Source organism: Microbacterium oxydans (assembly GCF_000956525.1).
GTDB lineage: Bacteria > Actinomycetota > Actinomycetes > Actinomycetales > Microbacteriaceae > Microbacterium > Microbacterium oxydans_A.
In genome coordinates this window covers 1-57671 of record NZ_JYIW01000025.1, presented here as the reverse complement: position 1 = coordinate 57671, position 57671 = coordinate 1, and the positions used below count along the sequence as shown (strand labels likewise).

Below are 57671 nucleotides of genomic sequence, written 5' to 3'. Positions count from 1 at the left end.
GGCGCCCGCCTCGACGACGATGGCGACCTCTGGCTGCTCGGCCGGGTGGACGACGTCATGAACGTCTCGGGCCATCGCCTCTCCACCGCTGAGATCGAGTCGTCGCTCGTCGCACACGAGGCGACGGCCGAAGCCGCGGTCGTCGGAGCCTCGGATGAGACGACCGGACAGGCGGTCGTCGCCTTCGTCATCATCAAGGAGAGCTATCTCGCAGCGCACGACCCTGCCGGACTCGCACAGCAGCTTCGCCTGTGGGTCGGGGAGCAGATCGGGGCGATCGCGCGTCCGCGCGACGTCTACATCGTCGGCGAACTGCCCAAGACACGCTCCGGGAAGATCATGCGACGGCTGCTGCGCGATGTCGCCGAGGGCCGAGAGGTCGGCGACACCACGACCCTCGCCGACACGGCGGTCATGAGCATCATTTCGGCGCAGGTCAAGTAGCCCTTCGACAGGCTGAGGGACCCACAGGGGCGCGACAGGCTCGGAGACCCAAGGGCGACAGGCTCGGATATCCAAGGGGCGACAGGCTCAGCCGCCCGTGGGTCGCTGAGCCTGTCGAAGCGTCAGGCGAGGATGAAGGTGACTTCGACCTCGACCGGGCTGTCCAGCGGCAGCACGGGAACACCGACCGCAGCACGAGCGTGGCGTCCGGCATCGCCGAAGATCTCGCCGAGCACCTCGCTCGCGCCGTTGATCACCCCGGGCTGGCCGGAGAACTCTGGGACGGATGCCACGAATCCGCCGACCCGCAGGACACCGCCGATGCGGTCGACGCCGCCTGCGGCATCCGCGGCTGCGGCGAGCGCGTTCAGCGCGCAGGTGCGGGCGTAGGCCTTGGCGTCGTCTGCTGCGACCTCGGCACCGACCTTGCCGGTCGCCGGGAGGGAGCCGGCCGCGAACGGCAGCTGTCCGGACGTGTACACGAGTCCACCGTGCACGACCGCGGGGACGTATGCGGCGACGGGGGCGGCGACCGCCGGCAGCTCGATGCCCAGTTCGGCGAGACGGGCGCTGACGCTCATGCCTGGCCCCCATCGAACTGGCGGGCGGCCTCTGCGGCGGCCTTGAGCCCAGAGGTGTTGGATCCGTCCTGCGTGACCGGACGCTTGAAGTAGGCGACGAGGCCGCCTTCCGGCCCCTGCACGACCTGCACGAGCTCCCAGCCCTGCTTGCCCCAGTTGTTGAGGATGGCTGCCGTGTTGTGGATCAGCAGCGGGGTGGTGACGTACTCCCACGTGGTCATGGCACTCCTGTCTATTCCGGCGTCGCGCCGTGAAAGCGGGCCGACGCTCGTCAAAGGCGGTATTCAGGGAACTCCCCTACGATCAGCGTATGCCTCAAAAGAATCGCACGGTGAACGGCGTGCTCGGCGGCCTCCTCGGGGTCGTCGGCCTGAGCGCCGTCGCCGGTCTCCTGGTCACCGCCAGCGTCACGCCCGTCCTCGCGATGACGGGCCTTGCGGGTACCCAGGCGCTCACGCTGTTCGACGACCTCCCCGAGGTCCTCAAGGTCGACACCCCCATGGAGCAGTCGACCATCTACGCGAACGACCCGGACGGCAACCCCGTCGCTCTCGCATCGTTCTACGAGCAGAACCGTGTCCCGGTGACGTACGACCAGATCGCCCCGGTGCTCTACGACGCGATCCTCTCGAGCGAGGACAAGAACTTCTACAGCCACGGCGGCGTGAACCTCGGCGCCACCGTCAGCGCTGTGATCGACAACATCAAGGGCACCTCTTCGCGCGGCGCCTCGACCATCAGCCAGCAGTTCGTGAAGAACGTGCTGATCCAGCAGTGCGAGCAGGAGGTCGACACGGCCTCCGAGACGTACTCGGAAGAGCTGCAGGCGTGCTGGCAGAAGGCCACGGAGGCGACCGGCTCCGAGGGCATCCAGCGCAAGCTGCAGGAGATGCGCTACGCCATCCAGATCGAGAAGGATTACTCGAAGAACGACATCCTGCTCGGGTACCTGAACATCGCGAACTTCGGCGGCACGGTGTACGGCATCGAAGCCGCGTCGCGGTACTACTTCTCGACCTCGGCAGCGAACCTCACCGTCGCGCAGGCGGCGACGCTCGCCGGCATCGTGCAGAACCCGAACATCTATCGCATCGACCGCGGCGAGACCGGCACCTACACGGCCGACGGAGTCGCGCAGAACACAGCGACCGACGGCTATAAGGACACGCTCGACCGGCGTCACTATGTGCTCGGACGCATGCTCGCGAACGGCAAGATCACGCAGGCCCAGTACGACGAAGCGGATGCGTCGCCGATCGCTCCGGCGATCACGGTGCCGCAGCAGGGCTGTCAGGCCGCCGGCCGCAACGCCTACTTCTGCCAGTACGTGAAATCGATCGTCGAGAACGACGCCGCCTTCGGCGAGACCCCGCAGGACCGCCGCGACCTGCTGCGCCGCGGTGGACTGAAGATCTACACGACGATGGACTTCCGCATCCAGGACCCGGCAGCCCAGGCCATGGCGGACATCGTTCCGGCGAACTTCGACAACCAGTACTTCGGTGCGGCCGGCATCTCGATCGAGGTCGGCACCGGTCGCGTGCTGTCGATCACGCAGAACACGCAGTTCCAGGAGACCCCCACAGATGACCAGGCCTTCTCCTCGCTGGTCTTCGCCGGCGATCGGACGAACGGCAACTCCGACGGATTCCCGGTGGGTTCGGCCTACAAGCTGTTCACGCTGATCGACTGGCTCGAGAAGGGGCACTCGGTCAACGAAGTCCTCAACGGCCGCGTGCAGACCAGCATGAAGTTCAAGGACTCCTGCGGAGCGTCTCCGGTGACGCACACCGCCAACACCAAGGAGATCGGCAACTTCGGCGGCAACCAGGGCTCCACCGACTCCGTCATGCGGTTCACGGCGCAGTCGTTGAACAGTGGTTTCTTCGCGATGGCCTCGAAGCTCGATCTCTGCGACATCAACAAGGTCGCCGACCGCATGGGTGTCAAGCTCGCCGACGGCGGCAAGACGACCGACAAGGTCGCACCGTTCGACATCCTCGGTTCGAAGAACATCTCGCCGCTCGCGATGGCGAACGCGTACGCCACGGTCGCCAGCGGTGGCACGTACTGCACCCCGCGCGCGATCGACCGGGTCGTCGGCCCTGACGGTGCGGATCGTGAGCTTCCGAAGTCGTCGTGCACGCCGGGCGTGATCAGCCCTGAGGTGGCCGCGACGGCCGCGTACGCGCTCCAGGGCGTGATGACGGGAACCGGGACCGGTGCGGTGGCGAACCCGAGGGACGGCACTCCGCTGATCGGCAAGACGGGAACGCACAACCAGTCCCAGACCATGATGGTCGAGTCGAGCACGAAGGTCGCCAGCGTCGCGTGGGTCGGACGATTCAACGGTGAGGCGAACATCTACCGTGTGCGGCAGAACGGCTACAGCGTGAACGAGATGCGTTACCCGCTGGCGCGGACCGCCCAGGCGGCTGCCGATGACGTGTACGGCGGCGATCGTTTCCCGAACCCCGACAACAACCTCACGCGTCGTGTGCTCACGAACGTGCCGGCCGTCGTCGGCATGACGATCGAAGAAGCCACCGCGGCGCTCGAGACCGCCGGCTTCACGGTCTCGGTCGGCGCCCCGGTCGACAGCAACCTCGCGACCAACATCGTCGCCGCACAGGACCCGTCCGGCCAGACGGCCGGTGGCGGCACCGTGACCATCTCCCCCAGCAACGGGGAGGGAGCCACCGTGCCGGATGTCACAGGGCAGGCGCCGACGGCTGCCGGCGCGGCCCTCGTCGGGGCAGGCTTCTCCTCGGTCGACTTCGCCGGTTCGTGCAATGCCCCGAACGCCAAGGTCACCTCGACCGACCCGGCCGCGAACTCCGCAGCCAAGAAGTCGACGAAGATCTCGGTGGCGTGTTGACGACGGGTCGTTCCTCGGCTCACCCGGCCCTCATCGCGCTCGGCGCGGTGGGGGCCGCGGGCGTCGCCGCAGCGGTCTGGGGTATCGGCATCGAACGCTATCTCTTCACGGTGCGGGAGGTCTCGGCATCCGCGCTCGCCCCTGGTTCCGCACCCATCCGTATCCTGCACCTCTCGGATGCGCACATGGCGCCGTGGCAGCACCGCAAGCAGGACTGGCTCGCCTCGCTCGCCCAGCTGCAGCCCGACCTGATCGTGAACACCGGCGACAACCTCGGCCATGAGGACGGACTCCAGGGCATCCGGCGCGCGTTCGAACCGTTCGCGGGCGTCCCCGGCGTCTTCGTGCACGGGTCGAACGATGTCACCGCGCCTTCTCCGCGCAACCCGCTGCGGTATTTCTCCGGCCCTTCGAAGAAGCACCGCACGCCCGCACTGCTCGACACCGCCGCGATGGACCACTACTTCACCGACGAGCTCGGCTGGACCGATCTGAACAACACTGCGGCCCGCATGAACATCGCGGGCAACACGGTCGACCTCTTCGGTGTGAACGATGCGCACCGCGATTGGGACCGGCTCGACCTCCTCCCCGATGCGATCGCCGGCCTCGGGAAGCGGAAGAAGGACACCTCGGTGCTCGGCGTCACGCACGCGCCGTACCAGCGGGTGCTGAACGGCTTCATCGATCTCGGCGCTGATGCCATCCTCGGCGGCCACACGCATGGTGGCCAGGTCTGCATCCCCGGCTACGGCGCGCTCGTCGCGAACTGCGACATTCCGCTCAAGCAGGCCAAGGGGCTGAGCACCTGGTCGCACGGCGCGCACAGCGTGCCGCTGAACGTCAGCGCAGGCTGCGGACACTCGATCTACGCGCCCGTCCGCTTCGCCTGCCGCCCCGAGGCGACGCTGCTCACGCTGACCGCGCGCGACTGATCCGCGTCTCGATTGGGCGCGCGAGCGTTTTCCTTGTAGACTCGGAGGGTTGCAAACGGGGTGTGGCGCAGCTTGGTAGCGCGCTTCGTTCGGGACGAAGAGGTCGCAGGTTCAAATCCTGTCACCCCGACCAGTAACACTCAGAAGGCCGCCCCGAGGGGCGGCCTTCTCTGTACCGGTACAGCCCAGGAAGGAGACGGCATGAGCCCTCTGCTCCCTCCTCCGCGACGATTCACCCGCGGCTGGGCGCTCGTCCTCGGCATCCCCTTCCTCGCCGGTCTCGCGCTGCTCACGCTCACGCCCGAACGCATCGAGCAGACGATGCCCAACCTCCTCGATCTGGTACTCGGCGCCGCGCATCGCATCGGGTGGGAGTCGCTCGACTTCACTCGCCTCGAGATCCTCGCCAACATCCTCGTGTTCGTGCCGGTGGGCGTGCTCGCCTTCGTCCTCCTCCCCCGGCGTGTGTGGCCGCTCGCCCTGCTGATCGGTCCTGCACTGTCCGCCGCGATCGAGATCTCGCAGCGCGTCGCCCTGCCGCACCGGGCGGCGACCGTCACCGACGTCGTCGCGAACTCCGCCGGCGCGACCGCCGGCGTGATCCTCGCCGTTCTCCTCACCCTGCTGTTCGCGCCGCGCCGCACGCGGCATCCGTCTCCTACGCTGGAAGCATCATGACCACACCTGCACTCGTCGCCTTCGACCTCGATGACACCCTCGCCCCGTCGAAGGGTCCGATCGACCCGCGCATCGCGGATCTGCTGCGCGCACTGTTGCGCACCGTCGACGTCGCCATCATCTCCGGTGGCAACGAGGCGCAGTTCCGCGCCCAGGTGATCGCCCAGCTCGGCGACACGGATGCCGCTGCCCTCGCGCGCCTGCACCTGCTGCCCACCTGCGGCACCCGGTACCTGCGCCACGACGGCACGGAGTTCGCGCCGATCTACGCCCACGAGCTCTCGGATGCCCAGAAGCACGACGCCCTCACCGCCCTGCGCGAAGAGGCCGAGCGACTCGGCTTCTGGGAGGCGGAGCCCTGGGGCGACATCCTCGAGGACCGCGGCTCGCAGATCACGTTCTCCGCGCTCGGGCAGCGCGCACCTCGCGAGGCGAAGCACGACTGGGACCCGAACGGCGCCAAGCGAGCCGCGCTCCGCGACGCGGTCGCGGTGCGACTGCCCGGCCTCGAGGTGCGCTCGGGTGGGTCGACATCGATCGACATCACGCAGGAGGGCATCGACAAGGCCTTCGGCATGCGCGAGCTCGCCGAGCGCACCGGTATCCCGCTCACCGCGATGCTGTTCTACGGCGACCGGCTCGATGAAGGCGGCAACGACTACCCGGTGCTCGCACTCGGTGTGCCGTCCGTGCCCGTCGAGGGCTGGGAAGACACCGCAGACAAGCTCGACGCGCTGCTGAAGACGCTCTGATCCGCTCCGCCGCGCATCGCGCGCTCTAGCATGGCGTCATGGATGCCCTGCAGACCGTCATCGTCGTCGCGGCACTCGCCAGTTTCGCGTGCTGGGTGCTCTCGCTGATCACGCGCGACACATCGTGGGTCGATCGCGCCTGGTCGATCGTCCCTGTCGCGTACGTGTGGATCTTCGTCGGTGTGGCCTTCGCGCAGGGCGACGGGTCCGCTCGCCTCGTGATCATGGGGGTCCTCGCCACCGCCTGGGGTGCGCGGCTGACCTTCAACTTCGCCCGCAAGGGCGGGTACAGCGGCATGGAGGACTATCGCTGGGCGATCCTGCGGAAGCGGATGCGGCCGTGGCAGTTCCAGATCTTCAACCTGCTCTTCATCATCTGCTACCAGATGACGCTGCTCGTGCTCATCACCCTCCCCGCCGGCGTCGCCGCGGAGCATCCGTCCGCCCTCACCGGCTGGGACGCACTGTTCATCGCGGCCTTCGTGGCGTTCCTCGTCGGCGAGACGATCGCGGACCAGCAGCAGTGGCGCTTCCACGAGCGCAAGAAGGCGGCCGGTGGGACTCTCGCCCCTGGTTTCGCGACGGGCGGGTTGTTCCGCTACAGCCGGCACCCGAACTTCTTCTTCGAGCAGGCCCAATGGTGGGCGTTCTACGCGATCGGCGCCGCTGCGGCCGTGACGTCAGGGACAGGGGTCATCGGCGGTGCGATCAACTCCACGATCGTCGGCCCTGCGCTGCTCACAGTGCTCTTCATCGGTTCGACGATCTTCACCGAGTCGATCACCGCCTCGAAGTACCCGGCCTACGCCGCCTATCGACGGACCACGTCGATGCTGGTGCCGTGGCCCCCGAGCACGCGCGCGGTGGCCCCGCAGTCCTGAGACCACGAGCCCACCGCGCGGTGGACGTCGGTCAGTGCGCGCGAGCCTCGGCAGCGGCTCGCGACACCGGCACCAGCCGGGTGAGCTGCGTGACGTGCGAGGGCTCGAGCTCAGCGAGCGACGAGACACCGAGCAGGCGCATGGTGCGCTCGATCTCGGTGCGCAGGATCGCGATGGTCCGGTCGACACCCTGCCGCCCGCCGGCCATCAGGCCGTAGAGGTAGGCGCGGCCGATCAGCGTGAAGTCGGCACCGAGCGCGACGGCCGCGACGATGTCGGCACCGTTCATGATGCCGGTGTCGATCATGACCGTGAAGTCGTCGCCGACGGCCCGACGAACCTCCGGCAGCAGGTGGAACGGGATGGGTGCACGGTCGAGCTGGCGGCCGCCGTGGTTCGACAGCACGATGCCGTCGACCCCCGCGTCGCGCAGGCGCACCGAGTCCTCGATGTTCTGCACGCCCTTGATCACGATCCTGCCCGGCCAGATGTCGCGGATGACGGCAAGGTCGTCGTAGCTGATCGTGGGGTCCATGGCGGCATCCAGCAGCTCGCCGACGGTGCCGCCGGTGGTGCTGAGCGACGCGAACTCGAGCTTCGGCGTGGTGAGGAAGTCGACCCACCACCACGGTCGCGGGATCGCGTTGATGATCGTGCCGAGAGTGAGCTGCGGCGGGATGCTGAACCCGTTGCGCTTGTCGCGCAGGCGCGCGCCAGCGACCGGGGTGTCGACCGTGAACTGCAGCGTGTCGAAGCCCGCGGCAGCGGCTCGGCGGGTGAGCTCGTACGAGATCTCGCGATCGCGCATGACGTACAGCTGGAACCAGTCGCGACCCGGAGTCTTCGCCTCGGGCTCGCGGAGCGTCGCCTCGCGGACACCCTCGATCGAGGTCGTACCCAGGGTCGACAGCGTGAACGGGATGCCGGCGGCGGCAGCGGCTCCGGCGCCCGCGATCTCGCCTTCCGTCTGCATGAGCCGCGTGAAACCGGTCGGCGCGATGCCGAAGGGCAGTGCAGAGGGACCGCCGAGGATGTCGACCGTGGTGTCGACATCGGGGGCGGGGCGCAGGATGCCGGGGTGGAACTCGACGTCCTGGAAGGCCTGCCGGGCGCGCGTCAGCGACAGCTCGCCCTCTGCGGCCCCATCGGTGTAGTCGAAGGCCGCCTTGGGCGTGCGGCGCTTCGCGATCAGACGCAGATCGTCGATCGTGAGGGCGGCGTCGAGTCGGCGCTTGCGGCCGTTCAGCTCGGGCTTCTTGAACTTCATCAGCTCGAGGAGCTCCGCGGGGTTGGGAACCTGGCGCTGGACCATGGTGTTCCTCTCAGTTCTCGGTGGTCGTGTCGGACGGGGTTGTGCGGGTGAGTCCCGCGGCGGCGTAGTAGCCGGTGATGTGCGCATGCACGAGGGAGCGAGCCGTGTCGGCGTCGCCCGCATCGATCGCGGCGATCAGCGCACGGTGCTCGCCGCGGAGCCTGGACGCCATGGCATCCCAGTCGGCGATCGACGAGACGCCCGCTTGCACGTACGACTCGATCGAGGAGCGGAGACCTGCCATCATCGCCGCGATCACGACGTTGCCGCTCGCCTCGGCGAGCGAGAGGTGCAGCTGCGCGTCGAGCGCGAGGAACTCCGCAGGGGTGAGGTCGACGGCATCCATCGCCTCGAGCATCCGGTGCGCGCCTGCGGTGTCGCGATCGGATGCTGCCGCCATGTCGCCGACGACCGCGTCCTCGAGAACGAGACGGGTCTGCAGCACGTCATGGAGCGGGAAGCCCTGCGCTGCGACCTGCAGCCGCAGCAACGCGGACATCCCGCCCGTGGGGGTCGCGATGACGATCGCTCCCGACTGCGGGCCTGACCCGGTCGCGGTACGGATCAGACCGAGGACCTCGAGCACGCGGAACGCCTCGCGCACGCTCGAGCGCCCGACCCCGAGCTCGGTCGCGAGCTCGCGCTCGGATGGCAGCCGGTCACCGGGGCCGAGGCGCCCGTCGAGCAGGTGGCGCTCGATGTGCTCGAGGACGACGCGCCACGCACGTGCAGGCTGCTCCGCCATCTTGTTCTCCCCGATCGCGACCCTCTGTGGTCTGACCACAGGTTAGCGCGTGTGGTCGGACCACGCAAACGCGGCGCTCCCCCGTCGCCGAGCGGCCCCTTTGTGCGCGAGCGACCCCCTTGAAGGCAGCACACAACGGGGTGGCTCGCGCAGAAGGGGGCCGCTCGGCGATCGGAGACAGGGCGAGTGAGGAGCGGGAGCGAAGGAAAAGCGGCGGGGACGGGGCGGTCAGCCCAGGCGTCCGGCGGACTCCTCGAGATAGCACGCACCGCACAGCGACTCATATGTCGTGATCTCGGGTGCGGCAGCGCCGCCGGCGCCCTCATCGATCGCGACCTGGTCGCCGTCGAACACGAAGCGTCCGCCGATCACCCTGCCGTTGAAGACGGCCTTCCGCCCGCAGCGGCAGATCGTCTTGAGCTCCTCCAGCGAATGCGCGATCGCGAGGAGACGTGCGGAGCCGGGGAAGGCATGCGTGCGGAAGTCGTTGCGGATGCCGTACGCGATCACCGGGATGCCGTCCTCGATCGCGATGCGGAACAGATCATCGACCTGCTCGGGCGTGAGGAACTGCGCCTCGTCGATCAACAGGCAGGCGATGTCGACCGGCCCGCTCGGGAGCAGTTCCTCAGCCACCGACTCCCTGGCGCGCTCACGATGCTCGGCGAACAGGTCGCGTGCATCGTCGTCGGGGGCGATCAGGAAATCGACCTCGCGAGTCACGCCGAGACGGCTCGCGATCTCGGATGCGCCCTTGGTGTCGATCGCGGGCTTGGCGAGCAGCACATGCTGACCGCGTTCCTCATAGTTGTAGGCGGCCTGCAGGAGAGCCGTGGACTTGCCCGAGTTCATCGCTCCGTAGCGGAAGTAGAGCTTGCCCACAGTCGCCTCAGCGGTTGATGCCGAGGGTCGCCGCGGTCGCCGCGGTCGACTCCTCCGCGAGCGCGGCATCCGTGTTCAGCTGCATGCCGAACGTCGGGATGAGGTCGCGCAGTTCGGGCTCCCAGCTCGGGAACTCGTTCGGGAAGCACTTCTTCAGCAGGCCGAGCATGATCGGCACTGCGGTGGACGCGCCGGGAGAAGCGCCGAGCAGACCGGCGATCGAACCGTCGGATGCCGAGACGACCTCGGTGCCGAACTGCAGCACGCCGCCCTTCTTCGGGTCCTTCTTCATGACCTGGGCGCGCTGGCCGGCGTCGATGAGGGTCCAGTCCTCGTCCTTCGCCGTTGGCATGAACGTGCGGAGGCTGTCGACCTTCTTCGCGTGGTTCTTCATGAGCTCACCCACGAGGTACGTGATGAGGTCGGGATTCTTGACCGCCACCTGCAGCATCGGCACCAGGTTGTGCGGGCGCACCTGCGACACGATGTCGAGCATCGATCCCTGCTTGAGGAACTTGGGGCTGAACGTCGCGAACGGGCCGAACATCAACGACGCCTCGCCGCCGACCACGCGCGTATCGAGGTGCGGGACCGACATCGGCGGAGCACCGACGGACGCCTGCGAGTACACCTTCGCCTGGTGCTGGGCGACGATCTTCGGGTCGGAGGTCTTGAGGAACTGTCCGCCGATCGGGAAGACGCCGTACCCCTTGATCTCGGGGATGCCGGAGCGCTGCAGCAGCTTGAGCGCCCAGCCACCGGCACCGACGAAGACGAAGCGCGCCTTGACGTCGCCCGGCGTGCGGCCGAGGCTGTGGCGGTACTTGACCAGCCAGGTTCCGTCCTTCTGCTTCTTCAGCGAGCGGACCTCGTGGTTCGTGCGAAGGCTGACACCCGACGACGTCAGATGATCGAAGAGCTGGTGGGTGAGCGCACCGAAGTCGACGTCGGTGCCCGCGGGCACCCTGGTCGCGGCGAAGGGCTCGCCCTTGCGGCGCTGCTGCATGAGCAGGGGCGCCCACGTGTTGATCACGCGGGAGTCCTCGCTGTACTCGATGCCGGCGAACAGCGGCTGCTTCTTGAGCACCTCGTACCGGTCCTTGAGGTACGCGACATCCTTCTCACCGCGCACGAACGTCATGTGCGGCGTCGCGTTGATGAACGTCGAGGGCGCGTCGAGCACACCCTTGTCGACGAGCGAGGACCAGAACTGACGACTCTGCTGGAACTGCTCGTTGATGGACACCGCCTTGGCGGGGTCGAGCGGTCCGTCACCCTGCGGCATGTAGTTCAGCTCGCAGAGCGCGGCATGCCCGGTGCCGGCGTTGTTCCAGGGGTTCGAACTCTCCTGGGCCACATCGGAGAGTCGCTCGAAGGCGACGATCTTCCACTCCGGCTGCAGCTGGTGCAGCAGAGTACCCAGGGTGGCGCTCATGATGCCACCACCGATCAGGACGACATCGACGGTTTCGGTCACCAGAACAGTCTAGTTCGCAGGCAGGCCGCGACCGACCATGCGGACTCGTCCGACCAGACGGGTTCCGTATCGCGGGGATGCGGTCAGGCTATGACCGCAAGGCGCTCCGCGAGGATCTCGGCGATCTGCACGGCGTTCAGCGCCGCGCCCTTGCGCAGGTTGTCGTTGCTGATGAACAGCACGAGACCCTTGCCATCAGGGGCGGACTGGTCGGCACGGATGCGCCCGACGAAACTCGCGTCCTTGCCTGCCGCGTACAGCGGGGTCGGCACCTCTTCGACGACCACGCCGGGGGCGGCCGACAGGACCTCGCGTGCGCGATCAGGCGTGATGTCACGCGCGAACTCGACGTTGATCGACAGCGAGTGACCGGTGAAGACGGGAACGCGGACGCAGGTGCCGGCGACACGGAGACCGGGCAGTTCGAGGATCTTGCGGCTCTCGTTGCGGAGCTTCTTCTCCTCGTCGGTCTCGTTGTCGCCGTCGTCGACGAGGTTGCCAGCGAACGGGATCACGTCGAAGGCGATGGGTGCGATGTACTTCTCCGGCTGCGGGAAGTCGACTGCGGAGCCGTCGCGAACGAGACGAAGGGTGTCACCCTGGGCGAGCACGCCCTCGACCTGGCCGAGCAGCTCCTGCGCACCGGCGAGACCGGAACCGGAGACCGCCTGGTAGGTCGAGACGATCAAGCGCTCGAGGCCGGCTTCGGCGTCCAGCACCTTGAGCACCGGCATCGCGGCCATGGTCGTGCAGTTCGGGTTCGCGATGATGCCCTTGGGGCGCTCGTCGATCGCGTGCGGGTTGACCTCGCTGACCACGAGGGGCACGTCGGGGTCGTTTCGCCATGCGCTGGAGTTGTCGACGACGACGGCACCGGCCTCGGCGAAGCGAGGCGCATACGCACGGCTGGCCGTTGCACCGGCGGAGAACAGCGCCACGTCGATGCCCGAGGCATCCGCGGTCTCGACGTCCTCGACGATGACGTCCACTCCCCCGTACGCGATCGCCGTGCCTGCGGAGCGCGACGAGGAGAACAGTCGCAGCTCGCGGATCGGGAACGCCCGCTCGGCGAGAATCTCGAGCATCACGGTGCCAACCTGGCCGGTGGCGCCGACGATGGCGACGGAGAGTCCTGAATCGGAGATGCGGGTCATGATGTTCCTTGGCGTCGTGCAGTACTGCGTACGAGGCGGGAGGCGCGGCGTCGGGGTGCTGATGCTGCGCCTGGCGCCGATGTCAGGGTTCCGGCGAGTCTACCGCGCCGCGAGACGGTCGCGATCAGCGACCGGTGCCGGCGTGGATCGTGGCTTCGACGTCGCCGTCGAGTCCGTACGCCGTGTGCACGGTTCGCGCGGCCTCGGCGAGGTCATCGCCACGGAGCACCACCGAGATGCGGATCTCGGACGTCGAGATCATCTCGATGTTGATCCCGCCGGCGGACAGCGCCTCGAACAGCACGGCCGAGACCCCGGAGTGCGTGCGCATGCCGGCGCCGACCACGGAGAGCTTGCCGATCTGGTCGTCGTGGATCAGATTCTGGAAGCCGACCTCGCCCTGCTCGCCCGCGAGCGCCTTGAGCGCAGCAGCGGCATCCGCCTTCGGGACCGTGAACGAGATGTCCGTGCGTCCGGTGGCCGACACGTTCTGCACGATCATGTCGACGTTCGCACCCGACTTCGCGACGATCTTGAAGATCTCCGCCGCCTTGCCGGGCACATCGGGCACACCCGAGACGGTGATCTTCGCCTGGCTGAAATCGGTGGCGACCCCTGCGACGATCGGTTCTTCCATGACTGCTCCCTCTGTCTCGCGGGGGTTCTTCATGCCCTCGCCCAGAACGTACGTACCCTCGGACGACGAGAACGTCGACCGGGCGTGGATCAGGACGCCGTGACGGCGTGCGTACTCGACCGCGCGGATGTACAGCACCTTCGCACCGTTCGCGGCGAGCTCGAGCATCTCCTCGCTGGAGATGTGGTCGAGCTTCTGCGCACGCGGGATGATGCGGGGGTCGGCGGTGAAGATGCCGTCGACGTCGCTGTAGATCTCGCAGACGTCGGCATCCAGTGCCGCCGCGAGCGCGACGGCCGTCGTGTCGGAGCCGCCGCGGCCGAGCGTCGTGATGTCGCGGGTGTCGCGGTTGAAGCCCTGGAACCCGGCGACGATCACGATCGCGCCCTCGTCGAGTGCTTCGCGCAGGCGCACCGGGGTCACATCGACGATGCGCGCCGCTCCGTGCTGGGAGTCGGTGATCATGCCGGCCTGGCTGCCGGTGAACGAGCGCGCCTCGAAGCCCATCGAGTGGATGGCCATCGCCAGCAGCGCCATCGAGATGCGCTCTCCGCTGGAGAGCAGCATGTCGAGCTCGCGCGGTGCCGGGATGGGGGCGACCTCGTTCGCGAGGTCGAGCAGCTCGTCGGTCGTGTCGCCCATGGCGCTCACGGCGACGACGACGTCGTGCCCGGCACGCCGCGTGTCGACGACGCGTTTGGCGACGCGCTTGATGCTCTCTGCGTTGGCGACGGACGAGCCGCCGTACTTCTGCACGATGAGGGCCACGATCACTCCCTGGGATGTCGGGCGGATCCGCCCACCGCTCATTCTACGATCGCGGCATATGCCCCGGTGCGCATGTGTCAGGGGGTCGGTGGGAGCGGGAGGGATGCCGAAGGTCGGAACCGGCCGCCGGTGGCGGCGAACCAGCACCCGACGATGATGAGCGGGAACCCGAGAAGCAGGCCCGGCGTGAGGGGCTCGGCGAGCACGATCGCGCCGAGCACGATCGCGACGACCGGGTTGACGTAGGTGAACAGCGGGGCGCGGACCGGTCCGACCTCGCGGATCAACGCGAAGAATGCCAGGAACGCGACCGCCGTGCAGATCACCGCGAGGGCGAGCAGTGCGAAGAGCGACGGGACCGACGGCATCCGGTGCTGGGTCAGCAGCCCGATCGGCAGGTAGAGGATGCCGATCATGAGCAACGACAGCGTGATGGTGCCGAGCGAGGGGACGTCGGCGAGCTTACGGGCCACGATGAAGGGGGCGATCGCATAGAGGATCGCGACCAGGAGTACCTCGCCTGCCGCGAGCAGGCTGACCTCGCCGCCGAAGAGACCGGGGCCGGCGACGACGATGGCCACGCCGACGAACCCGACGAGCAGGCCGATGCCGCGCGCCGGTCGCAGCACGCCGCGATCGCCGCCGCCGAGCGCGATCACGGCTGCGAACAGCGGGACGGTCGCGACGAGGAGTCCGGTCATGCCGGACGGCAGCGTCATCTCGGCATGACCGAGCAGCACGAAGGGGCCGGCCATCTCGACCAGTCCGAACGCCAGGACCCACGGCCAGTGCTGCAGGGCGGCGCGCAGGGCACCGCTCCGCAGCGCGAACGGCAGCAGCAGGAGTGCGGCGATCAATGTTCGGCCGGCGACGATCGCCGGCGGGGAGATCGTCTCGACCGCGATGCTGATGAACAGGTAGGGCACGCCCCACAGCAACGCCATCGCTCCGAAGAGCAGCCACCCGCGGCGGGTGAACCCGGTCTGCTGCGCGGTCACCGCCGTGCGGCGTTCATCGGTGCACGCGCGGTCGCGCTGCGGCGGCGGCTCACAGGATGCGCCGTCCCTCGAATGCGCGGCCGAGCGTGACCTCGTCGGCGTACTCGAGGTCCCCGCCGACGGGGAGGCCGGACGCGAGCCTCGACACCGTGATCTGCATGGTCGTGAGCAGTCGGCTGAGGTAGCTCGCGGTGGCTTCGCCCTCGAGGTTCGGGTTGGTCGCCAGAATGACCTCCTGCACCGTGCCGTCTGCGAGCCGCGACATCAGCTGGGTGATGCGCAGGTCGTCAGGGCCGATGCCCGCGATCGGGCTGATCGCGCCGCCGAGCACGTGGTACAGCCCGCGGAACTCACGGGTGCGCTCGATCGCAGCGACATCCTTCGCGTCTTCCACGACGCAGATCAGTGTCTGGTTGCGGCGAGGGTCGCGGCAGATCACGCAGCGCTCCTGCTCGGCGACGTTGCCGCACACCTCGCAGAACCGCACCCGCAACCGGATCTCCGACAGCAGCTCGGCGAGCCGCGCGACGTCGAACGTCGGCGTCTGGAGGATGTGGAAGGTGATCCGCTGCGCGGACTTCGGGCCGATGCCGGGGAGCCGACCGAACTCGTCGATCAGTTCCTGAACGATGCCGTCATACATCAGGCGAACCTCGTCGGGGGCTCATAGGGCTCTTCGCGAACGAACGTCGCGCCGAGCACCTGGCGGATCACGGCCTCTCCATAGCGCTGCACGCCGCCGGCCGATGGCGAACGCTCCGTCACGACCGGGGCAGCGGCGCGCGGGGCGGGTGCCGCCGCAGCTCGCGGTGCCGCCTGCGGTGCGGATGGGCTCTGGCTGCGCGGCGGGGGGCCGCCGGAGGGGGCCGGCTCATACGACGGGTCGTACGGCGGCTCGTCGTCGAAGTCGGGGGCGTCGTCGTCGCCAGGCAGCGGCGGCTCAGAGCGGTCGACGGAACCATCACGTGGAGGAGTCGGCGCCGACGCCGCGGCTTCGACCTCTTCCGGCTCGTCATCGACCGGGAGCGGCGCTGCAGGCGCGTCGCGTGGTGCCTCGCCTGCGGGGATCGGCGCGACAGCCCATTCGGTCACGGCAGGTGCCGACGAGGAACGCGACTGCGGCCGAGCGCCGGCGGCAGGGGTGGCGTCGCGCTGGGACGATGTCTTCGGCGCAGCGTCGTTCGGGGATGAGTCCTTCGGAGCTGCTAAGTCCTTCGCGGGAGCCGCCGGGGCTGAGCCGTTCGACGGCGCCTGCGGCGCTCGGGCAGCGCCGCCGGCGGGCAACGGTGCCGGAAGGTACTTCACGCGCACGCCGAGCTCCTGCTCGATCGCGGTGCGGAGGTGATCCGACGTGCCGGAGCCGGGCGTCGTTCCCTTGAACCTGCCGACATCGTGCTGGCTGGCGAACCCGAGGGTCAGCACCTCGGAGTCAGTGTCGTAGGCGAGCGGCTGCACGGCCGTGACGACGAGCCACGACGTACGGCTGATGCCCTCGAGGCGCGTCAGCACCGCGGGCCATGCCGCCGTCAGGTGCGAGAACGTGACCGGTCCGGTGGGGGCGGATGACGGCGCACCGGGCTCGGGGGCTGCCGAAGGAGCCGGTGCCGCTGCAGGAGCTGCGTCTGCTGCAGGTGCGTCTGCAGCAGGTGCGTGGGCAGCAGGCGCCTCGACGACCGATGCGGGCAGCGGCGCCACGGGAGTCGCACTCGCGACCTCCGGAGCCGGCGGAACTGCGGCCTGCACAGAGGGCGCAACCCCGGCGGGCGCGGGCGAAGCCGTGCGAACCGGCGCAGCCGCAGCCGGGGCGGCCGCAGCCACGGCCGGGCCACCGCGCGCCTCGGCATCCGCCTTGGCCGAGGCGAGCACGCGCGCGACCATGAGTTCGAGGTGCAGTCGCGGCGACGTCGCCCCGGACATGTCGTCGAGCGCAGCGCTGACGACATCGGCCGTACGCGAGAGGCGGGCAGCGCCGAAGACATCGGCCTGACCGCGCATGCGCTCCAGGTCGTCTTCTGCGATGCCGCGCAGCACGGCTGAGGCGCCGTTGCCGACCGCTGCGATCACGATGAGGTCGCGCAATCGCTCGAGCAGGTCGTCGACGAATCGCCGGGGGTCCTGGCCGGTCTGCACCACGCGGTCGATCGCGGGGAAGGCCGCCGCCGCGTCTCCTGCGGCGAGCGCGTCGACGATCTCGTCGAGCAGCGCTCCGTGCGTGTAGCCGAGCAGGGCGACGGCGCGGGCGTAGCCGACCGTGACGGTGGCGGAGCCGGCGGGCGCGTCGGAACCGGCGATCAGCTGGTCGAGCAGCGACAGGGTGTCACGCGGCGAGCCACCACCGGCTCGGACGACGAGCGGGAGCACACCCTGCTCGACCACGACGCCCTCTTCGGTGCACAGTTTCTCGACGTACTCGAGCATCGCCGCCGGAGGCACCAGACGGAACGGGTAATGGTGCGTGCGCGAGCGGATGGTGCCGAGCACCTTCTCCGGCTCGGTTGTCGCGAAGATGAACTTCACGTGCTCCGGTGGCTCCTCGACGAGCTTGAGCAGCGCGTTGAACCCCTGCGGGGTCACCATGTGCGCCTCGTCGAGGATGAAGATCTTGTACCGGTCGCGGCTCGGGGCGAACGTCGCGCGCTCACGCAGGTCGCGCGCGTCGTCGACGCCGTTGTGGCTCGCAGCATCGATCTCGACCACGTCGAGGGATCCGCCGCCGGCGCGCGAGAGCTCGACGCAGCTCGGGCACGTGCCGCATGGCACATCGGTCGGGCCCTCAGCGCAGTTCAGGCAGCGGGCGAGGATGCGTGCGGACGTCGTCTTGCCGCACCCGCGAGGGCCGGAGAACAGGTAGGCGTGACCGACACGGTCGCCGCGCAGCGCCGTCATCAGTGGGTCGGTCACCTGCGACTGCCCGATCATCTCGCCGAACGTCTCGGGGCGGTAGCGGCGGTACAGGGCTGTGGTCACCTCAACAGCCTACGGCGTGCCACGGACACCCGCATCGACGCGCGTGATGGTGCCAGGAGCCGCTCGTCGAAGGGGTCCGGTCGCCGTCGCCGCATAGGAGATCTTCACAAACGCGGCGTCAGCCCGTAACATCTTCGAAACCATCCGAAGATTCACTATCTTCTGAAAGTTATCTTTATCACGCATGCCGTCATCCGCCGATCTGCGTGCCGAACGCAGACACCTCACAACGGTGTCGCAATCGGGATCTCCTTCACTACCCGGCACCTGCGACACACGTCGCACCTCCGAAGGAACGTCATGAAGCACTCACATCTCGCCGTACCCGCCCTGCTCGCGGCGGCCGCCCTCGTCCTGTCCGGCTGTAGCGGCTCCACAGGAACTCCCTCCGACGGCGGCGACGGCTCGTCCGCCATCACGGTGGCGGTGACCGACCCGGCGCTCATCATCCCCGGACGTCAGACCGTCGCCTACGACATCAACATGGCCGTCTGGGCTCCGCTCACCTTCGTCGGCTCCGACGGCGACATCGAATACATCGCCGCGGAGTCGATCGACACCGAGGACTCGCAGACCTACACGATCACGCTCCGCGACGGCTGGACCTTCCAGGACGGCACCCCGGTGACGGCCCAGGACTACGTCGATTCCTGGAATGCCGTGGCATACGGCCCGAACGCCTTCGAGAACTCCGGGCAGCTGGCGAAGATCACCGGCTATGCCGACGTCACCAGCGAGACCCCTGCCACCGCGATGTCCGGGCTCGCCGTCGTCGATGACCTGACGTTCACCGTCACGCTCATCGGCCCGGACAGCCAGTTCCCGATGCAGGTCTCACAGGCGCAGACGGCGATGTACCCGATGCCGGCCTCCGCGCTGGAGGACTTCGACGCCTACAACACGCACCCGATCGGGAACGGCGCCTTCGAGTTCACCGAGGACTACCAGGAGGGCGAGCCCATCACGCTCACCGCCTACGCCGACTACAAGGGCGAGAAGCCCACGGTCGACGAGATCACCTTCGTGCCCTACACCGACACCTCGACGGCGTACAACGACGTCCTCGCCGGCAACCTCGACGTCGCCAGCCTTCCGGCATCCAAGATGACCCAGGCCGACTCCGACTTCGGCGCCGACAACGTGTACTCCTTCGAGGCCCCGGGCATCTCGTTCCTGGGCATCCCGCTGAGCGACCCGCGATATCAGGACATCCGCGTGCGCCAGGCGATCTCGATGGCCATCGACCGCGCGACGATCAACGACGTCATCTACGGCGGGCTCTACGCACCCGCGACGGCGTTCACCCCCGACATCGAGCCGGGCACTCCCGTCGGCATCTGCGGCGAGTACTGCGAGTACGACCCCGACGCCGCCAAGGCGCTGCTCACCGAAGCCGGCGGCTTCGACGGCACGATCGAGATCTACTACCCCGGCGGCGTCGGACTCGACGACTTCTACGCGGCGATCGCCAACTCGATCCGCCAGGCGCTCGGCGTCGAATCCATCGCCACTCCGAGCGCCGACTGGGCCGAGTTCTACGAGAACCGTCTGAAGGGCGCCACCCCCGGACCGTACTTCTCCCGCTGGGGCGCGCTGTACCCGAGCCAGCAGGCCACGCTGCGCGCGATGTTCATCGAGAACGGCGGCTGCGCCGGCTGCGTCGGCGAGTACGACGCGCAGGTCGCGACGCTGATGGATGCCGCGGACGCCGCCCTGAGCGACGACGAGGTGGCTGCGACGTACACCGCGGTCCAGGAGCGTCTGATGGAGACGTTCCCCGTCCCGCCGCTGTTCAACGAGTCGTACGCCTACGTCACGTCGAAGCGTGTCGCGACGCTGAACACCTCGGCAGCCGGCAACCCGAACTACTCGATGACGGTTCTGGCCGGCAACGAGTGATGACGCACTCCCCCACCCCCGGATCGCTCGAGGACATCCTCGAGCGATCCGGGGCGATCCCCGCCATCGTCGACTTCCCCGGGGTCGACGAGCTCCTCGCGTCGTTCGAGCAGCTGAGCTCGCTGCACCCCGGACTCATGAGGTCGCGGCGCATCGGCACCTCCCGGCTCGGCGAACCCATCCCCATGTTCTCGATCGGCGACGGGAGCCGCTCGCACCTGCTCTTCGCCGGCGTGCATCCGAATGAGCCGATCGGGTTCAGGATGCTGCAGCACCTGGCCGCCGCCCTCACCGACGACGACACGCTTCGCGACGCCTTCGACGCGACGTGGCACATCATCCCCTGCATCGATCCGGACGGCACGAGGCTCAACGAGGGCTGGTACCCCGCCCCCTCGGACCGCAGCTTCTACGCGAGGCATTTCTACCGGCCGGCGCCGGACGAGCAGGTCGAATGGACCTTCCCGTTCGCATACAAGCAGGCGTGGTTCGACCGGGTGCTGCCCGAGACGCAGGCGCTGATGCGCGTGATCGACGAGGTGCAGCCGGACTTCATGGTCTCGCTGCACAACGCCGAGCTCGGCGGCGTCTACTTCTACCTGAGCGGCGAGGTCGGCGGGGCGGTCGACGCGCTGCAGGCGGTTCCCCGCTCCCTCGGGCTGCCGCTCGACACCGGAGAGCCGGAGACGCCCACCGTCCGTCCTCTCGGCACAGCCGTCTACAGCATGATCTCGATGAGCGAGGAGTACGACTTCCTCGAGGGGCTGGGCGTGGATGCGGCCACGATGATCTCCAACGGGGAATCGTCGTCGTCGTATGCCGCGAAGTACGGCACCGTGTCGCTGGTCGCAGAGCTGCCGTACTGGTCGCACCCCGACGCGGACGACGAGACGCCGACCGCGCAGTCGTATGCGGCGGTGCTGCGCCGCAAAGCCGATGCCCTGATCGAGACAGGCACAGCCTTGCAGCGGATCGTCGACGCGGCAGACCTGACGCTCGACACTCCGTTCCGGCGCGCCACCGGGGCGTTCGTGCCCTACCTCATCGTGAACGGCGAGACCGAGCACCGCCGGGCAGAGGGCGAAGACACCGCGCGCCGAGCGACCGGAGCCGAGGTGTTCAGCAACGAGGACATCGTGCGCTGCTTCCGCCTCCGGTATGGCGGCATGACGCTGCGGATGCTCGATGCCGAGGTCGCTGCCGGACACGCCACTGCACGCACCCGCCGCGCTCACGCTGAGATGGAGGCGCTGTTCGGACGGTGGTGCGAGGAGTCCGACTCGCACGCCGATCTCACCGCGCTGCCGATCGAATCCCTCGTCGGCGTGCAGTTCGGGGCGACTTTGGCCGTGGCGCGATGCCTGATCGATGCGGAGACGGACCGGTGAAGACGACGTGGTACATCGCCCGACGCTTCGGTGAACTCGCCATCGTCTTCTTCGGCGTGACGTTCATCATCTACGCCATGGTGTTCGGTCTGCCGGGCGACCCGATCGCGAGCCTCGGCGGTGACCGCCCGCTCCCCGAGGCGGTGGTCGCACAGCTCCGGTCCGAGTATCACCTCGACCAACCGCTGTGGCAGCAGTACCTCAACTACCTCGCCAACCTGTTCCAGGGCGATCTCGGCAGGAACTTCTCCGGCCAGGCCGTCGCCGACAAGCTCGCCGACCGCTGGCCGGTGACCATCACGCTCGCGCTGACGGCATGGGGCATCGAAGTCCTCGTCGGTGTCGCCCTCGGGCTCTGGGCCGGCGTGCGCAACGGGCGCTGGGACGACAAGCTCGTGCTCACCGGCACGATTCTCGCCAGCTCGATCCCGGTGTTCGTGCTCGCGGTCTCCGCGCAGCTGATCTTCGGTGTGCACCTTGGTTGGTTCCCCGTCGCCGGTGCATCCGCCGGATGGCCGGTGTCGTACCTGCTTCCGGCGCTCTGCGTCGCGGTGTTCGGACTCGCCGCGGTCGCCAGGCTCATGCGAGGCTCGGTGATCGACGCCCTGAACGCCGACTACGTCCGCACGCTCTGGGCGAAGGGGATGCGCCCGCGGGACGTGATCGGCGTGCACGTGATGCGCAACTCCGCGCTGCCGGTGCTCACCTTCCTCGCGATCGACCTGGGCTATCTGCTCGGCGGAACGGTCGTGATCGAGGGCGTGTTCAATCTGCCCGGCGTCGGGCAGCTGTTGTTCCAGTCGATCAGAGCACACGAGGGACCCACCATCATCGGCATCTCCGTCGCACTCATCATCATCTTCCTGATCGCCAATCTGATCGTCGATCTGCTGCACACCGTTCTCGACCCGAGGATCCGCCATGAGTGAGGTCGCCGCGACCATGGAGTCGCATTTCAGTCGGATGCCCCGTCGCGGCGTCTGGCGGTCCCTGCGGCGCCGCGCGCTGTTCTGGGTGTGCTGCGCGGTGCTCGCGATCCTGGCCCTGGTGGCGCTCTTCCCTGCGTGGTTCGCGCAGCTCGGCCCGACCCCGGATCCCAGGGCCTGCGTGCTCGCCGAGTCGGCAAGGCCGCCGAGCGCGGCGCATCCGTTCGGCACCGACCTGCAGGGCTGCGACGTGCTCTCGAACGTGATCTACGGGGCTCGGGCTTCGCTCAGCGTCGGGCTGCTGTGCACCGCACTCGCCCTGATCGTCGCACTGGTGCTCGGGGTGATCGCGGGCTACTGGGGCGGATGGGCCGACCGACTGATCTCCCGATTGACCGACGTGTTCCTCGGCTTCCCGTTCCTGCTCGGCGCCGTCGTGGTGCTGACGACCCTGAACGAGCGCACGGTGCTCAACGTCGCCATCGTGCTCGCGCTGTTCTCCTGGCCGACCATGGCGCGGCTGGTCCGCGGATCCGTGCGCACGATCCGCGGTGCCGACTACGTCGATGCGGCCAGGGCGATGGGCTTGTCGACCGCGCGCATCCTCCGTCGGTACGTCCTGCCGAACTCGATCGGCCCCGTGCTGGCCATCGCGACGATCATGGTCGGCTCGGTCATCGTGGCAGAGGCGACCCTGACGTTCCTCGGTCTCGGGCTGCGCGCCCCGTCGATCTCCTGGGGACTGCAGCTGGCGAGCGCGCAGGAGCGGTTCCAGACCGCGCCCCACATGCTGCTGTTCCCCTCGCTCGTCCTCACCGCCACAGTGCTCGCCGTCATCACGCTCGGCGACATCCTGCGCGACACCCTCGACCCCAAGAGCCGCTGACGGCTCAGCACGAAGGAGCATCATGTCCGACCTCGCATCCGCCGTCGCCTACCTGCCTGAGCTCGTTGAGGCACAGGTGCGGCAGTATCGCGCCACCGGGGCGCAGGTCGCCGTCCGCACGGAGGACGCACTGATCGCGTCGTTCGCGGTCGGCACCGCCGATGTGTCGACGGGCGAGCCGCTGCGCACCGACCACCTGTTCCGCATCGCGTCGCATTCGAAGACCTTCACCGGAACCGCGATCATGCAACTGGTCGAAGCGGGGTCGATCCGGCTCGATGATCCGATCGGCGTGCACGTCGAGGAGCTGGCGGGGGCGGCGATCGGCGCTGCGACCGTCCGCGAGCTGCTCGAGCACCAGTCCGGCATCCAGCGCGACGGCACCGAGGCAGATTTCTGGCAGCTGGAGCGACCCTTCCCCGACCGCGACGGTCTGATCGCCGAGATCCTCGCGCACGGCACCATCGCCGCCCGCAACGAGTACTTCCGGTACTCGAACGTCGGCTACTCGCTGCTCGGGCTCGCGATCGAATCCGCGAGCGGCATGCGCTACGCGGACTACTGCCGGATGCACATCGTCGAGCCGCTGGGGCTGACCAGGACCGGCGCGGAATACGACGCTGAACGGGCCGACGAGTACGCGGCCGGCCACACCGGCCTGCTGCTCGGCGAGAACGAGCGCCTCACGATCGAGCACGTCGACACCCGGGCCATGGCGTCCGCGACCGGCTTCTATTCGACCGCGGAGGACCTCACCGTGTACGGCGCCGCGCACTGGCTCGGCTCTGACGCGCTGCTCTCCGACGACTCCAAGCGCATCATGCAGCGCACCGCATCCGTCGTGCGTCGCTACGGCACGGAGATCGGCCGCTACGGCGTCGGAATCGAGGTGGCGAAGATCCGCGACCGCGCGCTGGTCGGGCACTCGGGCGGATATCCGGGGCACATCACCCGCACCTACATCGATCCGGTCGGCAAGCTCGTCGTGAGCGTGCTCACGAATGCCGTCGACGGACCAGCCGAGCAGATCGCGCAGGCGGTGTTCGCAGTGATCGATGCCGCGCAGCGCCCGCTGCCAGGGGCCGAGAAACGTCCTGCGACCGACGGTCATGCGCCAGCATCCTTCACCGGACGATATGCATCCCTGTGGGGCCTCGTCGACGTGGTCGAGCTCGGCGGTCGGCTCGTCCTCGCCTATCCGGGAGCGCGCGACGTGTACGAGAGCATGGAAGAGCTCGAGATCGTCGACGCCGACACCCTCCGCACATTCCTCCAGCCGAGCTTCGGTGCTTCCGGCGAGCCGGTATCGTTCACACGAAACGGTGATGGCACAGTCGCGTCCATCCGCGTCAACGGCATGACCCAGTGGCCTCTCGACGACTTCCTGGCGCGTCGAGAGTCGATGACCCGCATTCTCAAGGAGCCCGCAACGTGACGGAACCAACGCTGACCAGCGGCCAACGAACATTCGTCGAACAGTTCGCGCTGGCCTGGCAGACGACCACGAGCAACCGGATGGAGGCGCGGATCATCGCGCTCCTGATGATCGTCGACCGCCCGTATCTCTCGAGCGGCGAGATCGCGACGCTGCTCACCGCGAGCGCCGGATCGGTGTCGACCGCGACGCGGCATCTCAGCGAGATCGGCTTCATCCACCGGGTCGCGATCGCCGGAGACCGCAGCTACTACTTCGCGGTCGAGGACGACGTCTGGGGCGGGTTCCTCGCCTCCGAACGCAACTACCTGAGGATGCTCTCGGCGGCGATCTCGGTCGGCATGGATGAGATCGACGCAGGCGGCCTCCCGGAGCGACGCCTGCGCAACGCCCACAACTACATGACGTGGCTGCGGGGATATCACACCAAGATGCTGGCCGACTGGCAGGCATACCGCGACGCCAGCGCCCTCGACGGCCAGGCTCTGCCGCAAGAGGAGCACGATGCGCCCTGATGCCCCCGTTCTGAGCGTCCGCGACCTGAGCGTGCGGTTCGAGGTCGACGGCGGTCGCCAGCCCGACGTCGCAGCCGTGACGCGGCTGAGCTATGAGGTCGCCGCCGGCGAGATCCTCGCGATCGTCGGCGAGTCCGGGTCGGGCAAGTCCGTGAGTTCGATGGCGGTCATGGGGCTGCTGCCGGACACCGCGACGGTCACCGGCAGCGCCAGGCTCGGCGACGTCGAGATGCTCGGGCTCAGCCGAACCGCGCTGTCCGACATCCGCGGCAAGCGGATCTCGATGGTGTTCCAGGATGCGATCGGCGCACTGGATCCGGTGTTCACCATCGGCGCGCAGCTGCGCGAAGTGCTGGCGCGCCACCGTCCGGATCTCGATCGCGCCCAGCGCCAGGAACGCGCGATCGAACTGCTGCGGATGGTCGATCTGCCTGACCCGGAGGCTCGCATGCGGTTCTATCCGCACCAGTTCTCCGGCGGGCAGTGCCAGCGCGTCATGATCGCGATGTCGCTCGCGTGCGATCCCGAACTGCTCATCGCGGACGAGCCCACCACCGCCCTCGACGTCACGGTGCAGGCTGAGGTGCTCGACGTGCTCCGGCGTCTGCGCGACCGCACCTCAGCTGCGATCATCCTGATCACCCACGACATGGGGGTCGTCGCCGATCTCGCCGATCGCGTCGTCGTGATGCGCCATGGCGAGGCCGTGGAGAGCGCCGAGGTGCACCGGCTGTTCGCCGCCCCCGAGGCCGCCTACACGCAGCAGCTGTTGTCAGCCGTACCGCGCATCGGTGCCGCAGCGCGACCGTCGTCGTCGCAGCCGGGCACCGTGCTCGAGGTCGACGACCTGGTGGTCGAGTACTCATCGCGCCGCCGCCGCGTCCGGGCTGTCGACGGCGTGAGCCTGCAGATCGCCCCTGGCGAGATGCTCGCCCTCGTCGGCGAGTCCGGATCGGGCAAGTCGACGCTCGGGCGCGCTGCCCTCGGCCTCGCGCCGATCACGTCGGGTGCGATCCGCATCAACGGGGTCGACGTCGCCTCAGGTTCCAGGGCGGCGCAGCGCGAGGTCAGGCGTCGGGTCGGCGTCGTGTTCCAGAACCCGCTCGGTTCGATGAACCCGCGGTACACGGTCGCGCAGTCCGTCGGCGAACCGCTCGCCGTGCACGCCGGCCTCCGCGGCGCTGCGCTGCAGGCCCGCGTGACCGAGTTGCTCGAGTCCGTCGAGCTGCCAGGGGCGTGGTCGGAGCGCTACCCGCATGAGCTGTCGGGCGGGCAGCGTCAGCGCGTCGCGATCGCGAGGGCGATCTCGCTGGGCCCCGACCTGCTGATCGCTGACGAGCCGACGTCGGCGCTCGACGTCTCGGTACAGGCGACCGTGCTCGAACTGTTCCGGCGGTTGCAGCAGGAGTTCCGCTTCGCGTGCCTGTTCGTGAGTCATGACCTCGCGGTGGTCGACGAGCTCGCTGACCGCGTGGCGGTGATGCACCACGGCCGTCTCGCCGAGATCGGCGACCGCCTGCAGGTGCTCCAGGCGCCGAAGGATGCGTACACCCGCACGCTGCTCGACGCGGCGCCCATCCCTGACCCGGAGGTGCAACGGGCCCGACGCGCGTCCTGACGCGGCATCCGCTTCCGGATCGCGCCCGCCGACCCACCCCCTTCGCTGCGAACCGCCCCCTTGTACGCGTACACAAAGGGGGTGGTTCGCGCGCAGAGGGGTGGGTCGGCGGGCGGGGACCGAGATCAGTCGATCGGCTCGATCACCGGGATCGTGGTCGTGATCACCGGGACGGATGCCGACAGCAGTGTGCCGTCCGACCGGCGGGCCTCGGCGAACTGCCGCAGCGACGGGCGACCGGCGATGATCGGCCCCTGGTCCGCGAGCGGCACGACGACGACCTCATCGACCGTGGCGATGTAGGCGACGTCGCGCACCGTGAACGGCACCGGTGCCCCTTCGCTCACGCGCACCCGCAGCTCATCAGCCGTGATCGTGACCTGCACCGCAGACCCCTGCCACTGCAGCGGGAACGACAGCGACGGCCAGTCGGCGGGCAGACGCGGGTCGAAGCTGAGCTCGCCAGCGTAGTCGCGCATGCCGCCGAAGCCGCACACGAGCGCCGTCCAGACGCCGCCGGCGGAGGCGACATGCACACCGTCGGCCGCATTGTGGTGCAGGTCGTGCAGGTCGACGAACAGCGACTGCTCGAAGTACTCCTGCGCGAGTTCCTGGTAGCCGACCTCGGCCGCGAGGATCGACTGCACCACTGCCGACAGGGTCGAATCGCCGGTCGTCAGCGGGTCGTAGTAGTCGAAGTCGGCGCGCTTCTCCTCTGGCGTGAAGTGGTTGCCCTGCAGGAACAGCGCCAGCACGACATCCGCCTGCTTCAGCACCTGGAAGCGGTAGATCACGAGCGGGTGGAAGTGCAGCAGCAGCGGGCGCTGCGAGTCCGGCGTGTTCGCCAGGTCCCACACCTCGCGCTCGAGGAACAGGGAGTCCTGCGGGTGGATGCCGAGGGCATCGCTGTACGGGATGAACATGGCCTCGGCCGCGCGTTCCCAGGACTCGGCCTCATCGAAGCCGAGATCGGTGCGCTCGACGAGTTGCGCGTAGTCCTCCGGGAAGTCGGCGGCGATCTCGCGCACGATCCTGGCGGCGTAGCGCAGGTTGTAGCGCGCCATCACGTTCGTGTAGAGGTTGTCGTTCACCACGGTCGTGTACTCGTCAGGACCTGTCACACCGTGGATGTGGAAGGTCTGGATGCCGTCACCGGCACCGCTCTCCTCGACGACGGTCGAGCCGCGCCAGAAGCCGAGCGTCGCCCAGAGCCGGGCCGTCTCGACCGCGACATCAGCACCCTCGCGGCGGAGGAACTCCTCGTCGCCGGTCGCCCGCACGTACTTGCCCAGCGCGAAGCTGACGTCGGCGTTGATGTGGTACTGCGCCGTGCCGGCGGCGTAGTAGGCCGAGGCCTCCTCGCCGTTGATCGTGCGCCAGGGGAACAGTGCACCAGCCTCGTTCAGCTGCGCCGCACGACGGCGGGCAGCCGGCAGCATGTGCACGCGGGCGCGCAGCGCGTTGCGAGCCCACTGCGGCGAGGTGTACGTGAGGAACGGGAGCACGTAGATCTCGGTGTCCCAGAAGTAGTGGCCGCTGTACCCGGAGCCGGACACACCCTTCGCCGGCACGCCGGTGCCGTCGGCCCTGGCCGATGCCTGGGCGAGCTGGAACAGGCACCAGCGGGTGGCCTGCTGCAGGTCGTCGCGTCCGCCGATCTGCACGTCGCTGCGCGCCCAGAACGCGGTGAGCCATTCCTCCTGGCGCTGGAACTGCGTCTGCACTCCTTCGACCGCGACCCGGTCGAGCGAGCGGCGGCAGCGGTCGACGAGCTCGCGCGGCGGCACGCCGCGGGAGGTGTGGTAGCTGACGAGCTTCGTGATGCGGATCGGCACCCCGGCCTTCGCCTGCACGCGGAACACGTTCTTGGCGATGTCGGCCTCGATCAGCGTGCGGGCGTTGTAGTCGTTCTCGGTGTCGATGATGTGGTCGGCGACCACGGCGACCGTCATCCCCGAGTCGGCGACCTGGTACGACAGCGCAGAGCGCATGCCGTCCTGCCAGTGCTCGGCCGGCTCCAGCACGCGGTCGGCGATCTTCTCAGCCTTCCGAGGATCGAACCCGTCGGCCTTCTTCTTCTTGGCGGCATCCGGCGTTCCCGCGTAGACGCCGGCACCGTCCTGACGGTTGAGCAGCTGACAGCTGATCGTGACCGGCGCGTCGGAGTTCTCGACGGTCACCTCGAGACGGAGGATCGCGAGGTGACGCTCCTGGAAGCTCACGATGCGCTCATCGCGGATGCGTACGCGCTTGCCGGACGGCGTCTCCCAGACGACGATGCGCTCGAGCACGCCGGTGCGCATGTCGAGCGTGCGGCTGTACTCCCGCACGTCTGCCACGTCGAAGGACATCGGCTCGTCGTCGACGTAGACGCGCATGACCTTGGCGTCCGGTGCGTTCACGATGGTCTGGCCGACCTCCGCGAACCCGTAGGCCTGCTCCGCGTGCCGGATCGGCCAGGTCTCATGCAGCCCGTTGATGAAGGTGCCGTGCTCGTGGGCACCGCGCCCCTCGATGTGGTTGCCCCGGAGGCCGAGGTAGCCGTTGCCCACCGAGAACAGCGTCTCGCCCACGCCCTCCTCGGTGTAGCGAGTCTCGATCAGCCGCCACGGGTCGACGGGAAAGCGGTCGCGGTCGATCATGCGGTCTCCGTGGTGTCGTTCGAGAGGGTCGGGAGGAAGAGGGAGAGGTCGTCGACGATGACCGTGGCGCCGGCGGCGCGCAGCGCGTCTGCGCCGGTGCCGCGGTCGACGCCGATCACGTCGGCGTAGCCGGCAGCTGCAGCGGAGGCGACGCCGGACGTGGCGTCCTCCACGGCGATGCTGCGCGCGGGATCGACGCCGAGGGCGATGCCGCCCTCTCGGAACATGTCGGGTGCCGGCTTGGAGGCCAACCCATCGCGTTCGGCGACGACGCCGTCGACCACGATGCGGAAGAACGAGCGGATGCCGGCGGAGGCGAGCACCTCTTCGGCGTTCTTCGAGCTCGAGACGACGCCGAGCGGGATGCCGGCGGCGTGCAGACGCTCGACGACCGCGAGCGAACCCGGGTACGGAGCGATGCCCTCCGCGCGCAGCGAGCTCGCGAACGCGGCGTTCTTGCGGTTGCCGATGCCGCAGATCGTCTCGGCCTCAGGGGCGTCGTCGACGTCGCCCCACGGGATCTCGACGTTGCGGCTGCGCAGCAGGCTGGCGACGCCGTCGTAGCGCTTCTTGCCGTCGACGTATTCGTAGTAGTCGGCGTCGGTGTATTCGGGAGTGATCCCCCACTGCGCGAAGACCTGATCGAACACCACCTTCCAGGCGCGCATGTGCACCTCGGCGGTCGGCGTGAGCACGCCGTCGAGGTCGAACAGCACGCCGTCGGCAGCGAGCAGATCGGGAAGGGCTTCGGGCACGGGAGCCTCCAGGAGAAGGGGCGAGGGCGTCGGCACTTCTCCGTGCCACTGTGCCAGCGTAGTTGCCGATCGCCGCCGACGGGAACCCTCAGATCTCGGCGGCGTTCAGAGCAGCTCGGCGGTCTGCCGTGCGATCTGGAGTTCCTCGTTCGTCGGCACCACGAGGACGGTCACGACCGAGGCATCGGTGGAGATGCGACGGATGCCGCGCGACCGCTCCTCGTTGCGCTCCTGATCGATCTCGATACCGGCGAACCCGAGCGTCGCCATGGCCTCGGCGCGCACGCGCGCAGCGTTCTCGCCGACGCCGGCGGTGAAGGAGATGACGTCAACGCCGCCGAGCTGCGCGATGTACGAGCCGGCGTAGGCGCGCAGCCGGTGCACGTACACGTCGAACGCGAGCATGGCGGCCTCGTCTCCGGCATCCGCCCCGGCCAGGATGTCGCGCATGTCGCTGTGTCCGGCGAGTCCCTTGAGCCCGCTTCGGGTGTTGAGCAGGGCGTCGAGCTCGTTGATCGAGAGCCCGGCGCGGCGCGAGAGGTGCACGAGCGCCGCGGGGTCGAGGTCGCCGGAGCGCGTGCCCATCACGAGCCCTTCCAGCGGCGTGAGCCCCATCGAGGTCTCGACCGAGCGTCCGCCGTCGATCGCGGTGACCGATGCACCGTTGCCGAGGTGGAAGACGATCTGCCGCAGCGACGCGAGATCGCGGCCGAGGAACGCGGCAGCCGACTCGCTCACGAACTGGTGGCTCGTGCCGTGGAAGCCGTAGCGCCGCACGCGATGGTGCTTCGCGAGCTCGGCGTCGATCGCGTACGTGTAGGCGGCCGGCGGCAGGGTCTGGTGGAACGCGGTGTCGAAGACCGCGACGTGCGGCACACCCCGGAACACGGCCTTCGCCGCGAGGATGCCAGACAGGTTGGCCGGGTTGTGCAGCGGCGCGAGCACTGAGAGCTCCTCGATCTGGCGCTCCACATCGGCGTCGATCAGGGTCGGCGCGAAGAATCGGGCTCCGCCGTGCACGACGCGGTGGCCGACGGCGACCGGCGGACTGGCCGCGAGCGATGGTCCGTGCTCGGCGAACTGCTCGAGCATCACGGCGAAGGCCGCGTGATGGTCGGCGATCTCGCGCTCGTCGCGGTACGTCGCGTCGAGCATGGTGGGCACGGCGTCCGCATCCGTCTCCGGGCGCACCGTGTGCGCCGCACTGCCCATCCCCTGGCCGATCCGCTCGATCAGCCCTGAGGCGAGCTCGTTCTCGGTCTCGACGTCGAGCAGGCTGTACTTCAGCGACGAGGAACCGCTGTTGATCACGAGGATCGCACTCATGCCGAATCTCCCTGGGCCTGGATCGCGGTGATCGCGACCGTGTTGACGATGTCGTCCACGAGCGCGCCGCGCGACAGATCGTTGATCGGCTTGTTCAGCCCCTGCAGCACCGGTCCGATCGCCACCGCACCGGCGGAGCGCTGCACGGCCTTGTACGTGTTGTTGCCGGTGTTGAGGTCGGGGAACACGAACACCGTCGCGCGACCGGCGACCGCGGAATCGGGGAGCTTCGCCTTCGCGACCGCGGCGTCCGCTGCTGCGTCGTACTGGATCGGCCCCTCCACGAGCAGCTCAGGCGCGCGCTCGCGGACCAGCGCCGTGGCGGCGCGCACCTTGTCGACGTCGGCGCCCGATCCCGATTCCCCGGTCGAGTACGACAGCATCGCGACGCGCGGCTCGATGCCGAACTGCGTCGCGGTCGCCGCGGACGAGATCGCGATGTCGGCGAGCTGCTCGCTGGTCGGATCGGGGATGACCGCGCAGTCGCCGTAGACGAGCACCCGGTCGGCGAGCGCCATCAGGAACACGCTCGAGACGACGTTCACGCCCGGCTTCGTCTTGATGATCTCGAACGAGGGACGGATGGTGTGGGCCGTGGTGTGCGCGGCACCGGAGACCATGCCGTCGGCGAGCCCAAGGTGCACCATCATCGTGCCGAAGTACGACACGTCGGTCACGGTGTCCGCGGCCTGTGCGAGCGTGATCCCCTTGTGGGCGCGCAGCGTCGCGTACTCCGCTGCGAAGCGCTCGACGAGCGCAGGGTCGTTCGGGCTGATCACCTGCACGGCCGCGATGTCGACGCCGAGCTCGGTGGCCCGCGCCCGCACGGCGGCCTCGTCGCCGAGGATCGTCAGATCGGCCACGTCGCGTGCGATCAGTGTCGCTGCCGCGCGGAGGATGCGGTCGTCGTCGCCCTCCGGCAGCACGATGCGGCGGCGGTCGGCGCGCGCCCGCTCGATGAGCGCGTACTCGAACATGAGCGGGGTGACCACGCGCGACTCGGCGAGCCCCAGCTGCGTGGTGAGCTCGGCGATGTCGACGTGGGTCTGGAAGAGGCCGAGCGCGCGGTCGTACCGGCCGCGCGAATCCGGTGAGATGCGGCCGCGGGCGCCCATGACCTGCACGGCGGTGTCGTAGGTGCCGAGGTCGGTCGCGATGATCGGCACGGTCGACGAGAAGCCGTCGAGCAGTCGCACGATGGGCTCCGGCAGCGGGAACGGGCCGTTCAGGATGATGCCGGCCACCCGGGGGAAGGTGCCGGAGGCGTCGGCGAGCAGCGTCGCCAGCAGCACCTCGGTGCGGTCGGCCGGGATCACCACGACCGCCTCCTCGGTGAGCCGCGGCAGCACGTTCACCATCGACATGCCGGCGACGACGATCGACAGCGCCTCGCGGGTCAGCCGATCCGCATCGCCCTTGATCAGGCGTCCATCCACGGCGGCGAGGATGCCGCGGATCGACGGCGCGACCAGCATCCGATCCTCCGGCATGGCCCACACCGGGGTGTCCTTGCCCGGCCGCACCGCGCGCACCGACGCCACGATCTCGTCGAGCACCGCAGGGTCGGCCCGGTTCACGATCACGGCGAACAGCTCAGCACGCTCGGCGTCGAGCTCGGCGAGCGCGAGCGCCGCGATCTGCCCGACCGCCGAGGGCACGCGGGCCGTGGTGGTGCCGAGCTGCTCGGCCTGACGCTGCTGATCGCGTCCGCTGAGCACGAGCAGCACCGGCACTCCGAGGTTCGCGGCGATGCGCGAGTTGTAGCCGAGCTCGGCCGGACTCCCGACATCGGTGTAGTCGCTGCCGATGATCACGACCGCGTCGCACTGCGCCTCGACGGCCTTGAACCTCGCCACGATCGTCGACAGCGCCCGGTCGGGGTCGCTGCGCACATCGTCGTAGGTGACGCCGATGCAGTCGTCGTAGTCGAGGTGCACGCCGTCGTGGGCGAGCAGCAGTTCGAGCACCTCGTCGCGCTCGGCGACCGAGCGCGCGATGGGTCGGAACACGCCGACCCGCGGGCTGACGCGCATCAACGCATCGAGCACGCCGAGCGCGATCGTGGACTTGCCCGTATGACCTTCTGCCGAGGTGATGTAGATGCTCCGTGCCACCGTTCCAGCTTAGGCGCACCTCACTTGGACGCAGCTGGACTCAGCAGGATCCCGACAACCCGTCGACGACAGCGACGGCGTCGGCTTCGTATCGGCTGTAGTAGTCGCGATCGGTGTTGATCTGCACCCGGTGGATGGCATGAGATCGCTCCATCGACTGCCAGTCCTGGAGCCTGGCGAGCCTGGTGAAGAACAGACCAGCCGCGGTCGCCGGGTCCATCCGCTGCTCGATGCTCCCCCACCACGTCTGCTGCTGGAACAGCCCGATGCTGCTGGTGCGGGTGCCATCGGGGTTGGTGACGCCGTTCGTCTCCCAGTCGCCGTAGTCGATGTTGTGCAGGCTGCTCTCACCCATCGCGGTCATCACGCCGAGGATCTGCGCGTCGCGCCCCAGCCCCATCCCGGTCGCCGTCTGCATGATCGTCGCCGCGTTCTCGAGCTGCTCCCCTCGCCACCCCGCGATGCCGGAGTCCGGGTAGGTGGCCGGGTCGGCGGCGCACACCACGACCGGGTCGTGCGCGATCGTGAGCGGCACGAGCACGCCGATGCCGACGACCACCGCCACCACCGCGGTCGAGATGAGGGCCCGGCGCAGCATCCGCCGGCGTCGCAGCCGCAGCGCCGCCAGCTTCCGCGCGCCGGGTTTGCGCCGCTTCGCCGTGGTGCTCCGCCGCGGCTTCCGCTTCGTTCCGCGCCGCGTCGTCGCAGCACGCGCGTTCATGGCGATGGGGTGCGTCGTCGTCCGGCGAACGCTGCGATGCCGCCGCCGATCGCGCCGAACAGGTGCGCCTGCCACGAGATGCCCTCGCGCACGCCGATGACGCCGGCCAGCATGGATCCGCCGTACAGCGAGACCACGATGATGGCGACGACGGCGTACAGGATGCGGTGCGCGACCCGGCCCGGCGCGAAGACCCGCAGCACCACGTAACCGAAGTAGCCGAACACGAGTCCGGATGCACCGACGGTCAGTGTGCCTGGCGCGTTCGCCACCCAGGTTCCGAGGCCTCCGATCACGGCGACCATGGCCGTGACGGCCCAGAACCGGCGGGTGCCCTCGACCGCGACGAGACAGCCGAGCACGAGGAACGGCACGGAGTTCGCGATCAGGTGCGGCCAACTCGCGTGCAGCAGCGGGCCGACCACGATGCCACCGAGACCGGACGGATCCCAGGAGCGCAGTCCGAAGCCGGAGAAGGAGCCCGGAAGCACGGCATCCGCGAACTGCACGACCCACATCAGTGCGAGCAGAGCGACCGGCGAGACGAAACGGCCGAGCGGAGTCGAGCGGCGGGTGTCGGCGGGGCTGGTCACGTCACGATCCTCGCAGTGCCGCCCCGGAGGACGCTGAAAAAGAAAGTGACCCTCCGCGCACCCAGCAGAGCCCGGTTACCCTTGCTGCGTTTCCGCCCTGGGGGAATTGGCCTGGATGCCGCCACGCGGAGAGCCGTCAACCATCCTAACCCGAGTGCGCGGCATGGTTCGACATCCGCGGGCCCCCGAGGCTCTCAGGGGAACCTGCCAGAGCGCGGCGACCCGCACCGGGTTACGATCGAGGAACGCGCACGGAGGCGCCCACGCGAGAGGGAACGCATGCCAGACAACGCCCCCCAGATCACGGCCGAGCAGTTCGCCGTGCAGACCTCTGCGATCCTCGGGTCGGTGGGGAGCGTGATCGACGGGAAGCCGGATGCCGTGCGCAGCGCACTGGTGTGCCTGCTCGCCGAGGGCCACCTGCTGATCGAGGATGTGCCTGGCGTCGGCAAGACGATGCTGGCCCGCGCGCTGGCTGCGAGCGTCGATGCGACGGTGCGCCGCATCCAGTTCACACCCGACCTCCTGCCGGGCGACGTCACCGGGGTCTCGGTCTACAACCCGGTCGACCGCGAGTTCGAGTTCAAGCGAGGAGCCATCTTCGCGCACATCGTCATCGCCGACGAGATCAACCGCTCATCGCCCAAGACGCAGTCTGCGCTCCTCGAGGCGATGGAAGAGGGACAGGTCACGGTCGACGGCTCGACCCATCTGCTCCCCGAGCCGTTCCTCGTGGTCGCGACGCAGAACCCGCTCGAGATGGAAGGCACCTACGCGCTGCCGGAGGCACAGCGCGATCGTTTCATGATGCGCATCTCGATGGGCTATCCGGACGCCGCCGCCGAGGCCCTCATGCTCCGCCAGCGCGACACCGTGAACCCGCTGAGCGGGGTCTCCCCCGTCGCGGATGCCGCATCGATCGCGCAGCTCATCGCCTTCGCGCGTTCGGTGCACGTGGCGCCGGCGCTCGAGGAGTACACCGTCGCACTCGCCCAGGCGACGCGCGCGGATCCGAACCTGCACCTCGGCGCGAGCCCACGGGCGACGCTGCAGCTGATCCGCGCCGCGAAGGTGTGGGCGGCGCTCGACGGCCGCGACTACGTGATCCCCGACGACGTCACCGCGCTCATCATCCCCGTCTTCGCGCACCGGCTGCTCCCAGCACGTGGGGCGCACCGCGCAGGCGCCCAGCCGATCGAGGCAGCGCTCGCCCAGATCGTCGAGCGCGTCCGCGTGCCAGTGGCCACGCGATCCTGATCGACCGATCACCATGCGACGACGTCGAGCCCTGACCGCACGAGGCGCAGGTGCGCTGCTCGCAGCGCTCTGCTGCGTCATCCTCGCGAACCTCGTCGCGGCGCCCATCCTGCTCTTCATCGGACTCCTGCTGGCCCTGCTCACGGTGTTCTCGGTGCTCGTGGTGCGACTCCCCCGGCGCAGCGGCACGGTCGCCAGGCAGATCTCCACCGACCTCCTGACGGTGTCAGAGACCTCGCGCGTGACGGTGCGCTTCGCGCTGCGCTCGATCCGCATCCCGCACGGGCTCTGGCACGATGTGCTGCCGGATGCCGTCTCGGGAGACTCGAGCGGCGAGTATCCACCGGAGATCGGCCGGCTCAGCTATCTCATCACTGGCGTCCGCCGCGGCGTCTGGCCGATCGGACCACTGATGCTCCGCACGGTCGACCCGTTCGGTCTCGCGCAGCGCGAGCAGGAATTCGGCGAGCACCGCACCGTCACCGTCGTTCCCGAGGTGTTCTCGCTCGCCCCGCTCTCGGTGCGGATCGGCGCAGCCGGCGGCACGGCGCAGACATCGTCGACGCGGCTCGGTCAGGGCAGCGACAACCTCTCCCCGCGGCACTACATCTCCGGCGACTCGATGCGACGCATCCACTGGCGAGCCACCGCGCACCGGGGCGAGTTGATGGTGCGGCAGGAGGAAGAGGAGTCCAGCCCTGACGCGCTGGTGGTGCTGGACCGCAGCAGCGCGCACTGGGACGCCCCCGGCGCGCACGAGGACGAGGCGTTCGAAGCGGCGGTCTCGCTGTGCGCGTCGATCGCGGTCCATCTGGCCGATGAGGGCTACGGCGTCGATGTGATCGACAGCGCCGGTGTGCTGCTCGGCACGCTCCGCGGACACGAGGACGACCGCGACGGGCTGCTGGTCGCCCTCTCGATGGTCGGGCCGCGCGGCGACTCCCGCGATGTCGCGACGCTGATCGGCGGCTCACCTCCGGGGCCGCTCGTGTACATCACCGGGCGCATCGACGAAGAGGATGCCGCGCTGCTGCGATCGTCCGGCGCCGCGGCGCCGATGCTCTTCGCGACCGAGCCGCTCCCCGGTGCGGCTGCCGCTGCACGGCAGCACGGCTGGAGCGTGACGACACTGGGCGCCGACATCCCGGAGGCCTGGGAAGCGGCGCTGCCGAGCCCGGGTGGAGCGACCGATGTTCCGCGCTGAGTCGAAGCGCCCCTCCCGAGGCGCTGACGCGACCGCTCCCCAGCACTGGCACCGCGAGCACGAGGAGCCCGACGGCGTCGTGGTTCCCGCCGTGCTCGCCGCCGCGGCCGGACTCGTCGCGATGTGGCCGTTCACCTCGGTGATCGAGCCAGGCGCCTGGTCGTTCGTCGTCGTGGCGGTCGTCGTCGCGGTCGCTGCGAGCGGGGCGCTGCTGCGCTTCCTGCTGCGCCGGCGCCGTGGCTGGGTTCGCGACCTGTCGACCTTCCTCGTCCAGCTGCTCGTCGCGGTGGCCGTCGTGACGCAGCTCGTCGCCGGCGACACCGCGTTTCTCGGACTCTTCCCGACCGCGACCACCGTCTCGGTGTTCGCCTCGCTCGCGGCATCCGCGATGGAGGAGATCGTGTTCGGTGCGGCGCCGCTCTCGCCGTCGGCAGGACTCGCAGCCGTGCTCGGGTTGGGATTCGCGCTCGTCGCGCTGCTCCTCGACCAGCTGATCACCCTGCGTCTCGCCGTGCTCGCGATCGTGCTGACCGGCGTGCTCGGCGCTGTGCCGATGATCGTGACGATGGGCGACGCGAACGTCGCCTGGTTCGTGCTCTTCGGCATCCTCGCACTGGTCCTGCTCGGCTACACCGCGCGTCGGCATCCGATCGCCCCGCGCCGCTCGTCGACCTCGCTCGCGGTCGGCGTCGGAGCCGCCGCGATCGCCGTGACCATGATCGTCGCCCCGGCCCTGCCGGTGTCGTCGACGATCGTCGGCACCGGCGTCGGCACCACGGTCGATGCGTCCCTCCGACTGGGCGACGATCTGCGGCAGCCGAACCCGGTCGAGGTGCTGACCGTCGCCACCGAGGGCGATGTCGCACCGTACCTCCGCCTGACCACGCTCTCGCAGTTCGACGGCCGCGTCTGGCAGCCGGACCGCGGGGAGCTCACCTCGCAGAGCGAGGGTTTCGGCGAGCCGGAGTGGGGCGAGCAGATCGCGGCCGAGGAGGAGACCACCTCGGTGCGGGTGCTGCGCATGTCGAGTTCCTGGCTGCCGGTGCCCTACCCGGCCACTCGCGTGCAGGGTGTCTCCGGCGCCTGGCGTGTCATGCCGGAGAACCGCACCCTCGTCTCCAGGAGCGCGGATGCCGCGGGCAACGACTACACGATCACGGCGACGAAGGTGACGCCGACGCTCGAGCAGATCCGTGCGGTCGACGCAGCGCCGCCGGTGGTCGATGACGACGAGGAGCCGGTCGAGCTCCCCGCCATCATCGGGGACCTGGCGACCGAGGTCACGGCCGAGGAGTCGAACGACTACGACCGGCTCGTTGCCCTGCAGACGTGGTTCCGCTCGTCGTTCACGTACTCGCTCGAGACTCCGGTCGACGAGGGGTTCGACGGCACCGGCGCTGACGCGGTGGCGCAGTTCCTCGATGTGCGCTCCGGCTACTGCGTGCACTTCGCCGGCGCGTTCGCGCTGATGGCGCAGAGCCTCGACATGCAGACCCGCATCGTCGTCGGGTACCTTCCCGGGTCGCTGACGACCGAGAAGCGCGGCGACGAGTCGATCTTCTCGGTCGACAGCGATCAGCTGCACTCCTGGCCCGAGGTGCTGTTCCCCGGTATCGGCTGGGTGCCGTTCGAGCCGACCGCCTCGCTCGGGGTGCCGACCGCCTTCCGGGCCGCGACCACCACCGGCGGCGGTACGACCGGACCGTCGACCCCTGCGCCCACCACGGCTCCGCAGACGGAGCAGACCACCGGGCCGGAGATCGATCGAGGCGACGCGGGCGACAACAGCTCCACGACCGGCGCGCTGCGACGGCTCGACCCGATGCCGGTGGTGTGGAGCATCGCCGGCGTGCTCGCAGTGCTGCTGCTCCCAGCGGCGATCCGCAGAATCGAGCGCTCGGTCCGCCTCGGCCGTGCGCGTCGCGGTGACGCCGGAGCCGCCTGGGCCGAGATGCGCGACACCATGGTCGACCTGCAGCTGCCGCTGTCGGCGGCGGACACGCCTCGGGTACGAGGAGCCGCGCTGGTGACGCAGTATCACGTGGATGCCGATGCCGTCGGCCGGTTGACGCGCGCCGTCGAGCGCACCAACTACGCGCGCGGAGGATCAGCGGGCGACGATCTCGCCGATCCGCTGCGGGCCGTGCTCGGCGGGATGCAGCGCCACTGCGACCGCGTCACCCAGGTGCGGGCGCTGCTGCTGCCACGCTCGCTGTTCATGACCCGCAGCGCGGAGTCGACCTCGCTCGGCTGAGGCCGGGTGCGACGCTCAGGCCGCGTGCGTCTCGCAGGCCACGCTGTCGCAGTCGGCGCACACGACGGACTGCACCCGGCACGACAGGTCAGGGCAGTTCGCGGTGCGGTTCGTCGCGGCACCGCATCCGACGCACTCGCCGATCACTGCCGCGTGGTCGGAGAAGTCGATCGAGCCGCGCTTGTCGAACACGTAGAGCGAGCCGTCCCAGAGTCCGTCATCGCCGTACTGCTCGCCGTACCGGACGATGCCGCCCTCGAGCTGGTACACCTCGCCGAACCCACGGGCGGTCATCAGGCTCGACAGCACCTCACAGCGGATGCCGCCGGTGCAGTAGGTCACGACCGGCTTGCCCTTCAGGTCGTCGTAGATGCCGGAATCCAGCAGCTGCACGAAGTCGCGCGTCGTCTCGGTGTCGGGCACCACCGCGCCACGGAAGCGTCCGATCTGCGCCTCGAGCGAGTTGCGGCCGTCGAAGAATACGACCTCATCGCCGCGCTCCTCCACGAGCTCGTGCAGCGCGTCGGGGGTGAGCCTGGTGCCACCACCGACCACGCCGTGCTCGTCGACACGGAGCTCGCCCGGCGCCCCGAACGAGACGATCTCGTCGCGCACCTTCACGCTCAGCTTCGGGAAGTCGAGGCTGCGTCCGTCGGCGTCGACCCCGGTGCCCTCGCTCCATTTGATGTCGGTGTTCGCGAACGGGGCGTAGGAGCGGAACGATCGCAGCCACTTCTTCAGCACCGGCAGATCGCCGCCGAGGGTGCCGTTCACGCCGTCCTTCGAGATGAGGATGCGGCCGCGGAGGCCGAGCGCCTCGCCGAGGTCGCGCTGCCACAGGCGGATGGCCTCGGGATCGGCGAGCGGGGCGAAGGCGTAGAAGAGAACGATCTTGGGGGTTGCCACCTGGCGATTTTACGCCGTGGGCGGGCGGGCGACGGTCGGGCGGCCGAGCAGGTGGTCGACGTGCCGGTGGATCGGGGTGACGAGCTCGAGGTGCTCCCCCGCATCCGCACGCGCCAGCAGCGATGCCAGCACGACGAGTTGGGAGAAGACGCCGTCCGCCGTGTCGAGGTCGTCGCGGAAGCGATGTGCGACCTCGTCCGCGACCTCGGGCACGGCGAGCGCGGTGCCGAGCAGGCAGGCGGCGTCGTACCCACGAGGCGCGAGGAGTGCCGGCCCACGATCGACGAGCACCGGCGGCTGGGTGCGGATGCTGCGCCAGTCCAGCCGCCCGTGACTCGGACGCCAGTCCTGCGCATCCGTATCGACGTCGAGGCCGAAGCGCACGGCGATCCGCCGGCACGCGTCGATCGGTTCGAACGCGCGTCGCGTGGGCCCTGACGCCGTGATCGAAGCCAGCTTCCGCTCGAGCTGCGACCACCACGCTGGCGTCGACGTCGGCGCCCCGATGAGCACCGGCGACCCGGCGAGCACCGGCGCCGCGGTATCTGTCGTCATCTGAGGATGATATGACGATGAGCGAGAGATTTCCACCCGCATCGCCGTGAACGCGTCCAACACGCTCCGCCCTCGGGACGACCCCGTCACTGGGCACACGATCGATCGGATAGGATGGACAGGTTGTTCCTTGGTGACGTGTCCGAGCGGCCGAAGGAGCACGCTTGGAAAGCGTGTGTTGTGAAAGCAACCGCGGGTTCGAATCCCGCCGTCACCGCCAAACACGAAAGAGCCTCCGCGCCAGCGGGGGCTCTTTTCGTGTTTCTTCTGGACTGGGATTCGGGAGGAGCGAGCGAAGCGAGCACCGGAGTCCCGCCGTCACCGCCAAACACGAGAAGAGCCTCCGCGCCAGCGGGGGCTCTTTTCGTTCTTCGGTCCGAGCTAGTCCCCGAAACGGATGCCGAAGCTCTGCCCACCCGGCGCGGTCGGCAGCGGGGTCATACCGAGACGCTCGTAGAACGCTGCTGCGCCGGTGTTGTTCGGGTCCATGCCGAGGTGCAGACCGGAGACGCCGCGACGCGCCAGCTCATCGAACAGGGTGGCGATGAGCTTCCGCCCGAACCCCTGCCCCTGCGTCTCGGGCAACAGGTCGATGTGCAGGTGCGCCGGATACTCGGCGGCAAGCGGTTCGGCCCCGGGGGCCCTGGTGTACCCGTAGGTGACCATGTGGCCTTCGCGGGTCGTCGGCGTCTCGGGGCGCGGGAAGCGCTCGTGGAATGCGGGCCACCACTCGTCCCGGAACCAGGCGTAGAAGGCATCCGTGTCGTCGGTCGCGACGATGTAGCCGATGACCCGCTCGTCGTCGGTCTCGACGACCCACGCGAGGTCGGGATGCCGCTCCGCATAGGGCACCGCGAACAGGTCGCCCCAGAGGGTGTCGTCCGGGAGGATCCCGGTGGCATCCCCTCCGGCATCCGCGGTCTTCACGCACACCTCGGTCAGGGCTGCACGGTCGGACGGTCGATAGGGGCGGATCTGCGACACGGGGACTCCTCGATGAATCGGAGACCTCAGCCTATCGGCGCCTCGACGGCCGCTTCACGTCGCTGCTGCACCCATGGCAGCAGCCAGGCGCCGAGCACGAGCACGACGCCCGCGCCGACCAGCGCGCCGCCGACGGTGTCGCTCGCCCAGTGCACCGAGAGGAAGGTTCGCGAGAGCGCCATCGCGACGATCCAGATGAAGCCGGCGACCGCGATCCAGACGCGTGGGAACAGCACCCACGCGACCACGGCGATCGTCGCCGCGTTCGCCGCATGCCCCGAGGGGAAGGATCCGAAGTCGCTGAGCACCAGCATGTCCTCCGGCCGCGCACGCCCGAACAGATGCTTGAGGATCTGCACGACCCCGGCACTCGCGGCGAAGCAGAGCGCCGAGAACAGTGCGGAGCGCCAACGCCGCGCGAGCAGGAATGCGATGATCACGAGCAGCGGGATGGCGTAGATCGCGATCCACCCGCCGCCGACCGCATTGAGCACCTCTGCGAACGCGATCATGGCCTGCGTGCGCATGCCGGAGACGAGGTCGTTCCACCAGGAGTCGAACCCCGGTGTCGTGTCGAACCCGAAGACGACCGACGCTCCGATCCCCGTCGCGAGCACGAGGCACGCGACACCCCACCACAGCAGCATCCGTCTGTTCATCGTCCCATCATGGCCGATGAAGCCTGTGCAGTCAGGGAGTGAGCATGCCGACGGTGCGAGGACGCACGATCAGCCAGAGCGACAGGAGACCGATCGTGGCGCAGCCGACCATGACGGATGCCATGGTCGTGGCGGTGATGCCCGCGTCCTTCGAAATCCATCCGACGACCGGCGAGATGAGCCCGGCGACCCCGAAGTTGACCGCGCCGAGGACGGATGCCGCGGTGCCGGCCGCCTTCCCGTGCCGGTCGAGCGCGAGCACCTGCACGTTCGGGAACGTGAATCCGCACGCCGTCATGAACACGAACAGCGGGATGACGGTGCCCCACAGGCCCAGCCCGAGCTGATCCGTGACGACGATCGCGATGCCGGCGAGCAGCAGCACGGCTGTCGAGTACGCCATGACCCACTGCGGGCCGAAGCGCGCGGCCAGCCGGGAGGCGGTCTGCACGCCGAGCACCACACCGAGCGAGTTCACGGCGAACAGCAGTCCGTACTGCTGGGCGTCGAGTCCGTGCGTCTGCTGGAACAGGAACGGCGATGCCGAGAGGTAGGAGAAGAGGCCCGAGAAGGTCATGCCGCCGATGATGAGCACGCCGATGAACACCCGGTCGGAGAACACCGAGCGGTAGCGCTGCAGCACGGTCCCGCCGCCACGCTCGCCACGCCGCGCGACGGGCAGGGTCTCCGGGATGACGAGCACGGTCGAGAGCAGCATCAGCACGCCGTACGCCGCGAGCACCACGAAGATGCCTCGCCAGGGCATGAGCGTGAGCAGCCAGGAGCCGATCAGCGGAGCGATCACCGGGGCGACGCCGGAGACCAGCGCCAGCCGAGACAGCATGACGACGAGGCGGCGACCGCCGAAGAGATCACGGACGATCGCCATCGCGACGACACCACCGGCTGCGGCACCGACGCCCATCATCACCCTGGCCGCACTGAGCAGCTCGAGGGTGGGCGCGAAGGCGGCGGCGACGCTCGCGAGCACGTGGAGCGCCGTGACCACGATCAACGGGATGCGGCGGCCGACCTTGTCGCTCAACGGGCCCACGACGAGCTGGCCGATCGCGAAGCCGATCATGGTGCCGGTGAGCGTCAGCTGGATCGCGGCTGCCGTCGTCTGGAAATCCTCCTCCAGCACCGGGAAGGCCGGCAGGTAGAGGTCGATCGTGAACGGCCCGAGCGCCGTGAGGGCGCCCAGCAGCACGATGTAGAGCACGCGGCGGCGGTTGGGGATCGCGTCGCCCGGATGCAGCATGATCGGCGCGGTCGCCGGGTTCGAGCCGAGCGTGCGGATCGCACCGGTCGCTGACGGCACGCGGATGCTGCCGGTGGCGGTGCGTTCGGTCGGCGTGACCGTGGGGATCGGGCTGGTGCGTGGAGCGTCGGACACGAGGTCCTTCCGGAGTTCGGGGTCTCGAATCGATTCGAGCGGCAAAGCATCCATGCTACCGCCGCCTCGCGGCCGCTGCACCTCCGTGTGGGGCGAGGGTCAGCGCGCGATGCGCCCCAGTGCATGTTCGAGGTCGGCGAGCAGGTCCGACACATCCTCGATGCCGACCGAGAGACGGATGACGTTCTCGGGCACGGCGAGCGCGGTTCCCTTGACCGAGGCGTGGGTCATCTCCGCCGGGTATCCGATGAGCGACTCCACACCGCCGAGCGATTCGGCGAGCTGGAAGATCTCGGTCGACTCGGCGAACGCATGCGCGGCCGCGGCGCCGCCGGCGAGTGCCAGCGAGAGCATCCCGCCATAGCCCCGCATCTGCTTCGCTGCGACCTCATGGTCCGGGTGCGACGACAGCCCCGGGTAGTAGACGCCGTCGAACTCCGGCCGCGATGCCGCCCACTCGGCGATCGCCTGCGCGTTCTCGGAGTGCTGGCGCATGCGCACCGCCAGCGTCTTGATCCCGCGGGTGGTGAGCCACGCGTCGAGGGGCGCCGACACGGCACCGACGGCGAACTGCTGGAACTTTACCTGCTCGACGAAGCGGTCGTCGGCGAACACCAGCGCACCGCCGAGCACGTCGGAGTGCCCGCCGAGGTACTTGGTGGTGGAGTGCACGACCACGTCGGCGCCGAGTGACAGCGGCAGCTGCAGCGCGGGCGAGGCGAACGTGTTGTCGACGACCAGCAGGGCACCGGCTGCGTGCGCGATCTCGGCGAGCCTGGCGATGTCGACGACCTTGAGCAGCGGGTTGCTCGGCGTCTCCAGCCAGATGATCTTCGTCGAGGGGCGAAGCGCCGCACGGATCGCTTCCGGGTCACCCAGCTCAGCGGTGGTCGTCTCGATGCCCCACGGCGCGAGCACCCGGGTGAGCAGGCGGTAGGTGCCGCCGTAGACGTCGTTGCCGAGCAGGATGTGGTCGCCCGGCTTGAGGATGCCGCGCAGCAGTGCGTCTTCCGCCGCGAGGCCGGAGGCGAACGACAGCGCACGCTCACCACCCTCGAGGGCGGCGATCTGCGTCTCGAGCGACGTCCTGGTCGGGTTGCCCGAGCGGTTGTACTCGTACCCGTCGCGAAGTCCGCCGATGCCGTCCTGCACGTGCGTGGAGGCCTGGTAGATCGGCGGGATGATCGCCCCGGTGATCGGGTCGGGCGTCTGCCCTGCGTGGATGGCTCGGGTGGCGAAAGCATGCTCGGACATCTGTCCAGCCTACGACCGGGCTCAGGGGGCGTGGCGCCCCTGTTACGCCGCGCGTCCGATCCCCGGGATCAGCGCGACAGGTACGCCAGCAGGTCCTGACGGGTGAGCACAGTGTGCGGCTTGCCACCCTCGGTGACCAGCAGCGCGTCGGCGTCGGCCAGTGCAGCGCGAGCATCTGCGATCGAGGCGTGGATGCCGATCAAGGGCAGCCGCTCCCCGGTGTGCTCGCCGACGGCATCCGTGGGCTTCGCCTCGCCGCGGAACAGCAGGTCGAGCAGGTGCTTCTCGTCGACGGTGCCGACGACCTCACCCATCATGACCGGCGGCTCGGCACTCAGCACGACGAGCTGCGAGACCTCGTACTCGGTCATCATCCCGATGGCTTCGAGCACCGTGTCGGTCGGGTGCGCGTGCACGAGATCCGGGATGCCTGCTCCCGTCGTCTGCCCCCACTCCCCCGCCTTCGCACCCTTGGGTCCCTGAGCCGCGCCCCTGGGCCCCTGAGCCGCCCCCCTGGGTCCCTGAGCCTGTCGAAGGGCCCTGGCCGCGAGCACATCGGCGACCGTCTCCCCGTCCTCGACCTCGCTGAAGCCGTACGACCGCATCCAGCCGTCGTTGAAGATCTTGCTGAGATAGCCGCGGCCGCCGTCCGGCAGCAGCACGACCATCACGGCATCCGCCGGCAGATCACGCGCGATGCGCAGTGCGCCGACCACCGCCATGCCGCTGGATCCGCCGACCAGGATGCCCTCCTCGCGGGCGAGGCGCCGTGTCATCGCGAAGGACTCCGCGTCGCCGACCGCCACGATCTCGTGCGGCACGGTCGGGTCGTAGGAGCCGGGCCAGATGTCCTCGCCGACGCCCTCCACGAGGTACGGGCGCCCGGTGCCACCGCTGTAGACGCTGCCCTCCGGGTCGATCCCGACGATGCGCACCCGGTCGTCCGAGACCTCGCGCAGGAAGCGGCCGGTGCCGGTGATCGTGCCGCCAGTGCCGACGCCGGCGACGAAGTGCGTGATCGTCCCCTCGGTGTCCCGCCAGATCTCCGGCCCCGTCGTCTCGTAGTGGCTGCGGGGACCGTTCGGGTTGTCGTACTGGTTCGGTTTGAACGCGCCGGGGATCTCGGTGACGAGCCGATCGCTCACGCTGTAATACGACTCCGGGCTGTCCGGTGCGACGGAGGTCGGGGTCATGACCACCTCGGCGCCGTAGGCGCGCAGGACATCGATCTTGTCTTCGCCGACCTTGTCCGGCACGACGAAGACGCACCGGTAGCCGCGCTGCTGCGCGACGAGGGCGAGTCCGACGCCGGTGTTGCCGCTGGTCGGCTCCACGATCGTGCCGCCGGGCTGCAGCGCACCGGATGCCTCGGCCGCATCGATGATGCGCGAGGCGATGCGGTCCTTCGAGGAGCCGCCCGGATTCAGGTACTCCAGCTTCACGAGCACCGTGCACTCGACGCCCTCGGTGACGTGCTGGAGCTTCACGAGGGGCGTGTCGCCGATCAGGTCGACGATCGAGTCTGCGTACTTCATGGTTTCAGGGTACGTGGACGAATGCCGCGGCGGGCATGTGTTGCACCCGTCGCGGCATCCGTCCTGATCGAATCCGTCACGACCCGTGGACCACCACTGCGTCCCTGAGCCTGTCGAACGGTCAGCCCTTCGTGGATCCTGCCAGCAGCCCTCGCACGAAGTAGCGCTGCAACGAGAAGAACACGATCAGCGGCACGATGATCGACACGAATGCACCGGCCGTCAGCAGGTACCATCCCTCGCCTCGACCGGTGATCTCGGCGAGCACCTTCGTGATCGGCGAGGCCGCGCCGTCGGCGAACACCAGCGCGACGATCAGGTCGTTCCAGACCCAGAGGAACTGGAAGATCGCGACCGAGGCGATCGCCGGCATCGTCAGCGGCAGCACGACTCGGAAGAAGATCTGACCGCGCGATGCACCATCGACGCGAGCCGCCTCGATGATCTCACCGGGAATCTCCGACATGAAGTTGTGCAGCAGGTAGATCGCCAGCGGCAGTGCGAACATCGTGTGGGCGAACCAGACCTGGGCATAGCCGCCTGCGACGTCGAGCCCCAGGGTCACCGGGAGTCCGAACAGGTTGATCCCTCGTGAGAACGACGAGAGCAGCGGTACCAGCGCCATCTGGATCGGCACGATCTGCAGCGCGAACACGAAGATGAACAGCGCGTTGCGTCCCTTGAACTCGATCCACGAGAAGGCGTACGCCGCCATCGCCGCGATCATCAGGGGGATGATCGTGGCCGGGATCGTGATCACGATCGAGTTGAAGAAGGACTCCAGGATCGTCAGCTGGGTGGTGCCGGACTGCAGCACGGCCGCATAGTTGTCCAGCGTCAGCTGCGGGTTGGTGAAGAACGTCCACCAGCCGGTCGTCTCGATCGCGTCCCGCTCGCGGAACGACGAGATGAACAGGCCGACCGTCGGAATGGTCCACAGCACGGCGATGACGATCGACGCGACGGTCGCCCACGGTCGGCTGAGACGCTTGCGTGCACGCCCGGCGGATGCTTCGAACCTGCCGCCGGTCGTGATCGCCCTCGTGCTGGTCGCTGACTCTGACTTCACGGTGTCGGTCATCGGATCTCCCGCTGCTTCTTGATCTGGCGCGCGTTGTAGATGACGATCGGCAGCACCAGGATGAACAGGATGACGGAGAGCGCAGCGCTGCGTCCCGCCTCGAACTTCGAGAACTGCGTGTACATCTCGTTGGCGAGAACCGATGTCCCGTAGTTTCCACCCGTCATCGTCCGAACGATGTCGAACACCTTCAACGAGGCGATCGAGATCGTGGTGAGGACGACGATGAGCGCCGGGCGGATCGACGGAATCGTCACCGAGCGGAAGCGTTCCCACGCATTCGCCCCGTCGAGCTCCGCGGCTTCGAGCAGCTCCTGGGGGACGCCCTTGATGGATGCCGAGAGCACGACCATGGCAAAACCGGTCTGCACCCAGATCAGCACGACGATGAGGGCGAGGTTGTTCCACGGGCCGTTCAGGAGGAACTGCTGCGGCTCGCCGCCGAACCAGACCAGGATCTGGTTGAGCAGACCGATCTGCTCGAACTCGGCACTGCGGTAGGCGTACACGAACCGCCAGATGATGCTCGCGCCCACGAACGAGATCGCCATCGGCATGAAGACCAGGAGCTTGTAGACCTTCTCGCCGCGGGTCTTGTCGATGAACACCGCGTAGGCGAGACCGATGATCGTGGAGAGCGTCGGCACGAGCAGGACCCACACGATCGTGTTGATCACGGACGTGACGCCGTCCGACTGCGTGAAGATCCAGAGATAGTTGGACAGCCCGACGAAATCGTTGCCGGTCGAGTTCCAGAAGGACGCGTAGACGGTCTGGATCGACGGCAGGATGAGGCCGGCCAGGAGCAGGAGCATCGCTGGAGCCATGAAGGCGACGAGCTGGATCAGATATCCGGCTCCGTCGCGCGAGCGGTAGTCGAGGAAGAAGAACAGTGCGCCGACGAGGACGGCGACTCCCATAGCCCAGTAGTAGGAGTTGAAGAACCACATCACCGCCAGCGGGATGAGCAGGCACATCGCCAGCCGCACCCAGGTGTAGAGCGCGCCCCGGCGCGGAGCGATATCGACGAGAAGCAGGATGATCACCACGACCACCGCGAATGCGATGACCACGGCGACGGCCTGCAGGATCGGCGGCAGTGCCCCGATCCATTGGAAGAACACAGTCGCGTTCATGGAATCCCCTTCATGAGACGGAGCTGATCAGCGGCCCGCGCGGCCATGCGCGAACCGGGTGCGAGAAGGAGGGCCGCCCCGTGGGGCGGCCCTCCTCATCGGATCAGCTGGAGGGCCAACCGGTCTGGATCTGCGCGAGGACGTCGTCCGTCGAGGAGCCGTTGATCCAGGCGACCATGCCCTTCCAGAAGGTGCCGGAGCCGACCGCGCCGGGCATCTGGTCGGAACCGTCGAAGCGGAACGTCACCGAGTCGTCCTGGAGGAGCTTGATCGATTCCTGCAGGATCGGGTTCTCGACAGCGTCGATGTTCACGCCCTTGTTCGCAGAGGTCACGCCGCCGAGTGCCAGGCGGCTGTCGGCCCACTCCGGGCTGGAGAGGTACTCCAGAACCTTCTGCGTCGCCTCGGAGTCGCTGAACGCACCGACGATCTCGCCACCACCGGTGATGAACGTCTCGTCCGGGCTCTTGCTCGGCAGCAGGAACGCCCAGACGTCGCCGTCCTCGGCGATGTTCGTCCCTTCGGGGAAGAAGCCCGAGAGGAACGAGGCCTGGTGCGTCAGTGCGCAATCGCCCTTGGCCAGAGCCGGAGCCACGTCACCGAACGCGGTCGAGTTGATGGAGCGAACGTCGCCGAATCCGGCGTTCACGTACGCCGGGTTGAGCAGGACCTCACCTGTGGCATCGAAGGCGGCCTTGATCTGCGGGTCGGTGAACGGAATCTCGTTCTTGACCCACTGGTCGTAGACGTCCGGGCCGGCGTTGCGCAGCACGAGATCCTCGATCCAGTCCGTTCCGGGCCACCCCGTCGCCACACCCGACTCGAAGCCGGCGCACCACGGTGCCTTGCCGCTCTTCTCCTGGATCGTCTTCGTGAGGGTGAGCAGCTCGTCCCAGCTCGTGGGCTCTTCGACACCCCACTCCTTGAACTTGGTCGGCGAGTACCAGACCCAGCCCTTGACGCTCGCCATCAGCGGTGCGCCGTAGAACGTGCCGTCATACGTGCCGAAGTCGACCCAGCCCTGGGTCCACCCCTCCTCCGCGTTCTTCTTCACGGCATCGGGGGCGGGCTTCAGGAGGTCACGCGATGCGTAGTCGGCGAACAGACCCGGCTGCGGGAAGATCGCGATGTCGGGCGGGTTGCCGCCCTGAGCGCGCGTACCGAGCTGCGTCTCGAAGTCCTGGCTGCCCTCGTACTTGATCTTGATGCCGTTCTCCTTCTCGAAGTCGGCCCACGACTTCGCGAGGAGCTTCGCCTCGTCGTCGACGATCGTGCCGTAGATGGTGACCGTCTCGTCGTCACCTCCGCCGCCACCCGAAGGCGCGCCGCCCGGAGCACCGCAACCGGCGAGAGCGATGCCCGCGACCCCCAGCAGAGCGATCGGCGCATACCGCCTGGAACGCTGCGAAAGACCCATGTGATTCTCCTCTTCGAGTTCACGGCCCCTACCTCCTCCGACGCCACCCCCGGCGCGGATCGGGAACCGATTCCAGGCAAACCTACTTGGCTCCCACGCCCCCGCACAATACGAGAACATCACAAGCTCGCAACCTTTCACGCACATGGACCTCGGCGGATGGGAGCGCTCTCAGAATCCGACTGTGGAACCGGTTCCTTTTTCCGTCACGGCAAGCTACGCTGACTCCGCGTGCCGCTGCGGCGACACGCAGACGTGCATGCGCAGCCAGGTCGAGGAGGACCGATGAGCACGATCGCGGATGTCGCCGAGCGCGCCGGCGTCTCGAAGGCCACCGCCAGTCGCGCGCTGACCGGCCGCGGCTACGTCGCCGAAGCGACGCGTCGCCGCGTGGAGGATGCGGCCGACGCCCTCGACTACATCGCGCACTCCTCCGCCACGAGCCTCGCGACCGGACGCACGCAGACCGTCGGAGTCGTGATGCCGCCGGTCGACCGGTGGTTCTTCGCAGAGCTGCTCGCCGGCATCCAGGAGTCGCTGTTCGCACTCGACTACGACCTGTCGCTCTACGGTGTGCCGGAGCGCTCGTCGGCCAGGGCACGCCTGTTCGAGAGCGTGCTCCCCCGCCGGCGCTTCGATGGCATCATCGCCGTCGGCATCCAGCCCAGTGCCCTCGAGCTCGAGCAGCTGCAGCGCACCGGTCGCCCGCTCGTGAGCGTCGGGCCGTACAACGAAGGCTCGAGCTCGGTGTCGATCGACGACGTGGCAGCGGCCCGCATCGCCACGGAGCACCTGATCGAGCTCGGCCATGCCGACATCGCGTTCATCGGCGGGCAGGTCGATGCCGCAGATCTGAGCTTCGGCGATGGGCGGCGCCTCGACGGCTACCGTGGCGCGCTCGAATCCGCCGGACTGACGGCGCACATCCGCGTGGTGGACGCCGCACCGACGATGCCCGGCGGGTACGCCGCTGCCGCCGGGATGCTGGGCGACCGTCGCAACCGTCCGACCGCGATCGTCGGCGTGTGCGACGAGGCGGCCATCGGAGCCGTGATCGCTGCGCGACGGCTCGGCATCGCCGTCCCATCGGAACTCAGCGTCGTCGGCATCGACGATCACGAGCACGCCGAGATGTTCGCACTGACCACGATCGGGCAGTCCCCACGCGAGCAGGGCCATGAGGCCGTTCGTCTGCTGACGGGGCAGATGGCCGACGCGGATGCTCCGCTCGAGCACGTGTCAGCGGCATCCGCACTCGTGGTGCGCAGTTCGACCGCCGCGCCCCGCTGAGCAGGCGGCCCGCCGACCAGGGAACGCACGAAGGCCCCGGGCGAACCCGGGGCCTTCGATACAGCGTCGAGACGCTCAGGTCGATGCGCGCTGCGCTCCGACCCGAATCCGATTACTTGAGGGTAACCGTGGCGCCTGCCTCTTCGAGAGCAGCCTTCGCCTTCTCGGCAGCTTCCTTGTTCGCGCCCTCGAGCACGGCCTTGGGAGCACCGTCGACGACAGCCTTGGCCTCGCCGAGGCCGAGCGAGGTGAGCTCGCGGACCGTCTTGATGACCTGGATCTTCTTGTCGCCAGCAGCCTCGAGGATGACGTCGAAGGAGTCCTTCTCCTCAACCTCTTCAGCAGCGCCTCCACCTGCGCCGGCAACGGCGACGGGTGCAGCAGCGGTGACCTCGAACTTCTCCTCGAACGCCTTGACGAAGTCGTTGAGCTCGACGAGGGTCAGGCCGGCGAACTGCTCGAGCAGCTCCTCAGTGGTGAGCTTAGCCATGATGTATCTCCTAGATAGATGGGGTTTGTAGACGAGATCGCAGGTCGCTTACGCGGCCTCTGCGGTCTCCAGCTTTTCGCGAAGCGCGTCGATGGTCGCGGCAGCCTTGCCCATCGTCGCCTTCATCATGCCCGCAGCCTTCGCCAGCAGAGCCTCACGGCTCTCGAGCGCGGCGTACTTGTTGACCTCGTCGGCGGAGAGCGCGTTGCCCTCGAAGATGCCGGACTTGATCACGAGAAGCGGGTTGGCCTTGGCGAAGTCACGAAGAGCCTTGGCAGTGGCGACGAAGTCACCGTGCACGAACGCGACGGCAGACGGACCCTTGAGGTCGTCGTCCAGCGCGGTGATGCCAGCCTTGTTGGCGGCGATCTTGGTCAGCGTGTTCTTCACCACGGCGTACTCAGCGTCCTGACGGATGCTGTTGCGCAGCTCCTTGAGCTGGGCAACCGTCAGACCGCGGTACTCGGTCAGCAGAACGGCGGACGAGTTCTCGAATGACTTCGTGAGCTCGGCAACCGATGCATCCTTCTGCGCCATGGTCACTCCTTGGTGTGTACGAGGCGCCTCACGGTGGTGGGGCGCCGACCTCGACCCGACTGCAAACGAAAAAGCTCCGGCGCAAGCGCACGGAGCTTTGGAAAGTTCGTGTCCTGCGCGGGCCCCTGCGGTGCAGAGCTTCGATCTTCGTGCACTTGCGCACACGACGATGACCAGCGGTCTTCGGTTGCCATCACTCTACCCCACCCGTTCGCCTCCCCCAAATCAGGCGAGGTCACTGCCGGTGGGCGGCACGACCTCCATGACCGGCGAGTGCGTCGGCTGCGCGGATGAGGCTCAGATGCGAGAGCGCCTGCGGGGTGTTGCCCGCCTGCCGAGCGTGCTCGACGTCGTACTCCTCCGACAGCAGGCCGAGGTCGTTCGACATCGCGATCAGCCGCGCCATCAGGTCGCGGGCATCGTCGCTGCGCCCGCTCGTCGCATACTGCTCGACGAGCCAGAAGCTGCACGCGATGAAGGGATGCTCGCCCCCGGCGAGCCCGTCGACCCCGGACTCCGTGCGGTACCGCCGCAGGAATCCCCCGGTGAGCAGGGTGCGCTCGATCCGGTCGACGGTCCTGAGCATCCGCGGGTCGTCCGGCGGGCAGTAGCCCACCTGCGGGAGCACGAGCAGCGAGGCGTCGACCTCGGTCGAGCCGTAGTGCTGCACGAAGCACCCCTGCTCGGCATCCACTCCGCGTTCGTCGATCTCGCGCTGCAGGCCGTCGCGGACCGCAGCCCACCGGTCGGCATCGCCCGGGAGTCCGTGCTCCCGCACCGCGCGGACGCCGCGGTCGAGCGCGGCCCACATCATGACCCGGGAGTGCGTGAACCACTGCGGTTCGCCCCTGATCTCCCAGATGCCGTTATCCGGACGATCGATCGACGCGATCACCTGCTCGATGAGCGCACGCTGGAGCGGCCAGGAGAAGTCGCCCTCCTCGAGGCCGGCGATCCTGGCGGATTCCAGTGCGACCAGCACCTCGCCGATCACATCGCCCTGGTACTGGTCGACCGCGCCGTTGCCGATGCGCACCGGCGCGGCGCCCTCGTAGCCGGGCAGGCTGGTGAGCTCGCGCTCCACGAGATCGCGCTCCCCCGCGATCCCGTACATGATCTGCACCTCCTTCGGCTCCCCGGCGACCGCGCGCAGCAGCCATCGCCGCCAATGATGCGCCTCCGTCAGGAAGCCGTGCGCGATCAGTGCCTCCAGGGTCAGCGCGGCATCCCGCAGCCAGACGAAGCGGTAGTCCCAGTTGCGCGAGCCGCCGAACTCCTCGGGCAGCGACGTCGTCGCCGCGGCCACGATGCCACCGGTGTCCTTGTTGGTGAGCGCCCGGAGCACGAGCAGCGAGCGGACGACCTCAGCGCGATACGAGCCCTCATGCTGGATGCCGCTCGCCCATCCCTGCCACCACGAGCGCGTGGCGGCGATCGCGTCGTCGACGTCGAGCGGCTTCGGCGAATGCTCGTGCGAGGGGAACCAGCTGAGCGTCAGGTCGCGGACCTCGTCGGCTGCGACCGTCAATGTCGCCCGGTGCATGTGGTCCTCGGCGACGAGTCGCACGCCGCGGACGATCACCGCCTCCGGGCCGGCGGTCGCGTGCAGCGCAGGCTCCTCCCCAGTGCCCACCTGCCGAACCCAGGGCAGCCGGCGGGAGTAGTCGAAGTGCAGCCGCAGTTCGGTGACGAACTCCACCTGCCCGGAGATTCCGACGATCCGGCGAACGACATCGCTGCGCGTGGGATGCAGCGGCATGAACTCGTGCACCTCTGCGATCCCGGTCGCGCTCTCCCAGCGGGTGACGAGGATGAAGGTGTCCGAGATGTAGTGCCGTCGCGAGGTCGCGGCCGCATCGAGCGGGCGCAGGCTCCAGCATCCGTTGCGTGGTTCTCCCAGCAGCGCGCCGAACAGTGACGGCGCGTCGAAGCGCGGCAGGCAGAGCCAGTCGATGCTGCCGTCCCGCGAGACGAGCGCCCCGGTGCGGCAGTCGCTGAGCAGGGCGTAGTCCTCGATCGGAGCAGGCATCGCCTGATTCTGACATGCCCGTCCCGGGGAAGGACGAGTTACGGTGGAATCATGGCCGAAGCGACGACGCTCGTGATCTTCGGAGCCGGCGGCGATCTCGCCTCCCGGCTCCTCCTTCCCGCGCTGGGACAGCTGCTGACGAGGGAGCCCTCGCGAGCGGTGCGCATCGTCGGCGCCGACCGTGAGGACTGGACCGGCGCCGACCTCGAGGCCGTCGTCCGCACCGCGTTCGCGACGATGGACGCCGAAGATGCCGCCGCCCGCGTGGACGTGACCTACGTGCGCACCGACATCACGCAGCCCGACGACCTGCGCGCGCTGCTGCACGACCGCACCGGGCAGGTCGCGCTCTACTTCGCCGTACCGCCGGCGGTCGCCGCGGCATCCGTGTCGGCCATGACAGCCGACATGCTGCCGGACGGGGCGATGCTCGTCATGGAGAAGCCCTTCGGCATCGATGAGGCGAGCGCACGGGCCCTGAACCGGACGCTGACGGCGCTCGTGCCGGAGAGTCAGGTGTTCCGGGTCGACCACTTCCTCGGTCGTTCGACCACCCTCAACCTGCTCGGGGCGCGTTTCGCCAACCGCATCCTCGAACCGCTCTGGTCGGCGGAGAGCATCGAGTCGGTCGACATCGTCTACGACGAATCGCTGGCGCTCGAGGGACGCGCCGGCTACTACGACTCCGCCGGCGCGCTGGTCGACATGATCCAGAGCCACCTCCTCCAGGTGCTCGCCGTGCTGGCGATGGAGGAGCCGACGACGCTCGACGAGGTCGACTTCCGCGCGGCGACCAGCGCCGTGCTGCGCGCGACCACGGTGTGGGGCGATGACCCGGCGGCATCCTCTCGCCGGGCGCGGTACACGGCCGGCACGATCGGCGGCGTGGCGAAGCCGTCGTACGTCGACGAGCCGGGAGTCGATCCCGACCGGCAGACCGAGACCCTCGCCGAAGCGACGTTCGAGGTGCGCAACAGCCGCTGGGCTGGCACGCCGTTCCGGTTGCGCTCAGGGAAGGCGCTCGGCACGCCGGCGACGGAGATCATCGTGCGCTTCCGCCCCGTCCGACACGTGCCGACCGGGCTGACCGGCTCCGCGGACGGCGCGGTGCTGCGCTTCTCGCTCGGCCCCGACCGCATCTCGCTCGAGTTGAACCTGAACGCCGCGGAGGACCCGTTCGAGCTGGAACGCGCGACCCTGTCGGCCGAGCTCGGCGAGGGCGCCCTCAAGGCCTACGCCGAAGTACTGTCCGGCGTGCTCGACGGGGACCCGCTGCTCGCCGTGCGCGGCGACGCCGCGGAGCAGTGCTGGCGGATCGTCGCACCGATCCTCGAGGCATGGCGCCGCGGCGAGGTGCCGCTCGAGGAGTACGTCGCAGGCTCCCCCGGCCCCGCATCCTGGCCCGCCCTGGCCTGATCCCCCTCTCCCCTCTCTCCCCTTCTTCCCCTTCCCCTTCTTCCCTCTGCTCTTCTTCCTTTGCCGAGCGGCCCCTTTTCGTGCGACCCGGCCCCCTGTTGCACGCGCGCAGGGGGCCCGCTCGGTCGGAAAGGGCCGGGTCGGCGCTGGGCTCATCAGGCGGAGCGACGGCGGGCGAACAACCCGACGGCGCGAAAGTGCGACTCCGCAGCATCCAGCGTCCGCACGTGCTCGCTCATCACACGCGCGACCCGCCATCCCGTCGTCCCTCGCACCCAGTCCTCGCGCATCTTCTCGGCGAGCACGACGTCGTCGGCTGATCGATCGCCTCGAAGCTCGGCGTTCAGATACTTCTCGCGCCCATCGCACTCGATGAAGGTGTGCGATTGGTCGAGCGCGATGTCCATCCAATACTTCGAGGCCCCGTCCCGTTCGATCGGCACCTGCAGGCGAGGACGCGCGAAGCCGAGCTGATGCAGGCGATACCTGGTGACACTCTCGAGCGGCAGCTGCGCGCGTCCGTCGGCGAGCTCGACGATCCGTCGTGCCTGCAGGATGCCGCGCGCTCCCGGTCTGCCCGCGCGGATCGCCAGCTCACCGAGCAGAGCGTCGGCTGCATTCTCGTCGTAGTCCCACGGTTCGCCGCCGAGCGATGCGAGCGCAGCATCCGCGACGGCGAGCGCCGCCTCGCCGCTGACCGTGCGGACGACATCGAATACGGTGCGCGCCAGCGAGGTGCATCGGATGCCGTCCAGCTCGACGATGTCCGAATCCGGCAACGCCCCCTCATGCCGCAGGATGCCCTGGGTGCTGTGCCGGTGATCGGGTGGCGTGAGCACGTGGACCCGCTCGGGCCGGAGCCGGTAGAGCGGCAGACCCCAGAGCACGGCGGCCGACGCATGCGAGAAGATCGGCTCGCTGCCGGCTGACGAAAGCGCGGCCGCGACGACCTCCGCCCTGTGCCGCGACTCCGGAGAGAGACTCACCCACCGCACGTGCTCGACGAACCACCCCCGGCGCACCCGATGCAACCGTCGTGCATCGATCGCCGAGCGGAGCGTTCGTGAGGTCCACCCCTCGGCGTTGAGCCTTCGGCTGCTGATGAGGATGTCCGCTATCTCGTCGACGGTCGCGTGGCGCATCCGCAGATCCTGCCCCGCGCACTCACGCCGCACTCCCTCCCCGACCGCCCCCTGTGCATACCTTCCCCTCTGCTCCCAAACGTGCAGGAGAGCTCAGGCAGCCTCACCCTTCTCCCCCTCACCCCTGCCGAGCGGCCCCTTTGCCTGCGAACCGGCCCGTTCGAGACCGACACAAAGGGGTGGCTCGCACGAAAGGGGGCCGCTCGGCGCAGAGAGGGCGAG

At 68.7% G+C, this 57671-nt stretch carries 49 protein-coding genes, 2 tRNA genes and 1 other RNA gene (1 of these 52 running past the window's edge); 20 read left to right on the top strand and 32 right to left on the bottom strand.

Annotation, left to right across the window (positions count from 1 at the left end; genetic code table 11):
* A protein-coding gene (gene acs / locus RS83_RS10605; RefSeq protein WP_045279504.1) for an acetate--CoA ligase crosses the window boundary here: on the top strand, positions 1-444 show its 3' end. It extends 1524 nt beyond the left edge of the window; the window shows 444 of its 1968 coding nt (coding positions 1525-1968); its start codon lies off the left edge, out of view; it ends in the stop codon at positions 442-444.
* A 122-nt stretch (positions 445-566) separates the two neighbouring features.
* Here acs and RS83_RS10600 read toward each other — a convergent pair whose 3' ends face one another.
* Positions 567-1025, bottom strand: a complete 459-nt coding sequence (locus RS83_RS10600; protein WP_045279503.1) for a RidA family protein — start codon at positions 1023-1025, stop codon at positions 567-569.
* Entirely contained in the window at positions 1022-1246 is a 225-nt protein-coding gene (locus RS83_RS10595; protein WP_045279502.1) for a hypothetical protein, read from the bottom strand. The genes RS83_RS10600 and RS83_RS10595 overlap by 4 nt, the downstream gene beginning before the upstream one ends.
* A gap of 89 nt (positions 1247-1335) precedes the next feature.
* Here RS83_RS10595 and RS83_RS10590 point away from each other — a divergent pair, with 89 nt between their 5' ends.
* The 6 genes from RS83_RS10590 to RS83_RS10565 all read left to right on the top strand — a co-directional run bounded on the left by RS83_RS10590 (position 1336) and on the right by RS83_RS10565 (position 7149).
* Positions 1336-3903, top strand: a complete 2568-nt coding sequence (locus tag RS83_RS10590; protein ID WP_045279501.1) for a transglycosylase domain-containing protein — start codon at positions 1336-1338, stop codon at positions 3901-3903.
* A complete protein-coding gene (locus tag RS83_RS10585) occupies positions 3900-4838 on the top strand; it encodes a metallophosphoesterase (protein ID WP_045279831.1) in 939 nt (312 codons plus the stop codon). Before RS83_RS10590 ends, RS83_RS10585 begins: the two co-directional genes overlap by 4 nt.
* A gap of 56 nt (positions 4839-4894) precedes the next feature.
* Positions 4895-4971, top strand: a tRNA-Pro gene (locus tag RS83_RS10580).
* 68 nt (positions 4972-5039) lie between these two features.
* Complete coding sequence (locus RS83_RS10575; protein WP_052679074.1) at positions 5040-5516, top strand: VanZ family protein; 477 nt, start codon at positions 5040-5042, stop codon at positions 5514-5516.
* Complete coding sequence (locus tag RS83_RS10570) at positions 5513-6268, top strand: HAD-IIB family hydrolase (protein WP_045279500.1); 756 nt, start codon at positions 5513-5515, stop codon at positions 6266-6268. The genes RS83_RS10575 and RS83_RS10570 overlap by 4 nt, the downstream gene beginning before the upstream one ends.
* Positions 6269-6306: 38 nt before the next feature.
* Positions 6307-7149, top strand: a complete 843-nt coding sequence (locus RS83_RS10565; protein ID WP_045279499.1) for a DUF1295 domain-containing protein — start codon at positions 6307-6309, stop codon at positions 7147-7149.
* A 31-nt stretch (positions 7150-7180) separates the two neighbouring features.
* Here the strand turns inward: RS83_RS10565 and RS83_RS10560 are convergent, their stop codons facing one another.
* The 9 genes from RS83_RS10560 to RS83_RS10520 form a co-directional block, all read right to left on the bottom strand.
* Positions 7181-8461: an alpha-hydroxy acid oxidase gene (locus RS83_RS10560; protein WP_045279498.1), complete on the bottom strand. Its 1281-nt coding sequence runs from the start codon at positions 8459-8461 to the stop codon at positions 7181-7183.
* Positions 8462-8471: 10 nt separating this feature from the next.
* On the bottom strand, positions 8472-9206 hold the full coding sequence (locus RS83_RS10555) for a FadR/GntR family transcriptional regulator (protein ID WP_045279497.1): 735 nt from the start codon (positions 9204-9206) through the stop codon (positions 8472-8474).
* A gap of 228 nt (positions 9207-9434) precedes the next feature.
* The gene (locus RS83_RS10550; RefSeq protein WP_045279496.1) at positions 9435-10088 is read right to left on the bottom strand and encodes a thymidine kinase; all 654 of its coding nucleotides are present in this window, start codon (positions 10086-10088) and stop codon (positions 9435-9437) included.
* A gap of 7 nt (positions 10089-10095) precedes the next feature.
* Positions 10096-11565, bottom strand: coding sequence for a malate:quinone oxidoreductase (locus RS83_RS10545; RefSeq protein WP_045279495.1), 1470 nt, complete (start codon positions 11563-11565; stop codon positions 10096-10098).
* An 83-nt stretch (positions 11566-11648) separates the two neighbouring features.
* Complete coding sequence (locus tag RS83_RS10540; protein WP_045279494.1) at positions 11649-12719, bottom strand: aspartate-semialdehyde dehydrogenase; 1071 nt, start codon at positions 12717-12719, stop codon at positions 11649-11651.
* Between the two features lie 124 nt (positions 12720-12843).
* On the bottom strand, positions 12844-14124 hold the full coding sequence (locus RS83_RS10535; RefSeq protein WP_045279829.1) for an aspartate kinase: 1281 nt from the start codon (positions 14122-14124) through the stop codon (positions 12844-12846).
* Between the two features lie 77 nt (positions 14125-14201).
* Entirely contained in the window at positions 14202-15122 is a 921-nt protein-coding gene (locus RS83_RS10530; protein WP_082071638.1) for a DMT family transporter, read from the bottom strand.
* Positions 15123-15171: 49 nt separating this feature from the next.
* Positions 15172-15765: a recombination mediator RecR gene (gene recR / locus RS83_RS10525; protein WP_045279493.1), complete on the bottom strand. Its 594-nt coding sequence runs from the start codon at positions 15763-15765 to the stop codon at positions 15172-15174.
* Positions 15765-18089, bottom strand: coding sequence for a DNA polymerase III subunit gamma and tau (locus RS83_RS10520; RefSeq protein ID WP_045279492.1), 2325 nt, complete (start codon positions 18087-18089; stop codon positions 15765-15767). The genes recR and RS83_RS10520 overlap by 1 nt, the downstream gene beginning before the upstream one ends.
* A gap of 300 nt (positions 18090-18389) precedes the next feature.
* Between RS83_RS10520 and RS83_RS10515 the strand changes: the two genes are divergently transcribed.
* Genes RS83_RS10515 through RS83_RS10485 form a run of 7 tightly spaced genes read left to right on the top strand, consistent with a single transcriptional unit; the run spans position 18390 to position 26756 of the window.
* A complete protein-coding gene (locus tag RS83_RS10515) occupies positions 18390-19988 on the top strand; it encodes an ABC transporter substrate-binding protein (protein ID WP_045279491.1) in 1599 nt (532 codons plus the stop codon).
* Positions 19988-21376, top strand: a complete 1389-nt coding sequence (locus RS83_RS10510; protein WP_045279490.1) for a M14 family zinc carboxypeptidase — start codon at positions 19988-19990, stop codon at positions 21374-21376. The genes RS83_RS10515 and RS83_RS10510 overlap by 1 nt, the downstream gene beginning before the upstream one ends.
* Positions 21373-22305, top strand: coding sequence for an ABC transporter permease (locus RS83_RS10505; RefSeq protein WP_230114935.1), 933 nt, complete (start codon positions 21373-21375; stop codon positions 22303-22305). Before RS83_RS10510 ends, RS83_RS10505 begins: the two co-directional genes overlap by 4 nt.
* Positions 22298-23188, top strand: coding sequence for an ABC transporter permease (locus RS83_RS10500; protein ID WP_045279488.1), 891 nt, complete (start codon positions 22298-22300; stop codon positions 23186-23188). Before RS83_RS10505 ends, RS83_RS10500 begins: the two co-directional genes overlap by 8 nt.
* Positions 23189-23210: 22 nt before the next feature.
* Entirely contained in the window at positions 23211-24623 is a 1413-nt protein-coding gene (locus tag RS83_RS10495; RefSeq protein ID WP_045279487.1) for a serine hydrolase domain-containing protein, read from the top strand.
* A complete protein-coding gene (locus tag RS83_RS10490; RefSeq protein ID WP_045279486.1) occupies positions 24620-25138 on the top strand; it encodes a GbsR/MarR family transcriptional regulator in 519 nt (172 codons plus the stop codon). Before RS83_RS10495 ends, RS83_RS10490 begins: the two co-directional genes overlap by 4 nt.
* Positions 25128-26756 carry a dipeptide ABC transporter ATP-binding protein gene (locus RS83_RS10485; RefSeq protein WP_045279485.1) on the top strand — a complete coding sequence of 543 codons (1629 nt, stop codon included), beginning with the start codon at positions 25128-25130 and terminating at the stop codon, positions 26754-26756. Before RS83_RS10490 ends, RS83_RS10485 begins: the two co-directional genes overlap by 11 nt.
* Before the next feature lie 125 nt (positions 26757-26881).
* Here RS83_RS10485 and RS83_RS10480 read toward each other — a convergent pair whose 3' ends face one another.
* The 7 genes from RS83_RS10480 to ffs form a co-directional block, all read right to left on the bottom strand.
* Positions 26882-29398 carry a glycoside hydrolase family 65 protein gene (locus tag RS83_RS10480; protein WP_045279484.1) on the bottom strand — a complete coding sequence of 839 codons (2517 nt, stop codon included), beginning with the start codon at positions 29396-29398 and terminating at the stop codon, positions 26882-26884.
* Positions 29395-30153: an HAD family hydrolase gene (locus RS83_RS10475; protein WP_045279483.1), complete on the bottom strand. Its 759-nt coding sequence runs from the start codon at positions 30151-30153 to the stop codon at positions 29395-29397. The genes RS83_RS10480 and RS83_RS10475 overlap by 4 nt, the downstream gene beginning before the upstream one ends.
* A gap of 105 nt (positions 30154-30258) precedes the next feature.
* Positions 30259-31479, bottom strand: a complete 1221-nt coding sequence (locus tag RS83_RS10470; protein ID WP_045279482.1) for an acetate/propionate family kinase — start codon at positions 31477-31479, stop codon at positions 30259-30261.
* The gene (gene pta, locus RS83_RS10465; RefSeq protein ID WP_045279481.1) at positions 31476-33593 is read right to left on the bottom strand and encodes a phosphate acetyltransferase; all 2118 of its coding nucleotides are present in this window, start codon (positions 33591-33593) and stop codon (positions 31476-31478) included. The genes RS83_RS10470 and pta overlap by 4 nt, the downstream gene beginning before the upstream one ends.
* 40 nt (positions 33594-33633) lie before the next feature.
* The gene (locus RS83_RS10460) at positions 33634-34314 is read right to left on the bottom strand and encodes a hypothetical protein (protein WP_052679072.1); all 681 of its coding nucleotides are present in this window, start codon (positions 34312-34314) and stop codon (positions 33634-33636) included.
* Positions 34311-34907 carry a rhomboid family intramembrane serine protease gene (locus RS83_RS10455; protein ID WP_045279480.1) on the bottom strand — a complete coding sequence of 199 codons (597 nt, stop codon included), beginning with the start codon at positions 34905-34907 and terminating at the stop codon, positions 34311-34313. Before RS83_RS10455 ends, RS83_RS10460 begins: the two co-directional genes overlap by 4 nt.
* Before the next feature lie 41 nt (positions 34908-34948).
* An RNA gene (ffs, locus tag RS83_RS18575) (signal recognition particle sRNA small type) lies at positions 34949-35045 on the bottom strand.
* A 141-nt stretch (positions 35046-35186) separates the two neighbouring features.
* Here ffs and RS83_RS10450 point away from each other — a divergent pair.
* From RS83_RS10450 to RS83_RS10440, 3 genes are read left to right on the top strand one after another with little or no spacing between them, the layout of a single operon-like run.
* Complete coding sequence (locus RS83_RS10450) at positions 35187-36164, top strand: AAA family ATPase (RefSeq protein ID WP_045279479.1); 978 nt, start codon at positions 35187-35189, stop codon at positions 36162-36164.
* A gap of 13 nt (positions 36165-36177) precedes the next feature.
* Positions 36178-37368: a DUF58 domain-containing protein gene (locus RS83_RS10445; protein WP_045279478.1), complete on the top strand. Its 1191-nt coding sequence runs from the start codon at positions 36178-36180 to the stop codon at positions 37366-37368.
* Positions 37355-39622: a transglutaminaseTgpA domain-containing protein gene (locus RS83_RS10440; RefSeq protein WP_045279477.1), complete on the top strand. Its 2268-nt coding sequence runs from the start codon at positions 37355-37357 to the stop codon at positions 39620-39622. The genes RS83_RS10445 and RS83_RS10440 overlap by 14 nt, the downstream gene beginning before the upstream one ends.
* A 15-nt stretch (positions 39623-39637) precedes the next feature.
* On the opposite strand, the gene RS83_RS10435 is transcribed toward RS83_RS10440, so the two are convergent.
* Positions 39638-40528, bottom strand: a complete 891-nt coding sequence (locus tag RS83_RS10435) for a rhodanese-related sulfurtransferase (RefSeq protein WP_045279476.1) — start codon at positions 40526-40528, stop codon at positions 39638-39640.
* Between the two features lie 9 nt (positions 40529-40537).
* On the bottom strand, positions 40538-41083 hold the full coding sequence (locus RS83_RS10430) for a hypothetical protein (protein ID WP_052679071.1): 546 nt from the start codon (positions 41081-41083) through the stop codon (positions 40538-40540).
* A 132-nt stretch (positions 41084-41215) separates the two neighbouring features.
* Here RS83_RS10430 and RS83_RS10425 point away from each other — a divergent pair.
* A tRNA-Ser gene (locus tag RS83_RS10425) sits at positions 41216-41303 on the top strand.
* Positions 41304-41464: 161 nt separating this feature from the next.
* On the opposite strand, the gene RS83_RS10420 is transcribed toward RS83_RS10425, so the two are convergent.
* From RS83_RS10420 to RS83_RS10385, 8 genes are all read right to left on the bottom strand, one after another.
* Complete coding sequence (locus RS83_RS10420) at positions 41465-42067, bottom strand: GNAT family N-acetyltransferase (protein WP_045279475.1); 603 nt, start codon at positions 42065-42067, stop codon at positions 41465-41467.
* 26 nt (positions 42068-42093) lie between these two features.
* Positions 42094-42726 (bottom strand): phosphatase PAP2 family protein, encoded by a 633-nt coding sequence (locus RS83_RS10415; RefSeq protein ID WP_231587764.1) that lies wholly within the window; start codon positions 42724-42726, stop codon positions 42094-42096.
* Positions 42727-42757: 31 nt separating this feature from the next.
* Entirely contained in the window at positions 42758-44122 is a 1365-nt protein-coding gene (locus RS83_RS10410) for a multidrug effflux MFS transporter (protein WP_419760979.1), read from the bottom strand.
* Between the two features lie 99 nt (positions 44123-44221).
* Entirely contained in the window at positions 44222-45376 is a 1155-nt protein-coding gene (locus tag RS83_RS10405) for a cystathionine gamma-synthase (RefSeq protein ID WP_045279473.1), read from the bottom strand.
* A 68-nt stretch (positions 45377-45444) separates the two neighbouring features.
* Positions 45445-46911 (bottom strand): cystathionine beta-synthase, encoded by a 1467-nt coding sequence (locus RS83_RS10400; RefSeq protein WP_045279472.1) that lies wholly within the window; start codon positions 46909-46911, stop codon positions 45445-45447.
* A 121-nt stretch (positions 46912-47032) separates the two neighbouring features.
* Entirely contained in the window at positions 47033-47992 is a 960-nt protein-coding gene (locus RS83_RS10395) for a carbohydrate ABC transporter permease (protein WP_045279471.1), read from the bottom strand.
* A complete protein-coding gene (locus RS83_RS10390; RefSeq protein WP_045279470.1) occupies positions 47989-49128 on the bottom strand; it encodes a carbohydrate ABC transporter permease in 1140 nt (379 codons plus the stop codon). Before RS83_RS10390 ends, RS83_RS10395 begins: the two co-directional genes overlap by 4 nt.
* A 103-nt stretch (positions 49129-49231) precedes the next feature.
* Positions 49232-50545 (bottom strand): ABC transporter substrate-binding protein, encoded by a 1314-nt coding sequence (locus RS83_RS10385; RefSeq protein ID WP_045279469.1) that lies wholly within the window; start codon positions 50543-50545, stop codon positions 49232-49234.
* 285 nt (positions 50546-50830) lie between these two features.
* Between RS83_RS10385 and RS83_RS10380 the strand changes: the two genes are divergently transcribed.
* The gene (locus RS83_RS10380; protein ID WP_045279468.1) at positions 50831-51835 is read left to right on the top strand and encodes a LacI family DNA-binding transcriptional regulator; all 1005 of its coding nucleotides are present in this window, start codon (positions 50831-50833) and stop codon (positions 51833-51835) included.
* 112 nt (positions 51836-51947) lie between these two features.
* Here the strand turns inward: RS83_RS10380 and rplL are convergent, their stop codons facing one another.
* The 3 genes from rplL to RS83_RS10365 form a co-directional block, all read right to left on the bottom strand.
* Positions 51948-52325, bottom strand: a complete 378-nt coding sequence (gene rplL / locus RS83_RS10375) for a 50S ribosomal protein L7/L12 (RefSeq protein WP_042539579.1) — start codon at positions 52323-52325, stop codon at positions 51948-51950.
* Between the two features lie 48 nt (positions 52326-52373).
* On the bottom strand, positions 52374-52862 hold the full coding sequence (gene rplJ, locus RS83_RS10370; RefSeq protein ID WP_045279467.1) for a 50S ribosomal protein L10: 489 nt from the start codon (positions 52860-52862) through the stop codon (positions 52374-52376).
* Between the two features lie 235 nt (positions 52863-53097).
* Positions 53098-54891, bottom strand: coding sequence for a glycoside hydrolase family 15 protein (locus RS83_RS10365; protein ID WP_045279466.1), 1794 nt, complete (start codon positions 54889-54891; stop codon positions 53098-53100).
* A 51-nt stretch (positions 54892-54942) separates the two neighbouring features.
* Between RS83_RS10365 and RS83_RS10360 the strand changes: the two genes are divergently transcribed.
* On the top strand, positions 54943-56307 hold the full coding sequence (locus RS83_RS10360) for a glucose-6-phosphate dehydrogenase (protein ID WP_045279465.1): 1365 nt from the start codon (positions 54943-54945) through the stop codon (positions 56305-56307).
* A gap of 155 nt (positions 56308-56462) precedes the next feature.
* On the opposite strand, the gene RS83_RS10355 is transcribed toward RS83_RS10360, so the two are convergent.
* Positions 56463-57449 (bottom strand): hypothetical protein, encoded by a 987-nt coding sequence (locus RS83_RS10355; protein ID WP_052679070.1) that lies wholly within the window; start codon positions 57447-57449, stop codon positions 56463-56465.
* Positions 57450-57671 lie beyond the last annotated feature (222 nt).

Coding starts and splice junctions, on each gene's coding strand:
- RS83_RS10600 (WP_045279503.1), bottom strand. CDS start 1,025: ATGAGCGTCAGCGCCCGTCTCGCCGAACTGGGCATCGAGCTGCCGGCG.
- RS83_RS10595 (WP_045279502.1), bottom strand. CDS start 1,246: ATGACCACGTGGGAGTACGTCACCACCCCGCTGCTGATCCACAACACG.
- RS83_RS10590 (WP_045279501.1), top strand. CDS start 1,336: ATGCCTCAAAAGAATCGCACGGTGAACGGCGTGCTCGGCGGCCTCCTC.
- RS83_RS10575 (WP_052679074.1), top strand. CDS start 5,040: ATGAGCCCTCTGCTCCCTCCTCCGCGACGATTCACCCGCGGCTGGGCG.
- RS83_RS10570 (WP_045279500.1), top strand. CDS start 5,513: ATGACCACACCTGCACTCGTCGCCTTCGACCTCGATGACACCCTCGCC.
- RS83_RS10565 (WP_045279499.1), top strand. CDS start 6,307: ATGGATGCCCTGCAGACCGTCATCGTCGTCGCGGCACTCGCCAGTTTC.
- RS83_RS10560 (WP_045279498.1), bottom strand. CDS start 8,461: ATGGTCCAGCGCCAGGTTCCCAACCCCGCGGAGCTCCTCGAGCTGATG.
- RS83_RS10555 (WP_045279497.1), bottom strand. CDS start 9,206: ATGGCGGAGCAGCCTGCACGTGCGTGGCGCGTCGTCCTCGAGCACATC.
- RS83_RS10540 (WP_045279494.1), bottom strand. CDS start 12,719: ATGACCCGCATCTCCGATTCAGGACTCTCCGTCGCCATCGTCGGCGCC.
- recR (WP_045279493.1), bottom strand. CDS start 15,765: ATGTATGACGGCATCGTTCAGGAACTGATCGACGAGTTCGGTCGGCTC.
- RS83_RS10515 (WP_045279491.1), top strand. CDS start 18,390: ATGAAGCACTCACATCTCGCCGTACCCGCCCTGCTCGCGGCGGCCGCC.
- RS83_RS10510 (WP_045279490.1), top strand. CDS start 19,988: ATGACGCACTCCCCCACCCCCGGATCGCTCGAGGACATCCTCGAGCGA.
- RS83_RS10500 (WP_045279488.1), top strand. CDS start 22,298: ATGAGTGAGGTCGCCGCGACCATGGAGTCGCATTTCAGTCGGATGCCC.
- RS83_RS10495 (WP_045279487.1), top strand. CDS start 23,211: ATGTCCGACCTCGCATCCGCCGTCGCCTACCTGCCTGAGCTCGTTGAG.
- RS83_RS10485 (WP_045279485.1), top strand. CDS start 25,128: ATGCGCCCTGATGCCCCCGTTCTGAGCGTCCGCGACCTGAGCGTGCGG.
- RS83_RS10480 (WP_045279484.1), bottom strand. CDS start 29,398: ATGATCGACCGCGACCGCTTTCCCGTCGACCCGTGGCGGCTGATCGAG.
- RS83_RS10470 (WP_045279482.1), bottom strand. CDS start 31,479: ATGAGTGCGATCCTCGTGATCAACAGCGGTTCCTCGTCGCTGAAGTAC.
- RS83_RS10460 (WP_052679072.1), bottom strand. CDS start 34,314: ATGAACGCGCGTGCTGCGACGACGCGGCGCGGAACGAAGCGGAAGCCG.
- RS83_RS10450 (WP_045279479.1), top strand. CDS start 35,187: ATGCCAGACAACGCCCCCCAGATCACGGCCGAGCAGTTCGCCGTGCAG.
- RS83_RS10445 (WP_045279478.1), top strand. CDS start 36,178: ATGCGACGACGTCGAGCCCTGACCGCACGAGGCGCAGGTGCGCTGCTC.
- RS83_RS10440 (WP_045279477.1), top strand. CDS start 37,355: ATGTTCCGCGCTGAGTCGAAGCGCCCCTCCCGAGGCGCTGACGCGACC.
- RS83_RS10430 (WP_052679071.1), bottom strand. CDS start 41,083: ATGACGACAGATACCGCGGCGCCGGTGCTCGCCGGGTCGCCGGTGCTC.
- RS83_RS10415 (WP_231587764.1), bottom strand. CDS start 42,726: ATGAACAGACGGATGCTGCTGTGGTGGGGTGTCGCGTGCCTCGTGCTC.
- RS83_RS10405 (WP_045279473.1), bottom strand. CDS start 45,376: ATGTCCGAGCATGCTTTCGCCACCCGAGCCATCCACGCAGGGCAGACG.
- RS83_RS10400 (WP_045279472.1), bottom strand. CDS start 46,911: ATGAAGTACGCAGACTCGATCGTCGACCTGATCGGCGACACGCCCCTC.
- RS83_RS10395 (WP_045279471.1), bottom strand. CDS start 47,992: ATGACCGACACCGTGAAGTCAGAGTCAGCGACCAGCACGAGGGCGATC.
- RS83_RS10390 (WP_045279470.1), bottom strand. CDS start 49,128: ATGAACGCGACTGTGTTCTTCCAATGGATCGGGGCACTGCCGCCGATC.
- RS83_RS10385 (WP_045279469.1), bottom strand. CDS start 50,545: ATGGGTCTTTCGCAGCGTTCCAGGCGGTATGCGCCGATCGCTCTGCTG.
- RS83_RS10380 (WP_045279468.1), top strand. CDS start 50,831: ATGAGCACGATCGCGGATGTCGCCGAGCGCGCCGGCGTCTCGAAGGCC.
- rplL (WP_042539579.1), bottom strand. CDS start 52,325: ATGGCTAAGCTCACCACTGAGGAGCTGCTCGAGCAGTTCGCCGGCCTG.
- rplJ (WP_045279467.1), bottom strand. CDS start 52,862: ATGGCGCAGAAGGATGCATCGGTTGCCGAGCTCACGAAGTCATTCGAG.
- RS83_RS10365 (WP_045279466.1), bottom strand. CDS start 54,891: ATGCCTGCTCCGATCGAGGACTACGCCCTGCTCAGCGACTGCCGCACC.
- RS83_RS10360 (WP_045279465.1), top strand. CDS start 54,943: ATGGCCGAAGCGACGACGCTCGTGATCTTCGGAGCCGGCGGCGATCTC.
- RS83_RS10355 (WP_052679070.1), bottom strand. CDS start 57,449: ATGCGCCACGCGACCGTCGACGAGATAGCGGACATCCTCATCAGCAGC.